Here is a 56335-nt window from a genome sequence, read left to right on the forward strand (position 1 = left end):
GCAGGATCACGTTGGCGGACTTGCCGCCCAGTTCCAGGGCGACGCGCTTGACCGCCGCCCCCGCGGTCGCGCCGATGCGGCGGCCGACGGCGGTGGAGCCGGTGAAGGAGACCATGTCGACGCCCTCGTGCTCGGCCAGGGCCTGCCCGGCGACCGGGCCGAGGCCCGTGACGAGGTTGAACACCCCGGCCGGCACACCCGCCTCGTCGACCGCCTCGGCGAAGAGCTGCGCGGTGAGCGGGGTGTCCTCGGCGGGTTTGAGCACCACCGTGCAGCCCGCGGCGAGCGCCGGGGCGACCTTGGCGACGATCTGGTGCAGCGGGTAGTTCCAGGGTGTGATGGCGCCGACCACGCCGACCGGTTCGTGCAGCACGGTCGAGTTGCCGAGCCGCTCCTCGAAGGCGTGGGCGGCGGCCAGTTCTGCGTAGGAGCCGGCGACCGCCACGGGCAGGGCGGCGTGCACCGTCTGCGAGAGCTTGGGCGGGGCGCCCAGTTCGGCCGTCACGGTCTCGGCGATCTCCTCCGCGCGGGCCGCCAGCCGGTCGCGCAGGGCGGTCAGCCGGGCGGCCCGTTCGGCGGGCTCCGTCGCCGCCCAGGCGGGGAGGGCGGCCCGGGCGGCGCGCACGGCGGCGTCCACGTCCTCGGCGGTGCCGGCCGGGACGTGCGCGAGGACCTGCTCGTCGGCCGGGTTCACGACCTCGATCGTGTCGGTTCCGGCGGCGGGGCGCCAGGCGCCGTCCACGTAGATGCCGTCGTGTGCCTTCATCGTCTTCCTCCCGGGCGGTACGGCCTCTGCGTCCGGACCCCAAACTAGCGGCGTTAGTTTTCTGGCGCCAGGGGTGTCGGGGACGAGGGACGGCGGACGGCTCGCGGGAGCGGTGTGCGGCGCCTCAGCCGCCGCGGGTGGCGGTGAGGTGGGCGAAGACGACGATGTTGCTCGTGTACCCCGCCTTGCCGCGGTAGAGGCCGCCGCAGGTGAGGACGCGCAGCTCGGGGCGCTTGCTGGTGCCGTACACCTCCTTGTCGGGGAAGTGGTCCTTGTCGAAGGTGCGCACCCGGTCGACGGTGTAGACGGCGGTGCGGCCGTCGGCGCGGCGGGCCTCCACGTGGTCGCCGGGGTCGAGCTGGCCGAGCGCGGCGAAGACGGCGGGCCCGGTCCGGGTGTCGCGGTGGCCGACCGCGACGGCGGTGCCCGCCTCCCCCGGGCTCGGCCCGTCCGCGTACCAGCCGATCAGCTTCGGCCTGTCCACGGGCGGGGTGCCGAGCTGCCGGTGGGCGTCGAGGCGGACCGGCACGATCGGCGCGTCCACCCCGAGGTCGGGGATGCGCACGGCGGTCGCCGGGGACCGGGGCAGCGGCGCGGGCGGGGGCGAGGCGTCGGGACTCGAGGAGGGCCCCGCCGCCGGGTGGCCGCGCGCGGAGGAGCCGGCCGAGGGCACCCGGGAGGCCGCGGAACGCGCTTCCGGGTGCCGTTCACGGTGCCCCTCGACGCACCGCAGGGACACCGCCGCCAGGACGACCGCGAGCACGGCCGTCCTGGCGAGGCGGTAGGCGCGGGTCCGGCGCCACGGCCTGCGTCCGCGCCTACGCGGCACCATCGGGGCGCCGGCGGATGAGGCGGACGTAGGCGAAACCGCTCAGCACGACGAGGCCCACGGCCGCGGTCGCGGTGGCGGGCGAGAACGCCTCGGTGGCGCGGGCGAGGCCGCCGCCGCCCGCGTGGACGCCGCCCTTGGGGCCCTCGCCGTTGTCGTTGCCGATGGTCGCCGAGCCGTGCCCCGGGTCCTCCGCCTTCTCGTTGCCGCCCTTCTTCTCCTCGTGCTTCCCGTCGTGGCAGTTGACGCGGAAGACCTTCTCCTTGGTGCCGGGCGGCAGGACGGGCGGGAGAACGTTGACACCCGGCACCCAGGTGATCTTGTACTGGCCGTCCGCCAGACCCAGCACGTCGGTGTGGCCGGCACCCGCGGCCAGAGTGATGGCTCCGGTGACCGTGGCACTGGTGGGCAGCGGGGGCTGCGGGGTGATGGAGTACGCGACGACGGTCGCCGAGTCGAAGTTGGTGGCGTCCAGGTAGAACCTGCACACCACCGGGTCCTCCTTGGAGACGGTGAAGGGCACTCCCTCCCGGTGGACCCTGATGTCACCGCCTTCCCCGACGGCCGCGGCGGGCGCGGCGAGCCAGACCGCACCGGAGGCGGTGAGGGCCGCGAGGGCGGCGGTGGCGCCGACGCGGGAGGCGAGGGTGCGTGGGAGTGTCGAGGGGGACATGCGCGTTCCTCCGAGTCAGACGATTTTCATACAAATCGCTCTTTCACTGACTCTCTTTCACGAGGAGCATGCGCGTGCCCGTGCGCCACGCGGCACGCCGCCCCGGGTTCGCCCGGTCGGAGCAGTGGGCGGGCACCCGGAGGGCGCGTGAGGAGGCGGGACCGCGGCGGGCGTTCAGTCCAGTGACCGCGCGAGATAGGCCCGCAGGAGCTGCCGGGTCTCCTCGATGATCCGCTCGTCCCCTTCGGGAGAGACGCGGAAGGCGAGGTGGACGAGGGTGTCGGCGGCCTCGACGGCGACCAGGACCGTGCGCCGCAGCTCCTCGTCCGGGCCGCGGCCGAGAGGGGCGGCCAGCAGTTCGGCCAGCCGGTCGGCGACCCGGTGGTTCGGCTCGGCGTGCCGGGTGCCGATGGGTATCTGGTTGCCGAAGTCGACGAGGGAGAAGCCGGGGGCCGTGCGCTTCATGTCGAGGTACTCGTCCAGCACCGCGTCCATCGCCGCACGCCAGCCGCCCTCCCCCGCCGTCTCCTCCAGCCGCCGGGCCACGCGCTCGGTGTACTGCTCGAAGTTGCGTTCGCCCAGGGCGTCGGCCATCGCGCGCTTGTTGCCGAAGAAGCGGTACACGGAGCCGATCGGGACGCCGGCCCGCAGGGCCACCGCCCTGGTGCTCAGTTCCTCGTAGCCCACCTCGTCGAGGAGGTCGGCACAGGCGTCGAGGATGCGGGTGAGGCGTTCGGCGCTGCGTCGCTGGACCGGCGCGCGGCGCAGCGAGGTGGGGTGGGGCCCGGGCATCAGCATGCCTTTCCGACGGGGGCCGGCAGACCTCCCCCGTCTGTCCGGACGGCGGAACGCCGTCCACGCACGGGAACGGGCGGGTGCGCACCGCGGGCGGTGACGTTCCGGCCGCCCTCCGCCGCGGTCGTGCCGTGCGCACCGCTCGCCGTGGGCGACGCCGACTGCGAGGACGGCGGTTCCGTGCCCGCGCCGGAGGCCGTGATGTCCGCCGTGCGTTCCACGGGCTCGCCGTCGACCGCCCACAGGGTGCCGTCGTCCGCGTAGAGCCGTGCGGTGAGGTGGTGCGTGCCGCGCGCGAGGTCGGCGGTGAGCCGGTACTCGGTGGTGTGCAGCCTGGCCAGGAGCCGGCCGTCCAGGTAGAGCCGGACCAGGCCCTGTCCGGCGACGGCCACCGGGCGGGCGCCGGCGGGCGAGAGGCGGAAGCGGCGCAGGATCAGCCGGACGTCCCAGGTGTCCTCGGCGCCGTCCGTGCCGTCCGTGCTGCCGGTGTCCGGCTCGATCTGGATGCCCACCTCGGGGGCGTTCTTCCGGTCCACTTCACGGTAGTGCCGCCCCTTCTCGTCGGTGTGCTCCAGCACCTTGCCCACCGGCGAGGAGTCCCCGCCGTTCCGGTTGTTCCCGTTGCTCTGCCCGTGCCCGTCCTCGGCGCCACAGCCGGCCGAACCGCCGAGCAGGGCACACACCGCGAGCGCCGCGAGCAGTCCGCGCGTCCACGACATGTCGGTGAGCGTAGAACATTCCTGCGACTCGCCGGATCGTCCTCAGGGCTGGTTCCCGGCCACCTCGTGCACCCCGCGGTACACCCCGGGCTCCTCCCTCTTGCGTACACCCGCTGCCATTCCTACGGTGAAGCATAGGAATCGACGGGGCCCAGGGCGGGCCCCGCACGGGACCGGGAACGAGGGAACAGGCATGGACGGGGACGCGAGGAAGCGTGCCGAGGGGCTGACCTACCTGCACGGCTTCGGCAACGAGCACAGCTCCGAGGCGGTGCCCGGTGCTCTGCCCGAGGGCCGCAACGCGCCGCAGCGGGCCCCGCTCGGGCTCTACGCCGAGCAACTCAGCGGCACGGCCTTCACCGAGCCGAGGGCGCACAACCGCCGCTCCTGGCTGTACCGGATCCGGCCCTCGGCGGCGCACCCCGCCTTCCGGCGCACCGGCAACGGGGCTCTGCGTTCCGCCCCGTTCACCGAGACCGTGCCCGATCCCAACCGGCTGCGCTGGGACCCGCTGCCCGAACCGGCCCCGGGCACCGACTTCCTCGCCGGGCTGTGGACCCTCGGCGGCAACGGCGACGCCACCCAGCGCACCGGCATGGCCGTGCACCTCTACCACGCCAACGCCTCCATGGAGCGGGTCTTCAGCGACGCGGACGGCGAACTGCTCCTCGTCCCCGAGCGCGGCGCGCTGCTGCTGCACACCGAGTTCGGCGCGCTGCTCGCCGAGCCGGGCCACATGGCGCTGATCCCTCGCGGGGTCCGCTTCCGGGTGGAACTGCCGGAGGGCGGGGCGGACGGCGGCCCCGCGGGGGCGGCGCGCGGCTATGTGTGCGAGAACTACGGTGCCCCCTTCCGGCTGCCCGACCTCGGGCCCATCGGCGCCAACGGCCTCGCGGGCGCACGGGACTTCCGGGCGCCCGTGGCGGCGTACGAGGACGTCGAGGGCCCGGTGGAGGTGGTGAACAAGTTCTGCGGCAACCTCTGGGCCGCCGAGTACGGCCACTCGCCGCTCGACGTCGTCGCCTGGCACGGCAACCACGTGCCGTACGTCTACGACCTGCGCCGCTTCAACGTGATCGGCAGCATCTCCTACGACCACCCCGACCCGTCGATCTTCACGGTGCTGACCTCGCCGTCCGACACCCCGGGCCTGGCCGGCGTCGACTTCGTGGCGTTCGTGCCGCGCTGGCTGGTGGGCGAGGACACCTTCCGGCCGCCGTACTTCCACCGGAACGTGATGAGCGAGTACATGGGGCTGGTCGAGGGCGCGTACGACGCCAAGTCGGGCGGGAAGGGCGGTTTCGTGCCGGGCGGCGGCTCCCTGCACAACATGATGTCCGCGCACGGACCGGACCGGGAGACCTTCGACCGGGCCAGCGCGGCGGAACTGAAGCCGCAGAAGATCGACGACGGGCTGGCGTTCATGTTCGAGACCCGGTGGCCGGTGACGCTCACCGAGCGGGCCGCGAACGCGGACCACCTGCAGACGCGCTACGACGAGGTGTGGCAGGGTCTCCAGCGGCACTTCCGGCCGTGAACGGCGGCCGCCCACGCCGATCGCCGCACACGAGGCCCTCGCGGGTCCTCCCGGGAGCCGGACGGAGCAGCAACCGTGACCGCCTTCGCACCCGACTCGATCGTCCTGAACCGCAAGCTGCCGCTGTGGTACCAGGTCTCGCAGTCGCTGCGCGCCTCGATCCTGGGCCGTCCGCCGAAGGCGCCGCTGCGCCTGCCCACCGAGGAGCAGCTCGCGCTGCACTACGGGGTCAGCGTGCTGACCATGCGGCAGGCGCTCAAGGAGCTGGAGGACGAGGGGCTGATCAGCCGGCACCGGCGGCGCGGCACCTTCATCGAACCGGACGCCCGGCAGGGCGCCCCGGTGCGGCTGCTGGGTTCGGTCGACGCGATCGTGGCCCAGCAGTCGGGCATGGCGGCGAAGCTGCTCGCACACGGCACCGCGCCGGTACCCGGTGAGTTCGCCGAGCACTTCGCCGGTCTGGACGAGGTCGCGGCGTACCACCGGCTGCGCAGCGACGAGCAGACCGGCGAGCCGACGAACCACGCCCGCAACTACGTGCGGCCGGAGGTGGCCGCGGGGATCGCCCCGGGCGACCTGGAGCGGTGGCCGATGACGAAGGTGCTGCGCGACGTCGTGGGCGTGGAGATCGCCCGGATCACCGACACCGTCCAGGCACGGCTGGCCGACCCGGAGACGGCCCGCCTGCTCGACGTGCCGCTGCTGAGTCCGATCCTGCACTACACCGGGATCACCTACGGGACGGACGGGCGGGTGCTGGACGTCGCGGTCATCCAGTACCGGGGGGACCGCTTCTCGTTCACGGTGACGCTGGAGGCGACGTAGGCGAGGCGCGCGGACGGGCGTTCGGCCCCCGGGAGGGACCGGGTCCGGCGGCGGGAGGCCGTCGTACGATGCCATCCGTGACGAACGACGACGCTCCGCTGCTGGCGGACCTCATGCCGTGGTCCGTCCCGCCTCCCCGGGCCGGCCGCGCATGGCCCCTCGCCCCGGACGCCCCGTCGCTCAGAACCCGCTGGGACACCCTCCTCGAGGCCGAAGGCCCGGGCCGCGAGGCCCTGTTCGAACCGAGCCGCGCCCGCACCCCGCACTCCGCGGTCGCCCAGCTCCCCGGGCACCCGGCCGGCACGGAACGTCTCGCCCACGCCACCGGCCCCTGCCCCGAACCGGTCCGTGTACTGCGCGCGCCCTTCGACGAGCAGTGGCTGATCCCCGACCACCGCCTGCTCGACGCCGCCCGCCCCGAACTGTGGCGCGTGGCGGACGAACACCAGGTGTTCGTACTGGAGTTGCCTCCGGCCCCCGCGCCCGGCGGCGCCGCTCCCCCCGGTGGGCCGGGACGGCTGACGCTGCCGCTGCTCGCGACCTCCCTCCTGCCCTTCCCCGCGCCCCGCACCGGCCGCGTCCGGCCCCTCTACCGCCGCCCCGGGGGCGCGGAGCCCAACCTGGCGCCCGGTCTCGCGGCGCACCTGGGCACCCGGCTGGGGCGTACGCCAGGACCGTCGGAGATCCTGGCCTGGATCATGGCGGCCGTGCGCCACGGGCCGCGCGGGCACACCGTCCCGCTGACCACCGATCCCGAGCGGTGGGAGCGGGGCGTGACGCTGGGCCGGCGGATGCTCTGGCTGATGCGGCGCGACGGGGAGCGCCCCCGGCTGCCCGGCGGGCGGCGGCCCTATGTCCGCGCGCCGCTTCCGGCGCGTCCGGCGCACCTCGTCCACACGCCCGAGGAGGAGGTCCTCGACCTCGACGGCGGCCGCATCTCGCCGGTGCCGGCCGCCGCGTGGGAGTTCGAGGTGGCCGGGGCGCGGGTGGTCGAGTCCTGGTTCGCGGCCCGGACGGCGGAGCCGGAGCCCGGCACCCTGGCCGCGATCCGTCCGGCCGACTGGCCGCAGAACCGGACGTCCGAGCTGCTGGAACTGCTCACCGTGCTGACACTGCTCGCGGAACTGGGTCCCGCGCGTGCGGAACTGGCCTCGTCGGCCGAGGGGGAGGTGAGCGCGTCCGCGCTGCGGGACGCGGAGGTCCTGCCGGTGTCGGCCGCCCGGCGTCGCCCCGCCTCCGTGCTCGACCATCAGGAGGAGGGCCCGGAGGGGCAGTTCACCCTGCTGTGAGGGGAGAAGAGGGCCGGGCGGGGCCGAGTCGTGGTGCGCGGCGTGCGGGCGGCACGCGGGACGGGTCCGGCGAGGGGGCCGAGTGCGGTGAGGAGCCGCCGGATTCCGGAAGGGCCGGGGGCGGAGCCCCCGGGTGGGGCGGGAGGAGCCGGGGCCGGGGCCGACGTACGGTCCGGGTGGGCCGCGTACGCCAGGGACGGCACCGTCGGATCAGGCCGACGGCGCCCGCGTGCTCAGCTCGCTCCCGCTCACCGTCCTCCGAACAGCGACCGGCGCAGCCGGCGCAGCGGTGCGAACAGCGATACCCGGCGGACCCGTGCCCCCCTGTCACTGCGTCCGTGCCGGACGTCACGCGCCGTTATCTCCCGCATCAGCGAGGTCGCCTCCGCGGTCTCGCGCTGCGGGAGCGCGGGGCCGCCGAGCACCGCGAGGTGGCGGTCGAGGCGCGTACTGCTCGCGCTGCTCCCGCAGGTGATCGCAGGGACCCTCGCCCTGCTGCGCATCGTTATCTGTTCCATGTCACTCCCCACCCGTACTTGTCCACCCGGCCCGGGCAGGGTAACCCTATCGCTCCCCCGGGGCACTCGTGTATCACGGTCACGCGATTCACCTTCCCCGCAAGGGTGTTGATGATTACTCTCCGAATCCGACCGAATCCAGGGCGAGTTGGACAAGCGGCGCACTCGTCGGACGAACCGATCCCCCGTCGGGTTCCACGGTCACGGCGAGTGACGTGGCCGACGTGGCCAGGCCGTCGGCCACCAAGGGCGTGTCGTCCTCGAACAGGCCGAGGGAGCGCGGTGGTGCGCCGGGGCGCATGAGCCACAGTTGGTGCACGCGCGTGTCCGGCAGTGCGCCGGTACCGCTCAGGGTGACCACCGCACGCCCCTGTGAGGCGGAGGCGATCACGGACAGTCCCCGCCCCCGGGCGTCGCGGTCGGCGGCGGCCCTGGCGTCGGGCGCGGCGAGGACGTGGGCGATCTCACGTGCCTGTGCGCGCTCGGCGTCCAGCGTGTCCTGGGTCCGCGCGGCCTGCACCGCGATGAGAGCGGCGACGACCAGCGCCGCGGCGGCGGTCGCGGTGGCCAGCGGCCCGAACAGCGGGCGCAGCCGGGGGGCGCGGGCCCGGGCGGGCGGCGGGGCCGTTCCCCAGACGTGCGGCGGCAGGTGCGGGGCGCGCGCGGCGGGCGCGTCCCGGTCGGGAGCGGGCGGCTCCTGCGGGGTGGCGCGGACGGCGGCGAGGACCCGGTCGCGCATCGCGGGCGGGGCGGGGGCGCTGGTGGACCAGGCGAGCCGGACGGCGTCCTCGGAGAGCGCGCGCACCTCGGCGGCGCAGCGTTCGCAGCGGCGCAGGTGCTTCTCGAAGCGGCGGCGCTCCTCGGGTTCGAGGGCGTCGAGGGCGTAGGGCGCGGCGAGCGAGTGCGGGTCGTCACGGCCGAACAGCCTGCCGAAGGGGTTCATGCCGCACCTCCCAGGCAGTGGCGCAGCCGGGTGAGCCCGTCGCGCATCCGGGTCTTGACCGTACCGAGCGGCAGGGACAGCCTCTCGGCCACCTCCCGGTACGTGTAGCCCTCGTAGTAGGCGAGGGTCACGGACTGCCGTTGCAGCGCGGTGAGCCGGTCGAGGCAGCGGCGCACCCATTCCCGTTCGAGACCCGCCTCCACCTCCTCCGCGACCTGGTCGAAGGCGGGGTGGTGGGCGCGGCGGGCCTCGCGCTCCTCGCGTTCGCCGGAGGCGCGGGCGCTGCGCACCCGGTCGACGGCGCGGCGGTGGGCGACGGTCAGGATCCAGGACAGCGCGCTGCCGCGGTCCGGATCGAACCGGGGCGCCGAGCGCCACAGTTCGAGGAGCACCTCCTGCGCCACCTCCTCCGACTGCGCCGGGTCCCGCACGACGCGGCGCACCAGGCCGAACACCGGCCCGGACACCATGCCGTACAACTCCTCGAAGGCCTTCTGGTCGCCTCCGGCCACGAGTGCCAGGAGTTCCTCCGCCTCCACTCGTACCCCCCTCTCCGGCCGCGGCACACGGCGCGCGGACTCGTCGGTCGTCCCACAGGTCGTCCCACAGGTCGTTCGCTGGGCGCTCGCAGGTCGTTCGCAGGTGATCGCAGGTCGTTCTCAGGTGGTGCGTAGAACGTTCGGAGCGATCACGCCCTTGGACGGGATTACGGATCGGCGGGCCGAAAACGCGGGTCGGACGGCAAGGAATACGGCCGTCCGCGCGGGCGGCTCCCGCGACGGCCGGTCCCTCGCTCCGGTCCGGCACCCGCGACCCGCCTGACGGCCCGTGAGATTTTCCGCCGATCCGACCAATCCGGCCCGACGGGCTCTCCGAATGCCCGGTCAGTGAGGCAAATCGGCGCCGCGGCCGTATGGACGCGAGGAACGCACGGCTTGCGCGGACGGACGAACGGAACGGATGAACGGATGGACGGACGGATGGACGCACACACGGACGGACGATCGGGGCGGCCCACGGCTGGGCGGACCGGACGCATGACCCCCCTTCCCGGCCGGGGCGTGGGGCGCCGGAGCCTCGCGACCCTCCTGTGCGGCGCGCTGGCCGCCGGGGGACTCGCCGCCGCCGGTGTGGTCGCACTCGAACCGGGGGCGGCCTCCGCCTCCAGCCACCGGGAGGCTCCGCTGATCTCGGGGCAGCCGCAGTACGACAACACCGACGTGTACGCGTTCGTGAGCCCGGACAAGCCGGACACGACGACGCTCGTGGCCAACTGGATCCCGTTCCAGGAGCCGGCCGGCGGACCCAACTTCTACACGTTCGCGGAGGACGCGCAGTACGACCTCCACGTCGACAACAACGGTGACGCGCAGAGCGAGCTGATCTTCCGGTACACGTTCCGCACGCACACCAAGAACGAGAACACCTTCCTCTACAACACGGGCCCCGTCGACAGCCTGGACGACCCGGACCTCAACATCACGCAGACGTACGACATCGACCTCATCAAGCTGCACAGGCAGAAGCTGGTGTCGAAGACGAAGCTCGCCGACGACGTGCCGGTGGCGCCCTCCAACGTCGGCAAGGCGTCCATGCCGGACTACGGCAAGCTGCGTTCGCAGGCCGTGTACAAGCTGTCCAACGGCTCCACGACTTTCGCGGGCCAGGCCGACGACCCGTTCTTCCTGGACCTTCGCGTCTTCGACCTGCTGTACGGCGGCGACCTCTCCGAGGTGGGCCGGGACACCCTCAAGGGCTACAACGTCAACTCCATCGCCCTGCAGGTGCCGAACGACATGCTCACCGAGTCGAAGGAGCAGCCGGTCGTCGGCATCTGGTCGACGACGCAGCGCAAGGACGCGCGCGGGCACTGGCGGCAGGTCTCGCGGCTGGGCAGCCCGCTGGTCAACGAGGTCGTCAACCCGCAGAAGGACAAGGACAGGTTCAACGCCTCCGCGCCCTGGGACGACGCGCAGTTCCTGAAGAACGTGACCAACCCCGAGCTGCCGAAGCTCATCGAAGCCATCTACAAGATCGACGCGCCGGACGAGCCGCGCGACGACCTCGTCGACGTGTTCCTGAAGGGCGTCAAGGGGCTCAACCAGCCGCCGTCCGTGCGGCCGGCGGAAGAACTGCGGCTCAACACCTCGATCAAGCCCGCCGCCACTCCCAAGCGGCTCGGCGTGCTCGACGGGGACAACGCGGGCTTCCCGAACGGGCGCCGGCTGACCGACGACGTGGTCGACGAGGCGCTGCAGGTCATGGAGGGCGAGCTGGTCGGCTCGAAGAACGACCTGGGCGACGCGGTCGACGCCAACGACAAGAAGTTCGGCGGGTCCTTCCCCTACCTCGCCGAGCCGACGGCCGGTTCGCGCGGCGCGACGGCGAAGACGGACGGCAACAGCGTGCGCAACCAGCTCGGCGACGCGCTCCACACGAGTGGTGTGGGCGGCGGTTCGGACACGACGCTCATCGTGACCTCCGCGGCCGCGGGGGCCGCCGGCTTCCTCCTGATCGCCATGGCCCTCGTGTGGTGGCGCCGCCGCACCCGCCGCACGTACTACTGACGGCCCCCAGGGCACCGGAACGGAGGAAGTCCCATGCCCCCGCACACCCCCGACACCCCGACACCCGAGGGTTCGTCGCCGCAGGCCCCGCAGGCCCCGCAGGCCCCGCAGGCCCCGCAGGCCGAGGTTCCGGTGCCCGGCGCTCCGGAGGCGGGAGTTCCGCTCCCCGGCACTCCGGAGGAGGCTCCGACCCCCGGCACTCCGGAGAGGGAGACTCCGGCCCCCGGGACGACGGCGGCCGAGGTCCCCGGCGCTCGAGCGGCCGGGACCCGGGTCCCCGAACCCCGAGAGGCCGGGGCCCCGGCCCTCGAGACGCCGGCGCCCGGGAACCCGGCATCGGGAACTCCGGTGGCCGGGGATCCGGGTCCCGGGCCCCGGGAGGGTAAGGCCCCGGTGATCGAAGCCTCGGTCCCGGCACCTCCGATGGCCGAGGCCCCGGTGGCCGGGCCCCGGGAAGGCGAGGCCCCGGCCCCCCGAACGCGGGAGGCCGAGGACCAGGGTCCCTACACCCCGGTGATCGAAGCCCCGGTCCCGGCACCTCCGGTGGCCGAGGACCCGGCCCCCGGGCCCCGGGAAGGCGAGGCCCCGGTGGCCGGGCCCCGGGAGGGCGAGGCCCCGGTGGCCGGCACCCCGGTGGCTCCGGTTCCCGGGGTGCCGGCCGGCGGGGGTGCCTCCGTGCGGACACCCTCCCGTCTGCACCTCGTGCTCTCCGCCGGCGCCCTGGCCGTCGCCCTCACCACGGGGGCGCTGGCCACGGGCGCGGCCCGGCAGGCCACGCCCGCCCCGGCGTCCCTGCCCGTCACCTCCCCGCGGCTCCTGAGCGGCGACGACCTCGCCGCGAGCATCCGCGGCCTCCAGGCCCACCTGCGCGCCCAGCCCCGTGACGCCGAGGCCTGGTCCACGCTCGCTCTCGCCTACGTCGAACAGGCCCGGACCGAGGGCGACCCCTCCCGCTATCCGCAGGCCGACAAGGCCCTCGACCGCGCCCTGGAGCTGCGCCCCCACCACGACCCCGCCCTCGCCGGCCGCGCCGCCCTGGCCGCCGCACGGCACGACTTCCGCGGCGCGCTGAAGTACGCCGACGAGGCCCTCTCCCGTAATCCGTACAACGAACGCGCGCTGTGCTCCCGCATCGACGCCCTCGTCGAGCTGGGCCGTTACGAGGAGGCCTCGAAGGCCGCCGACCTGGCCGACTCCCGGCGCCCGGGCGTACCGGTCTTCACCCGCTACGCCTACGTCCGTGAACTGCGCGGCGACACCGCCACCGCCCGCGAGGTGCTCACCCGCGCGCTCGGCACCGCCGCCACCCGCGGCGACGTCGCCTACGTGGCCACCGCCCTCGGGCAACTCGCCTGGAACCAGGGGCAGTACAGGACCGCCCTGCGTCACTACGCCCGGGCGCTCGCCGCCGACGACACCTACCTCCCGGCGCTCGAGGGCCGGGCCCGCACCCAGGCCGCGCTCGGCGACCGCGCGGCGGCGATCACCGGCATGGAACGGGTCGTCGCCCGCGCCCCGCTCCCCCAGCCGCTCGTGGAGCTGGGCGAGCTGTACGAGGAGCGGGGCGGGAAGGGCGACACGGCCAGGGCCCGGGACCAGTACGCCCTGGTGCACGCCTGGGTCTCGCTCGCCCGCGCCAACGGGGTGGACGCCGACCTCGACACCGCCCTCGCCGCCGCCGACCACGGCGAGCGCGGGGCCGCGCTGAAGGCGGCGCGCGCCGAGTGGAAGCGCCGCCACACGGTGCACACCGCGGACGCGCTCGCCTGGGCGCTGCACGTCAACGGCCGGGACGAGGAGGCCCTCCCGTACGCGCGGCGGGCCACCGCCACCGGCTACCGCAGCGCCTCCTTCCGCTACCACCGCGGCATGATCGAGCGGGCCGCCGGCCGGCCGGACCGGGCCCGCGCCTCCCTCACCGCGGCCCTCGGCCTCAACCCGGGCTTCGCGCCGCTGGGCGCCCGCGCGGCGCGCGCGGCCCTCGCCTCCCTGGGAGGCCCGGAATGAGGCCCCGCGGGCGCCGGTTCGCCCTCGGCGCGGGGCTGGCCACCGCCGTGGCGGCGCTGGTCCTGCTCCCGGCGGCGCAGGCGGGCGCGCATCCGCTCGGCAACTTCACCGTCAACCGGTACGACGGTCTGGTCGCCGCGCCGGGGGAACTGCGGGTCGACCACGTGGAGGACCTCGCGGAGATCCCCGCCACCCAGGCGGGGCCGGACATCGAGCGGGCGGGCGGCCTCACCGGCTGGGCCCGGCAGCGGTGCGTGGAGGCCGCGCGCGGCAGCGGGGTGACCGTGGCGGGGCGGGCCGCCCGGCTCGGCGTCGCCGCGAGCACCGCGCACCGGCGCCCCGGGCAGGCGGGTCTGGACACCCTGCGCCTGGAGTGCCGGCTGACCGCCCCGCTGCCCGAGACCGGCACCGTCCGGGTGGTGTTCCGCGGCGCGGGCGGCCCGGCCTCCGGGCCCGGCTGGCGGGAGATCACCGCGCGCGGCGACCGTACGACACTGACCGGATCCGATGTGCCCGGGACCTCGGTGTCCCATGAACTGACCGACTATCCCAAGGAGTTGCTGTCCTCCCCCGCGCACACCGCGCGCGCCTCCTTCGAGGTCCGGCCGGGCGGCCCGGCGCTGGACCGGGAACGGCAGGGCGACGCCCCGGCCGCCTCGGTGCTGCCGCGCGGCGCCGACCGCTGGACCCGTGCGCTGGACGGCCTGGTGGCCCGGCACGACCTCACGCTCGGTTTCGCCGCGCTCGCCGTGCTGCTCGCGGTCGGCCTGGGCGCGATGCACGCGCTCGCGCCCGGCCACGGCAAGACCCTGATGGCCGCGACGGCCGCGGCCCGCGGCGGCCGGGCCCGGCCGCGGGACGTGCTGCCGCTCGCCGCGTCGGTGACCGTCACCCACACCCTCGGCGTGGTGGCCCTCGGCCTGCTGGTCACGGCCGGTTCGGCGGCCGCGCCCTCGGTGATCACCTGGCTGGGCCTGGCGAGCGGCGCGTTCGTCACCGCGGCGGGCGTCACCCTCGTCCGCCGTGCCTGGCGCGACCGCCACGGACGGGGGCACGGCCATGGACACGACCACACGCACGAGCACGCTCACGAGCCGGCCTCGGAGCCCGCGCACGAGCACCCCCACGACCACGACCACGCCCACGAACACGGGCACCATCACGACCACGGACACACCCACACGCACGGTCACGGACGCCCGCACACGCATTCCACCGCCCCCACCCTCCGCGGCACCCTCCTCCTCGGCTTCGCCGGGGGCCTCGTGCCCTCGCCGTCCGCCGTCGTCGTGCTGGTCGGCGCCGCCGCGCTGGGGCAGGCCTGGTTCGGGCTGCTGCTCGTCGTGGCCTACGGCCTCGGGCTCGCCCTCACGCTGACCGCGGCCGGCTTCGCCGTCGTCCGGCTCGGCGGCGGGATGAACCGGCTGCTCGCACGCCGTCCCCGCTGGGCCGGGGGCGCGACGGCGGCGCTGGTGCGGCGGGCGGCACCGCTCGGCTCGGCGTGCGTCGTGCTCGTGCTCGGCGCCGGACTGGTGCTCAGGGGGGCGGCAACCGCCCTCGGCTGAGCTACTTTGAACAGGCGTGGCAGGCGGCAGCTCGACACGACGGGGGGACGCACGTGTCCGACGGAGAACCGGGTCGTGAGCGTGTGGTCGCGGGACGCTACCGGCTGCTGTCCCCGCTCGGCGAGGGCGGCATGGGGACGGTGTGGCGGGCCCGCGACGAGGTGCTGCGGCGGGAGGTCGCGGTCAAGGAGGTGCGCGCCCCCGACTGGCTGACGGCGCCGGAGCGGGAGCGGATGTACGCCCGGCTGGAGCGGGAGGCGTGGGCGGCGGCCCGGGTCGCGCACCCCAATGTGGTGACGGTGTACGACGTGGCCGCGGAGGACGGTCGGCCGTGGATCGTGATGGAGCTGGTCCGCGGTCTCACCCTCGCCGATCTGCTGGACGCCGAGGGCCCGCTGCCGCCCCGCCGGGCGGCGGCGATCGGCGCGGAGGTGCTGTCCGCGCTGCGGGCGGCGCACGCGGCAGGGGTGCTGCACCGGGACGTCAAGCCGGGCAACGTGCTCATGGCGAACGACGGCCGGGTGGTCCTCACGGACTTCGGGATCGCCCGCGTCGAGGGCAGTTCCGCGCTGACCATGACCGGCGAGGTGATCGGCTCCCCCGAGTTCCTCGCGCCCGAGCGCGCGCTGGGCCGGGACCCCGGGCCGGAGTCGGACCTGTGGTCCCTCGGTGTGCTGCTGTACGCGGCGGTGGAGGGTGCGAGCCCGTTCCGGCAGGACACTCCGCTGAGCACGCTACGGGCGGTCGTCGACGAGGCGCTGCCCCCGCCGCGCCGGGCGGGCCCGCTGGCGCCGGTGATCGAGGGACTGCTCCGCAAGGACCCGGCCGGGCGGCCCCCCGCCGAGCGGGTCGAGGGGGATCTGCGGGCGATCGGCTCGGGCGACCCCCCGGACGCGGGCGGACCGGCACACTCCCCCACGCCCGCCGCCGTCCCGGGCTTCGGCCCACCGCCCACGGCCGGGTACGAGGGCACCGCTCCGACGGCGGCGGCGCCCTCCCCGTCGCCGTCGCCCGCCTCGCCGGCCCCGCCTCCTCGGCGCGAGCGCCGTACGGTCCTCGTCCTCGTCACCGGGATCGTCGTGCTGGTCCTGGCGCTCGCGGGGCTGACGTACGGCCTGCTCCACCGGGACGGCGACGATCCGGACGCGAAGGGGAGTGGTGCGACGCGCCGGGCGGAGACCGGGGGCGGGAGCACCGCGCGGGAGAGCACCGCCGAAAGCGGGGACGGAGCCGTCCCGAGCCACCGCCGGAGCACCTCCTCGGCTGCCCCGGCGCAGTCGGTGAAGGTGACGATCAGCGGCGGTCATCCCTATTCCGGGGCCTGCGAGGAGGGCCGCCACACCCTCGACCTCCGGGTGGACATCACCGTGGGCCGGGCGCCCGCGACGGTGGAGTACCGCTGGAACAGCCGGGGCGGCCCGGTCTCGGACTGGCGGACGAGGTCGGTGGCCCTCGGCGCGCGGAGCGTGCGGGTGGCGGACTCCCTCGCCGTCCGCCCCACGGGTCCCGGGAACCGGGTCTGGGCCGAGGTCCGCTCCCCCGTGCACACCACGTCCAATTCCCTCCCCCTGTCCGTGACGTGCACGAGTGCCACCCCCTCCACTTCGGCGCCGGGGGCCACGCCGACCTCCTCGTACGGCTGAGGCCCGCCCGCGTGGATCGCGGACGGGCCCCGGTGCGGCGGAACGGGCCGGTCAGGCCAGGCTGTTGAGGAGGGGGAGGTAACCGCCGGACTGTCCGGCGGCGGTGGGGTGGTACGACTCGCCGATGTCGAGCAGTTCGAGGCTGTGCAGCCACGCCGATCCCGAGCACAGCTCGTGACCGGTGAAGGTGGTGCGGACGTCGCCGAAGGCGAAGCCGTGGTCGGCCGCGCGCTTGGCGAGGGCGGCGTCCAGCCGGTCGGCGGCGTCGTTGATGGCGGCGCGCTTGGTCGCGGAGAGGCCGAGGCAGGTGGTGCCGAGCCGGTAGAAGCGCGGATAGCCGAGGACCACCACGCGGGCGGCGGGGGCCTTGGCACGGATGGCGGAGTAGACGGTGTCGAGGCGGCCCGGGAGCGTGGAGTCGACGAACGCCCTGGCGGTGTCGATGCGGGCCAGACAGGTGGCGTCGGACTGGAGCACACAGGTCGTCATGACGTCGGCGAAGCCGGCGTCGTTACCGCCGACGCTGATCGAGACGAGGTCGGTGGCCGAGGTGAGGGTGGAGAGCTGACCCGACATGACGTCGCTGGTGGTGGCGCCGGAGCAGGCGAGGAAGCTGAACGAGGAGACCGAGTGGGCGGCCTGCCACAGGTACGGGTAGGACTTGGTGCTGCGCTTGCAGTCGCCGCCGGAGCTCAGATAGCTGCCCGAGCCGACGCCTGAGGAGTAGGAGTCGCCGAGGGCCACGTAGTCGGTGCCGGCCGCGACCGAGGACGCCTGTGCCGTGGCCGCCCCGGTGAGGGTGAGGCCGACGGCGAGGAGGAGCGAGGTCACGTATGCCGCGATTCGGGAACGTCTCATGGAACCTCCCTTTAGCAGGATCTCTGCGACAACCGTGGTACCAGCTACGCGTGTTGACTGGAAGTGCTCATGCCAAAATTGTTGACGAGTGTTCAAACCCCGTACGACCGACGGTCACCTGCACGAAGGCACCCTCGAGCGACCCGTGGGACGTCTCACCTGTACCGGTGAACGGCTCCCGGGCCCCGGGTTGACACGTGTGCGGAGGGCCGGGGCGCGGGCCGGCGGAGCCCGACGGGCCGGGCGCGGGAAATCCGGTGCGCGGGCGGGCTTCCTGACGGATCATGGCGACATGTCCGCGAACCCGCCCGACAAGCCGCAGCCGCAGCCGCAACCGGGGCAGCCGTACGACGACCCGTACGGCATCCTGCCGGTCCGGCTCAACGTCGACGACTCCGACTCCCCGTCCGACGTCGTCGACGCGCTGTTCCTCGGCCGTTTCGCGACGGGCGAGCAGCCCTGCTCCCATGCGGCCACCATCGACCGGGTGCGCACGGGCGCCACCCTGCTCCCCCCGGACGCCCGCGTCCTGCGCACGGCCCGGGACGACGACCGCAGCGCGATCCTCGCCGAGGGCGAGGGCTGGACGCTGCTGATCTCCCGCTGGAACCGGGGCGCCGACGTCACGGTCACCGCGATCACCGCCGAACTCGCGGAAAAGGTGCTGGCCCAGGCCACGGACGGCGCCGTCGACGAGCCCGAGCCCCAGCCGGAGAACGTGACGATGGGGTTCTGGTACGTGTCCCCGCGGCGCGGCCCGCACCGCACCACACGCCGGATCTCGGCGGGCACGTGGGAGGAGGTGCGGGGCAACTACACGGCACCGGTGGCGGAGGCCATGGACCGGCTGATGAAGACGACCCCCGAGGACATCGCGGGCCGGCTGCTCCTGCTGCACGGCCCGCCGGGCACGGGCAAGACCTCCGCGCTGCGCACCCTGGCCCGCTCCTGGCGGGACTGGTGCCAGGTGGACTGCGTCCTCGACCCCGAGCGGCTGTTCGGGGACGTCGGCTACCTCATGGACATCGCGATCGGCGAGGAGGACGCGGGCGGCAAGGGACGCTGGCGGCTGCTGCTCCTGGAGGACTGCGACGAGCTGATCCGCGGCGAGGCCCGGACCATGGCGGGCCAGGCGCTGTCCCGGCTGCTCAACCTCACGGACGGACTGCTCGGCCAGGGCCGCAACGTCCTGGTGGGCGTGACGACCAACGAGGACCTCGAACGCCTCCACCCGGCCGTCGTGCGCCCCGGACGGTGCCTGGCGCGGATCGAGGTGGGCCCGCTGACCCGCCCCGAGGCGCTCGGCTGGCTCGGCAGCGAGTTCCCCGGCCGCGAGGAGTCCGTCTCCCGCGAGGGCGCCACCCTGGCCGAGCTCTACGCCCTGCGCCGCGGCACCAGCCCGACCTCGGTGCCGGACCAGCGGGACGCGGAGTCGGGCCTGTACCTGTGAGGGGCCGGGGGGCGGGAACGGCCGGGCCGACGGAAGCGCCCGGGGAGGGGAGGGCCAGGGCTGACGGGAACGGCCGGGGGGCGGGAACCGCGGGGAAGAAAACCGGCCCCCGCACGACCCCGGGTGCTTACATACCCGTATGCCCCTCTTCGTCGGCACCTCCGGCTGGCAGTACAAGGACTGGCGCGACGTCCTCTACCCCCCGGGCCTGCCCACCGGCCGCTGGCTGGAGGAGTACGCCGGCCGCTTCGCCACCGTGGAGATCAACAACGCCTTCTACCGTCTCCCCAGCCGCGAGACCTTCGCACGCTGGCGCGAGCGCACCCCGTCCGACTTCGTCGTCGCCGTCAAGGCGAGCCGGTTCCTCACCCACGTCAAACGCCTCCGCGATCCCGAGGAACCCGTACGGCGCCTGATGACCCACGCCGAGGGCCTGGGCGACCGCCTGGGTCCCGTACTGCTCCAGCTCCCGCCCACCCTCCGCGCCGACACCGGCCTCCTCGACGACTGCCTGGCCCGCTTCCCGGCCGGCACCCGTGTGGCCGTCGAAGCGCGCCACGAGTCCTGGTGGACCCCGGCGGTCCGGGACGTCCTCACCGCGCGGGCCGCCGCCCTGTGCTGGGCGGACGTCCTCTCCCGCCCGGTCACCCCGCTGTGGCGCACGGCCGACTGGGGATACGTCCGCTTCCACTCCGGCCGGGCCCGCCGCAGCCCGCACTACGGCCGGCAGTCCCTGTCGAGCTGGGTGGGGCGCGTCGGCGAGGCGTGGCCGGACGAGTCGGACGTGTACGCCTACTTCAACAACGACCCGCGGGGCGCGGCCGTCCTGGACGCGATGCTCTTCGCCCGGACGGCGCGGGCGGCGGGCCGGACGGTGACCCGCACCCCCCACCACCTGCCGCCCATGAGCCCCCGTCCCCCGCGCTGAGCGGCGCGCTGCCGACCTGCTCCTCACCTCTCCCCGTACGCCGCCCGCAGGGCGTCCCGCACGGCGGCCAGCGCCTCGTCCTCCCCCAGACCCAGCCTTCGCACCCGCTCGGCGTACTCCTGCGCGGCGCTCGCGGCGGTCCGCTCCGCGGCGGAACCGGCGGCCGCCACATAGGTGCCGTTGCGGCCCCGCGTCTCGATCACGCCGTCGGCCTCCAGCGCCCGGTAGGCCTTGGCGACCGTGTTCGCGGCGAGGCCGAGGGTCTCGGCGAGGCCCCGCACCGTCGGCAGCCGGTAGCCCACCGGCAACGCCCCCGACCGTGCCTGCTCGGCGATCCGGGCGCGCACCTGCTCGTAGGGCGCGCCGCCCTCCGTACTGTCAATGATGTCGATCTTCAGGCTCACGCACCGATTGTCGCCCGGAGCGCACCCCCGGGAACAGCGAACCGGCGCCCGACGGCGCGAAATTCAAAGGCGCCCCCGCCGCCCTTCCTCGTACCGTGCCCTCACATGAGTAGCGATCCGTCCGTGACCGTGCACCACCTGCGTCCCGACGCTTCCGAGGACTGCGAGGCCTTCGCCCGCATCCGCGAGGAGGCGCTCCCCTTCATCCTGATGACCGGTGAGGCCCTCGCCCACGACCTGCTGCACTCCCCTCCCGAGGCGCACTACGAGCCGCTGCTGGCGCGGGTGGACGGCGAGGCGGTGGGCTCGGCCCAGGTCGGCCTCGTGCACGACAGCCCCCAGCCCGGCCAGGCCTATCTCAACATCTACGTACGGCCGAGCCACGAGGGCCGCGGCGCGGGCACGGCGCTGGTGCGGGCCGCCGAGAAACGGCTGCGGGAGGTGGGGGCGCGGGACGTGTACTCCTGGGTCCTGGACACGCCCGCCAACCGCGCGTTCGCCGAGCGGCGCGGCTACCGGCCGGGCCGCTCCGCGCACTTCCTCCGGCTGGACCTCACGGAGGGCTCGTTGCCGCCGCTGCAGTCCGCGCCGCCCGGCGTGGAGGTGATCCCCGGCACCGACTTCGTGTCCGACCCCCGTCCGCTGTTCGCTCTCGACGCGGAGACCATGGCGGACGAGCCCAGCGACATCGACTACGAGCTGACGGACTACGAGTCCTGGCTGCGGGGGACCTGGAACCACCCACTGACCAGCAAGGAACTGACGTCGGTGGTACTCGTCGAGGGCCGCCCGGCGGCGTTCACCATGGTCCGCACGAACAGCGGCACCCGCTACGGCACGATGATGACGGGCACGGCCCGCGCATACCGGGGCAGAGGCCTGGCCAAGCTCGCCAAGAACGACTCCCTGCACCGCGCCCGCGCCGCCGGCTTCACCGAGGCCCTGACGGGCAACGACGACGGCAACGGACCGATGCTGGCGATCAACAAGTGGTTCGGGTACGAGATCTGCGGGACGGAGGTGCACCATGTCCGCGCCTTCGGCTGACCGGGCGCCTGAGGCGGCCGGGCGGATCGAGGTGGTGCTGCGCAAGGCGGGCCGCACGAAGATGCGCTACGCCGCGGACCTCCTCGCCGACGACGGCCGCCGGATCACCGTGCGGGCCCCCTGGGCGAGCCCCGGCGTACGCGACTTCGGTTTCGTCCGCTTCGCACCGGGTGACGTCCTCACCGAGCACTTCTGGCGCGACCGCTGGTACGCGGTGAAGGAGGTCCGCGCCGGCGACGGCACGCTGAAGGGCTGGTACTGCGACATCGCCAGGCCCGCCGTGCTGACCGGCACGGAGCTCCTCTCGGAGGACCTGGACCTGGACCTGTGGCGCTCGGCGGACGGCGCGACGGTCCTCCGGCTGGACGAGGACGAGTTCGAGCAGAGCGGCCTCGCCCGGACCGACCCCGAGGCCGCCCGGGCCGCGCTCACCGCGCTGGACACCCTGGAGGCGCTGGCCGCCGGGCCGGCGTTCCGGGAACTGCTCAGCTGACGGCCACCACCGCGTACCGCTCGTCCCCCACCTCCCGCCCCCACAGCCGGGCATCGCCCGACAGCCGCTCCACCTCCACGTGAGCCAGGAGCGGTGTCAGCAGCCCGGTGACCCGGTCGGCCGGTATGCCGACCGGGCTCACCGTGCCCCACACGCCCTCGACCAGCACCATCCGGCCACCGGACCGCAACAGCCCGTGCCAGTGCCGCAGCGCGGCCGCCGGATCGGGCAGCGTCCACAGCACATGGCGGACGAGCACCGCGTCGAACCGCCGCCCGCCCACGGGCGGGGCCGCCGCGTCCCCGCGCAGGAACTCCGCGTCCCGCCCGGCGAGCTTGGCGCGGGCCCGGTCGAGCATGGCCGGGGACGCGTCGACGCCGGTGACCCGGTGCCCCGCCTCGACGGCGAGCAGCGAGAGACTGCCCGTGCCGCAGCCGAGGTCGAGCAGGTCACCAGGGCTCCCGGGCAGCCACCGCCGCAGCCGTCCGACCCAGGCGGCACGGATGCGCGGATCGCCCAGCCCGTGGTCCGGCTCCTCGTCGAAGGTGGCGGCCAGTGCCTCCCAGTCGTCACCGGAGGGCGCTTTTTCCTCACTGTGGGTGTGCATCGAGTCAGCATGGCAGTCGCCACTGACAGCACTGACGGCCCGATCGTGACAAGCGTTACTGACAGGGAGGGTGGGATGGGCCACGCTCCGGGTAGAGGTCCAGACCCGTGGTGACGCGGGACCTGGTGATCTCGGAGGAGGCAGCCATGCGCCGGACGACCGTGCAGAAGCCCCTGAGGAAGTCGGACTCCCGCCGTGTGCGGGAGGAGGCCGACGAGCGCCCCGCCGAGCGCCCCGAGGTCCGCAAGGACATCCACCGGACCTGGTGGCCGGACGGCTGAGCCGCCCCGGCCCTGCGCCTCCGCCCTCCCGGATCCAGGGGGCGGAGTCCCTGCCCGGGCTCACGCGGGGGGCTCTACCTGATGCCGGTCTGAGCACTCCCTTAACGCGAGCATAAGGATCCGCTCCTCGGCCTCGAACAGGGGATTCGCCCGGTCCCGCGCGGCTAGTTTGCTGACCGCACCCGCCGCTCAGGACCCCCGAGGAGCCCCCCATGCCCGCAGGCCGCCGTCGCCATGCCGCCGTACTCGCCCTCGTCGGCGGCACCCCCCTCGCCCTGACCGCCCTCGCCGCCGCTCCGGCCGCCGCGCACGGCACGATGGGCGATCCCGTCAGCCGGGTGGCCCAGTGCTACGCCGAGGGCCCGGAGTCCCCGAAGTCGGCCGCCTGCCGGGCGGCGGTCGCCGCGGGCGGCACCCAGGCGCTCTACGACTGGAACGGCATCCGCATCGGCGACGCCGGCGGCCGGCACCAGGCCCTCATCCCCGACGGCAAGCTGTGCAGCGCGGGCAACGAGGAGTTCAAGGGCCTCGACCTGGCCCGCGCCGACTGGCCCGCCACCTCCGTGAAGAGCGGCGCGTACACCTTCAGGTACCGGGTCACCGCGCCCCACAAGGGCACCTTCAAGGTCTACGTCACCAAGCCGGGCTACGACCCCGCCAAGCCGCTCGCCTGGAAGGACCTGGACCTCGACCACCCGGTCGCGAGCGCCACCGACCCGGCCCCGGTCAACGGTTTCTACACCTTCTCCGGTGCTCTCCCCCAGCGCTCCGGGAAGCAGCTCCTCTACGCGATCTGGCAGCGCTCGGACAGCCCGGAGGCGTTCTACTCCTGCTCCGACGTCGACTTCGGCGGGAGCGGCGGCGCGGGCGGCAGCGGCAGCGGCAGCGGCAGGAACGGCGGCTCGGAGGGGGCGGCGGCTCCCGCGCCGGCCGCCTCCGCCCCCACCGACCGGCAGATCGAGGCCGGTGCCGACAAGTCGACGATCGAGCACCACGGCCACGGCGACGACGACGCCCGCACCTCGGCCGAGCCCCGCCGCGCCGAGGCCGCCGAGGGTTCGGGCGGCGCCGGTACCGGCGGCACTGCGGGCGGCACGGCCGCCGAGGACACCCCGGCCAACCGGCCCGCGGCCGACGGCGCCTCCGGGAACCTCGCCGAGACGGGCGCCGACGGGCGCACGGCGTACGTCGCGATCGGCGGCGCCGCCGCCCTCGCGCTCGGTGCCGCGGCCCTCTTCGCCTCGGTCCGCCGCCGCGTGGGCCACGCGGGCCGCCACGGCCGCTGAGCGGCCGGCACGGGAACTCGGGGTCCGCCCGGCGGCTCAGGCCGGGCGGACCCCGTCCGCGTTCCCGGGCCCACCGGTCCGCCGGTCGGCGCGGCCACCGCCGTACCTCATCACCAGGTGGGCCGCACCGGCCCGCCGGGCGCCACCGCCAGCAGCGCGGTACGCAGGTGCCGCACCCCCTGCTCCCCCAGCAGCGCGGCCCAGGGCCGCACCGCCTCCGCCGCGGCCTCCTCCGCGGCCCGGGCACAGGCCCAGCCGCGTTCGGTCATCACCACGAGCCGTGCCCGCGCGTCCTCCGGGTGCGGCCGTCGTTCGACGTAGCCCTTGCGCGCCAGTTCCTCGACGAGCTGGCTGGCTGCCTGCTTGGTGACCCCGAGGTGCGCGGCGAGATCGGTGACCGTCGCCCCGTCCGGGGCGAGCCGGGCGAAGGCGAAGCCGTGGGCGGGCCGCAGCCCCTCGAAGCCCCGGGCGAGGACCCCCGCGTGGATGCGCTGGGTGAGATCGCCGGCGGCGGCGAGCAGGGCGGCGGACAGGGCCAGGGCCTCGGAGTTCTCCACGGTGGCATTAGAACACCCTTGACGAATTGGTCAAGCTGCTTGACCATAAGGGCGGGGCATTTGGTCAAGCGACTTGACCAAATATCCGCCCCGCTCCTGCCCGCCCCCTTCTCCTCCGGAGGCCCCCATGCCCGTCGTCCGTCCGTCCGAGGCCGTGACCCACGAGATCCACGGCGCCCGCTTCGTCTCCCACGCCGCCCCGCGCACCGGCAGCAGGGAGCTGTGCGCCTGGCGGGGCGAGATCCCCGCCGGGACGAAGGCGCCGACGCACACCGTCAGCCGGGAGGAGATCTTCCACCTGCTCGACGGCGAACTGCTCGTCACCCTGGACGGGCGCACCGAGCGGGTCCTCGCGGGCGACACCGTGATCGTCACCCCGGGCGCGGCCTTCGGGGTCGAGAACCCCACCGGCCGCACCGCCGTCACCTGGGTCACCACCACCATCGGCCTGGAGGCCGAACTCGCCGACGGCACCCGGCTCAACCCGCCCTGGGCCAACTGAGGGCCGTCCCGTACCGGCTCCGTCAGGCCGCCAGCGAGCCCGGGCCGATCGCGCCGGGGCCGAACTTCGCCCGGACCCGGTCCGCCACCTCCTCGATGCGGCGGACCTTCTCGTCCACCGGGTCGAAGGTGAGCTGGTGCGCGGCCCGTTCGGCGGGGGTCAGCCCCTCCGCGCGCAGCGCGAGGCCCCGCACCCGGGCGCGTTGCAGGCCGAGCGCCTCGTACAGGCGGTACGCGGTCCTGGTGAGCGCCGCCGAGTGCGCGGTCGGCTCCGCCAGGGCCCGGCTGCGGACGGTCGCGGAGCGGTCGGCGTAGCGGACGGTCAGGGTCAGGGTCCTGCACACCTGTTCCTCGGCGCGCAGCCGGGCGCCCAGTTCCTCGGCGGCCGAGAGCAGGGCGCGCCGGTGCCGTCCGGGGTCGATCTCGTCCAGGTCGAAGGGACGTTCGGTGGCGAGGGAGCGCGCGACCGCGTTCGGGACCACCCGTCCCCGGTCGAGGCCGTTCGCCCTCTCGTGCAGTTCCCGTCCCGCCTTCGCGCCGACCAACCGCTGCAGCGTGGCCGGCGGCGCGGCGGCGACCCTGCCCACCGTGTCGAGCCCGTACTCGCACAGCGTGCGGGCGGTGCTGCCGCCGACACCGGGCAGCACCCGCACCGGCCGTCCGGCCAGGAACTCCGTCACCGCGCCGGCCGCCTCCGGTACGGCGACGACCGCGCCCGGCGCGGCCTCCCGCAGCGCCATGCGGGCCAGCATCGGGCCGGGTCCGGCGCCGATCGCGCAGTCGACGCCGTGGTGCGCGAGCGCGCGCACCCGGATGAGCCGCGCCAGTTCGACGGCGTCCCGCCCGAAGTAGCGCTCGGCGCCGCGCAGATCGACCAGCGCCGTGTCCGGCGGCAGCGCCTCGACGACGGGGGTGAACTCCTCCAGCAGCCCGAGCAGCCCCGGCAGGGCCGCCTCGTCCGCCGATGACAGGTGGAAACGTACGCAGAGGATGGTCATCCCGCACTCCCCGGACTCTGGTGCCACAGTTTCCTTCCGCCCGGCGGGCCCTCGCCCGCGGGGCGCAGATCGGCCCAGGGGTGCATCTCGTACCCCGTGGCCATCCGGATGCGCCGCCCCCGGCCGTCGCCCCGGTCCTCGTCCCCGTCCCGTGCCTCCTCGGCTCTTTCGGTCCCCTCCGTCCCCCCGGCCCCCCTCGTTCCCTCGGCCCCCTCCGCCCCCTCGGTCTCCTTCCGCCGTTCCTTCGCCCGCCGCCGGCGCTCCATCGCGTCCTGGGCGGCGGACCCGGTCGGGCGCGGCAGCCCGTCGGAGCCCGCGACCGCCTCCGCCCGGACCCGGCCGCCCGGGCCCCCGGTGGTGCCGCCGTCCGCGCGGCCGCCGTCCCCGTCGGCGCCCGCGGTCCCCGTCTCCGCCAGCCGGGCCGCCACCCCTTCGAGGCCCTCCCGGCGGCGTATCTCCAGTAGTTCCGCGAGGTTCCAGGCGGCCGCGCCCACCACGCTCAGGCTGCGCGGCCCGCGCCGCTGGACGACTCCGCGCACCAGCAGCAGCCAGGAGTGGAAGACGGTGTGGGCGCAGGTGTCGTGGGAGTCGTCGAAGAAGGCCAGGTCGACCAGTCCGGTGCCGTCGTCGAGGGTGGTGAAGATGACCCGGCGGCCGGAGCGGATCGGCGGGGTCTGGGTGGCCGCCTTGGCGCCCGCGACCAGCACCGTCTCACCGTGCCGTGCCTCGCGCAGCCTTCGTGCGGACAGCACGCGCAGCTCGTCGAGGAAGGCGCGGTGGTCGTCCATCAGATGGCGCGAGGCGTCCATGGAGAGCACACCCAGTTCGGCGCTGAGCCGTTCCTCCTCGGACAGATCGGGCAGCCCGGCGGAGGCGGTCCGGCGGCCCCCGGCCAGCGGGAGCTGCCCGCCGCCCCCGCCCCGGGCGCCCCGGTGCAGTTCGGTCAGGTGCAGTTGCAGGTCGCGCCGGTTGGCGCCGAACGCGTCCAGCGCGCCGACCTGTGCGAGCCGTCCGGCGACGGGTCTGCTGGGCCGGGCGCGTTCCCAGAAGTCGAGCAGGGAGGCGTACGGCTGCCCGGCGGCGATGCGGGCGGCCTCGGCCTCGCTGATGCCGTGCACGTCCGAGAGGGCGAGCCGCAGTCCCCAGGCTCCCGCACGCCCCTCTCCCTCGGACACCAGTTCGATACGGTGGGCGACGCCCGAGCGGTTCACGTCCAGCGGCAGCACCGGCACCCCCCGCCGCCGGGCGTCCGCGAGCAGCAGCCGCTTGGGGTACATCCCGGGGTCATGGGTGAGCAGCCCCGCGTAGAAGGCGGCCGGGTGATGGGCCTTGAGCCAGGCCGACTGGTACGTGGGCACCGCGAAGGCCACCGCGTGCGCCTTGCAGAAGCCGTAGCTGCCGAAGGCCTCGACGATCTCCCAGGTGCGCGCGATCGTCTCCGCCCCGTACCCGCGCGCGGCCGCCTGCTGCGCGAACCAGACCCGGATGCGGCCCTGCGCCTCGGGGTCGGACAGCCCGCGCCGCACCCGGTCGGCCTCGTCGAGCCCGCAGCCGGTCAGGGTGTGCACGATATGGATGATCTGCTCGTGGAAGACGACGACGCCGTACGTCTCCTTCAGCGGTCCCTCCAGGTCGGGGTGCGGGTAGCGGACCGGGGCCCGGCCGTGCCGTGCCTCGATGAAGGGCCGCACCATGTCGGCGGCGACCGGGCCCGGCCGGAACAGCGAGATGTCGACCACCAGGTCGTGGAAGGTCGCGGGCTGGAGCCGGCCGACCAGGTCCCGCTGGCCGGGCGACTCGATCTGGAAGCAGCCGAGCGTCTCGGCGGACCGGATCAGCCCGTACGTCGCCGGATCGCCCGGAGGCACCGCGTCCAGGTCGATCCGCTCGCCGCTGGTGCGTTCGACCTCGGCGACCGCGTGCGCCATCGCCGACTGCATCCGCACCCCGAGCACGTCCAGTTTGAGCAGCCCGAGCTCCTCCACGTCGTCCTTGTCGAACTGGGACATCGGCAGCCCCTCGCCGCTCGTCGGCACCACCGGCGTGCGGTCGCGCAGGGAGGCGTCGGAGAGCAGCACCCCGCACGGGTGCATGGCGATCCCGCGCGGCAGCGCGTCGAGAGCCTCCACCAGTTCCCAGAGCCTGCCGTACCGCTCCCGCTCGCCCGCGAGCGCGCGCAGCTCGGGCAGTTCGTCGAGGGCCGCGCGGACGTCGCGGGCCCGGATGTGCGGGAAGGACTTGGCGATCCGGTCGATCTCGGCGGGGTCCATGGACAGCGCCGCGCCCACGTCCCGGACGGCGTGCCGCACCCGGTACGTCTCCGGCATCGCGACGGTGGCGACCCGCTCGGCGCCGAAGCGGTCGATGATCGCCCGGTAGACCTCGATACGGCGCGCGGACTCCACGTCGATGTCGATGTCGGGCAGCACCGGGCGCCGCTTGGACAGGAAACGCTCCATCAGCAGCCCGTGCTCGACCGGGTCGGCGTGCGCGATGCCGAGGAGGTGGTTGACCAGGGAGCCGGCGCCGGAGCCGCGCGCGGCGACCCGGATGCCCATGCCGCGCACGTCGTCCACGACCTGGGCGACGGTGAGGAAGTACGAGGCGAAGTCGTGGTGGGCGATGATGTCCAGCTCCTGGTGCATCCGCTCCCAGTACGCGCGCCGCCCGGCGTGGCCGAGGCGGACCATGCCCGCCGCCGCCCGGGAGGCGAGGGTGCGCTGGGCGGTGCGGCGCCCGGCGCCGACGAGGTGGGGCTCGGGGAAGTGGACGGTGCCGATGCCGAGGTCGTCCTCGGGGTCGACCACGCACTCGGCGGCCGTGGCCCGGGTCTGCTCCAGCAGGTGGTGGGCGGCCCCGCGGGGAAACCCGGCCGCCTCCACGATCCGCTCGGCGGCCTCGGTCATGGCGCCGGTGTCCTTCAGCCAGGCCTCGCCGGAGTCCAGCTCCTTGGCGGGGTCGATGGGGACCATGCGGCGGGCGGCGTCCAGGACGTCGGCGACCGGGCCGAGGCCGGGGTCGGCGTAGCGCGCGGCATTGCTGAGCACCGGCCGCACGCCCTGCTCGGCGGCGAAGCCGACGGTACGGGCGGCCAGCCGCAGGGAGCCGGGACCGGTGCCGGTGCGGCCGTGCCAGACGGCCTCCAGGCGCAGGGCGGCGCCGTACCTCTCGCGCCAGGGCGCGAGCAGCCGGGCGGCACGGTCGGGCCGGCCGGCGGCGAGGGCCCGGCCGACGTCGGAATCGGGGCCGAGCAGCACGGTGAGGCCCTCGCCGTGGTTGGCCTCCCAGGGCAGCAGCGGGGGGCCGTCGCCGGGGGTGCGGCCGGCGTGGGCCGCGGAAACGATTCTGCAGAGGTCCGCCCAGCCGGTGGCCCCGTCCCGGGCGAGGAAGGTGACACGGGGGGCCGACTCGTCGACGAAGGCGCCGCCCCGGACGGGGGTGCGGCGGCGCTCCCGCCCCGGGCGGGCGGGACTGTACGGGGCGACCGCCAGGTCCACGCCGTACAGCGGGCGCACCCCGGCCTTCACGCACGCGCGGGTGAACCGGACGGCACCGGCGAGGGTGTCCCGGTCGGTGAGCGCGAGGGCGTCCATCCCGCGCTCACCGGCGCGCTCGGCCAGCCGCTCGGGGTGCGAGGCGCCGTAGCGCAGGGAGAAACCGGAGGCGGTGTGCAGATGCGGGAACGCGAACACCACGACACCACACCTCCCGCTCCGCGACTCCCGGGCGCCTCACGCCCCACTCGAACATCAGTTCCCTATCCACCTTACCCCTCACCTTCGAACGACTGTACGAAACCCGCAGCCGGGGGCCCACCTGCGGGAAAGGGGGGGTCCGGGGGCTTCGGGGGGCGCCCCACGCTCCCCTCGGGGGATGGGTAGCCGGGGGGCGTGTTCGACCGCGGGCGCGTCGTGGCTGGTCACGCAGTTCCCCGCCCCTGAGGGTGTGGGCGGTCAGGGGGCGTGTTCGACCGCGGGCGCGTCGTAGCTTGTCGCGCAGTCCCCGCGCCTCTGAGGGGGCGCTCGCGCTCGCGCCCCTGACTCGTCACCGTGGAGGGGTGGTGGCTCGGCGTGGCTCGGGGGCGCCATGCCCAGGGGCGCGGGGAACCGCGCGACCGGCCACCGCGCGACCGACCACACACCACCCACACCCGCCCGCGCACCCCTCAACCCGAGCCCTCCCACGCCCCGCCCGAAGGGCGTACGGGCCGGATGACATGGGGGGCGGATGGCGTACGGGCCGGATGGCATAGAGGGCGGATGGCGTACGGGGCCGAGGGGCGGAGCCCTCGCCTACCCCTCCGGCGGCGCCGCCGTCGGCCCCGCCCCCGGCGTCGTCCCCTGCTGCGCCCGCTCCAGGAACCGCAGCAGCTCCACCGGGAACGGCAGCACCAGCGTGGAGTTCTTCTCCGCCGCCACCGCCACCACCGTCTGCAGCAACCGCAACTGCAGCGCCGCCGGCTGGTCCGCCATCTGCGCCGCCGCCTCCGCGAGCTTCTTCGAGGCCTGCAGCTCGCCGTCCGCGTTGATGACCCGCGCCCGCCGGTCCCGGTCCGCCTCCGCCTGCCGGGCCATCGACCGCTTCATCGTCTCGGGCAGCGACACGTCCTTGATCTCCACCCGGTCGATCGTGACCCCCCACTCCACCGCGGGGCTGTCGATCATCAGCTCCAGCCCCTGGTTGAGCTTCTCCCGGTTGGAGAGCAGGTCGTCGAGATCGCTCTTGCCGATGATCGACCGCAGCGAGGTCTGCGCCATCTGCGAGACGGCGAACCGGTAGTCCTCGACCCGGATGACGGCGTCGGCCGCCGAGGTCACCCGGAAGTACACGACCGCGTCCACCCGCACCGTGACGTTGTCCCGCGTGATCCCCTCCTGCGCGGGGATCGGCATCGTCACGATCTGCATGTTGACCTTGCGGAGCTTGTCCACGAACGGGACGACCATCGTGAACCCGGGCCCGCGCACGTCGGACCGCAATCGGCCCAGCCGCAGGATGACACCGCGTTCGTACTGTTTGACGACCCGGGCCCCCGCCGCCACGTAGACGCCCACGGCGCACACCAGCGCCACACCCGCCGTCACCAGTTCCTCGACCATGTCGGCCCCCTCGGGTCCGCAGCGAGAGTGCGCCGCGGGGGGCGTGCCGGGGCCACCCGCCCGCACCTGGTCCTCCCCCACGGTAGCTCCGGGACGGACACCGGGGCGAGCCCCGTACACGGACGAACTCCCGTGCGCCGACGGGCTCCGTACACCGGCGAGCCCCCGTACGTCACGGCGGGACACCGCGACGTACGGGGGCTCTCACACGGCCGGCGCCGCAGAGGGCCGGAACCGGATCCGCGCCGGATCGGTACCGGACCCGTGCCGGATCAGTACACGTGGACCCCGTACGCGTTCAGGGCCTCGGTCACCGGCTGGAAGAAGGTCGTTCCGCCGGAGGAGCAGTTGCCGCTGCCGCCGGAGGTCAGACCGTAGGCGATGCCGCTGTTGGAGTACAGCGAACCGCCGGAGTCACCGGGTTCGGCGCAGACCGTGGTCTGGATCAGACCGGAGACGATGTCGCCCCCGCCGTAGTTGACCGTCGCGTTGAGCGCGGTGACCCGGCCGCTGTGGATGCCGGTGGTGGAGCCGCGACGGTAGACGGTGGTGCCGACGGACGGCGTGCCCGCGCTGGTGATGTCGACGCTGCCCACCGAGCCGGCCTTGCTCACCGAGCTGTTGGTGTAGCGCACGATGCCGTAGTCGTTGCCGGGGAAGCTGGATCCGGCGGTGGTGCCGAGCGTCGTCGAGTGGGAGGAGTTCGACCACCAGGTGCCCGCGCCGTCGGTGCAGTGCCCGGCGGTCAGGAAGTAGTAGTTCCCGCTCGAGTCCTGGACGTTGAAGCCCAGGGAGCAGCGCCAGCTGCTGGCGTAGATGGCGTCGCCGCCGCCGATCAGCTTCTTGAACGTGCCGGGGGTGCGCTTGATGGTGAGCGCGCCGGATTCGCTGCCGGCCGCCTGCTTGATCTTGGTGATCTCGGACTCGGAGACCGTGCTGTCGACGGTGACGACCACGCGGTGGTTCGCCTTGTCGACCGCCCAGGCGGTGCCCGGGACGTCGGCCTGGAGCACCGAGCCGCCGGCCCGGGTGAGCTGGGCGTTGCTGAAGGTGGCGGCGGTGTCGGACGCGTTCGCGCTGGGGACCGCGAACGCGGCGGCGGCCACGAGGGTCGAACCGATGGCGATCAGCCGGGTCCGTCTCGACATGCCGCTGCGAGAGGTGGTGCGCTTGATCCTCACTTTTCGTTCCTCCATGGGGGGAAGTCGGGGGCCCGCGTGGGGTCGGGGCCCGGTGAGGCGCAGTCGGGGACCGTCGCGTCCGGGTTACGAACACGCCGTGTCCCTGACAAGCGCTGTGGGGGCAGTATTCGGTCACCCGGTGGACGGGCGCAAGGGTGCCTTTCGGCCGTGCGCACGAACGGTCGGTAGGTGTGTGCATACGGAGAGGGAGGAGTGCGGGATGCGTGACGAACCCGTGCGAGGGCGTGCGGAAACCGTGACGGGACCGCGTGGGAGACGTGCGGGAGGCGTGCGGGATGACGGTGCGTCGAGTCAGCGCAGGGTGCGCTCCCCCGCCGCGATCGCGACGTCCAGCGTATTGCCCGGCGGCGGGAGGGGACAGAGGAAATGGGGGCAGAAGGCGCACGGGGGGAGGTACGCGCGGTTGAAGTCCACCGTCGCGCTCCCCTGCGCGTCGGGCGCCGGCGCGTCCAGGAAGCGGAAGCGGTGACTGCCGCCGTCCGCGCCGGTGGTGTCGGTGAAGACGGCCCGCAGCGAGCCGTCCTCCCGCACCGCCACCTGCAGGGTCAGGTCCTGCCCCTCGAGCGTGAAGGCGAGCACTCCGCCGAGCCTGAGCCCCCGGTAACGGCCGTCCGCGTTCTCCACCCGCACGGTCCGGGGCGCGCCGTACGGGGTGAAGTGGCCCGGCACCGTCCAGCGCGGGTCGTACGGCGTGGCCTCGATGCCGCGGAACTCCCGCCGGGCCGGCGCGGCGGGATCGTGGACGCGGACGCCCCAGACGTCCTCACGGTGCAGGACGACCAGGCGCCGCTCGCCGTGCGCCACCCTGGCCGCCTCGACCGGCCCGGGGTCGGCGGTCAGGCGGATCCGGCCGGTGGCGGGCCCGCCGTCGACCGTCAGGCCGTCCTCCGCGCGCGCGGTGAGCACCACCGCGTCCTCCTCGGCGGCCCACCGGCCGGGGGTGTCCGGAATTCGACCGTCCGGGAGGTCCTCGATCCAGTGGATGCCGGTCGGCGTGAGGGGCCCGTAGGGGGCCGAGACCGCCTCCAGCCGGTTTTCCTGCCACTGCTTCCACGCGTCGGGTGCGTCCGTCGTCATGCGGCCAACCCTGCCATATGCGCATGTTTATGACAGCTCGTGACGATCCATGACAGGACATGACAGTGCGCGCGAAACCGGCGCCATCGGTTCGTCACCGGTTCCCACCGGGACCGGAACCGCCTACGTGTCCTCAGCAGTCGCAGCAGGAGCAGCAGTCACAGCAATCGCAACAGTCGCAGGCATCGCAGCAGTCGCAGTCGCAGTTGCTGAGGCACCCCTCCCGCTTCTTGCGCGACCAGGGCCCCTCGTACTCGTCGGCACAGCACACCCGGCAGGTGCAGCACAGCCCCGTGGCAACCGCGCACCCGGCGAGCCAGCCCCGCTTCTCCGGCGGCCGCGGCGGCTCCGGCGGGCCGAACGGCGGCCCGTACGGCGACTGCGGGGGACCGTAGGGCTGCTGCGGCGCCCCGTACGGCGGCTGCGGGGGCCCGAAGGCACCCCACACCGGGCCGGCGCCCGCCGCGCGTCCGGCATCCCCGTCGTGGCCGTCGTGCCCGCACGACTCCGTCCCGAACGCCCGGTCCACCGAGCGCGGCAGTTCGTGCACGAGGAGCAGGTGGGCCAGCGCCGGATCGGTGAACTCCACCTCGCGCAGCGCCAGCCGGATCCCGTGCAGCGCGTCCTCGGCGAGCCGGCGCGCTTCGGCCGTGGAGGTGCCGGTCGCGGTGAGCGGGTTCCAGGCGCCGGTGGCGGCGTCCTCGACCTGGTCCTCGACCGCGTCCAGCAGGTGCGCGAGCCGCCCGAAGAGCCGGCCCGCCTCGGCGAGCGGCTCCGCGTTGGCCGGGCGCCCGGCGAGCAGCGCGGTGTGCGCGAACGCGGCCGCGGTGGCCGTCTCGGTGGGCTCGGTGACCGTCAGCAGGGGCGTGCCGGGCCCGGCGAGCGCCTCGATGCCCGCCTGCCGCTCCACGGCGTCGAGGAGCAGTGCCGTGTCGAAGCCGACCTCGTGTCCGCCGCGGGCGCCCGCGCGTCCCCAGTTCGCGGCGATCCGGCGGGCGGCGAGGGCCACCGGCCGGCGGGCCAGCAGCCCGTCCCCGTCGGCGACGTGGTCGCGCACCTTGGCGGAGGCGAGCACCAGCGAGACGGCGGCGGCGAGCCGGGCCCCCTCGCCCCGGGCGACGGAGGCCGTCCGCATGCCGCGCAGCGGGCAGGGTCCCGCGAGGCGCCGGGCTCCGGCGGCGGGCGCGGACTGAGCCTCCGTCAACACCGATATGAGAAGGCCGTCGTAATTTGTCGCGACCCTCGCGAATTGTCCGTGGTCTTGGCGCAGCGCCAGGCACAGCCCGCACAAGTGGGCCATCCACTGATTTCTGAGCCCCTCGCTGAGCCGGTGCCGGCAGGGGCGAACGATTCCGAACACGACACTTCCCCCGGTGGTGTGCTGGATGTGGGGCGGAGACCGGAAAAACGACGTTGAGCTGCGGCATCGTACCGGCTGAAGGTCTCTTCGGACCCCTTCGCGAGAGGGTTCGGCACCCTCTTACGGGCCCCTTCCGGGTTCACTCTTCCGCATCAGCCGTCACCCACTCGCCGTGAAGAATCATATTTCACTCCCAGTCAGCACCCGTTTGTGTCGCGACCCTTGGGAAACGCGGGCTCTCGACGAACGCGCTCTGCACCAGTACCGTCACGAAACCCCCGCGCGGCGTCTATCCCCTTGGCGCTCCCTCCGCATCATGGACGACCATGGGGATGCGGAAGGCAGGCAGGACCGCTGTGAAAGGAGGCGTCCATGGGATCGGTGCGCAAGGCGAGTGCCTGGCTTGGCCTCGTCGACGACAACGATGACGAGCGTTACTACGACGACGACTACGCCGAGAGTCAGGAGACGGGCGGCGACGCCTGGGTCACCGACCCCCGGGTGAAGGTGGCCTCCGAGGCGGCCGAGGAGAGAAGCCGCCGGATCGCCACGGTCACCCCGGACAGCTTCCGGGACGCCCGGGCGATCGGCGAGCTCTTCCGGGACGGTGTCCCGGTCATCATGAACCTCACGGGCATGGAGCCCGCCGACGCCAAGCGCGTGGTGGACTTCGCGGCCGGGCTCATCTTCGGCCTGCGCGGCTCCATCGACCGCGTCTCCACCCGTGTCTTCCTGCTGACCCCGGCGGACACGGAGATCGTCAGCGGGGAGGCGATGAGGGGGCCGTCCGACGGCTTCTTCAACCAGAGCTGAGGCAGGGCCGCTCACCGGCGCCCCGCGCCCCTTCCGGTGTTCAGGTCACCGGAACGCGTCGAGACCGGTGAGCGCCTTGCCCAGCACGAGCTGGTGCATCTCGACGGTGCCCTCGTAGGTGAGCACCGACTCGAGGTTGGTGGCGTGCCGCATCACGGGGTACTCCAGGGAGATCCCGTTGGCGCCCAGGATCGTCCGGGCGGTGCGGCAGATCTCGATGGCCTCGCGCACGTTGTTGAGCTTGCCGAAGCTGACCTGCTCGGGACGCAGGCGGCCGGCGTCCATGCGCCGCCCCAGATGGTGGGCGAGCAGAATCCCCTTGTGCAGTTCGACCGCCATGTCGGCGAGTTTGGCCTGGGTGAGCTGGAAGCCCCCGATGGGCCGCCCGAACTGCTCGCGCGTCCTCGCGTACTCCACGGCCGACTCGAAGCAGGAGCGGGCCGCGCCCATCGCCCCCCACACGATTCCGTACCGGGCGTGCGAGAGACAGCTCAGCGGGCCGCGCAGTCCGGTGACCTCCGGGAGTACGGCCTCGGCGGGCAGCCGTACGTCGTCCAGGACGAGTTCGCTGGTGACGGAGGCCCGCAGCGACCACTTGTGCCTGATCTCCGGGGCCGAGAAGCCGGGGGTGCCCGCCGGGACGAGGAAACCGCGGATGCCGTCCTCCGTCCGCGCCCACACCACCGCGACACCGGCGACCGATCCGTTGGTGATCCACATCTTGCGGCCGTCGAGGACCCAGTCGCCGCCGTCCCTCCTGGCGTGGGTGCGCATACCGGCGGGGTCGGAGCCGTGGTCGGGCTCGGTGAGCCCGAAGCAGCCGATGACCTCGCCGGCGGCCATGCGGGGCAGCCAGTGCCGCTTCTGCTCCTCGGAGCCGAAGCGGTGGATGGCGTACATGGCGAGGGAGCCCTGGACCGAGACGAGCGAGCGGATGCCGGAGTCGGTGGCCTCCAGTTCCAGGCAGGCCAGGCCGTACTGGACGGCGCTCGCGCCGGCGCAGCCGTAGCCGGTGAGTGACATGCCGAGCGCGCCGAGGTCGCCGAGTTCCCGGGCGAGTTCCCGGATGCCGGGGAGTTCGCCGTTCTCGTACCACTCGGCGATGTGGGGGGCGACGCGGCGGGTGGTCCAGTCCCGGACGGCGGCCCGGACGGCGCGGTCCTCCTCGGAGAGGAGGTCGTCCAGGCCGAGGGGGTCGGCGGGGTCGAAGGCGGGGAGTTTGGCGGACGCGGACACGGACACCTCCGGCAACGGAAAACTAGCGGCGCTAGTCACGGGTAGGGCACGGTAACACCGACGCGGGGACGACCCGCCCGTCCCCCGCCCCCGACAGCCCCCTACGCCGACACCCGCGAGGACCTCTCCACGGCACGCGGCGCCGGGACCGCACCCCCCTGGACGGGCTTCTCCGCCGCCGCGTCCTGCTCGGGGTCCACGCACTGCATCACCCTCGGCAGCCGCAGCGCCATCACCGCGCCCGCGAGCAGCAGCCCCGCGCTCACCAGCAGCGTCACATGCAGTCCCTGCACGAACGAGTGACGTGCGGCCTGCCGCAGCAGCTCCCCGCGCTCGCCCCCGAGCCGCCCGGCCACCGCGTAGGCCTCCCCCAGCGAATGCCCGGCCGCCGCCGAGGCCCCCGCCGGCACCCCCGGCACCGAGGCCAGCCCCGGGGCGTACGCCGCGTTCATCACACTGCCGAGCAGCGCGATGCCGATGCCCGCGCCGAGCTGGTAGGAGGTCTCGCCGATCGCCGCCGCGCCCCCCGCCTGTTCCGCCGGCGCCTCGCTCAGCATCGACTCGTACGCCCCGAACAGCGTCGTCTCCAGTCCGAAGCCGAGCAGCAGGAAGGCGCCGAGCAGCAACGGCGGCTCGTCCTGGGCGCCCATCACGGTCAGGGTGAGGACCGCCCCGGCGGTGAGGAGGAAGCCGAAGGCCACCGTGCGCCGTGGCCCGAAGCGCTGGAGCAGCCGGGAGCCGAGCAGGCCCGCCGCCATCGCCGCGAAGGTCAGCGGCAGCAGCCGCAGCCCGGTCTCCAGCGGCGACAGCCCCAGCACGAGCTGCAGGTACTGCGCCGCGATCAGTTCGAGGCCGACCAGCGCGAGCATCGCCAGCACGATGCAGCCCACCGAGGTGCTGAACGTCTTCCGGGCGAACATGCCGAGGTCCACCAGCGGATGCTTTCTCCTCCGCTGCCGCCGTACGAACAGCACCAGCAGCAGCGCGCCGGCCAGCAGCGGCACGAGGGTGAGCACGGACAGCGGGGGCTCCCCGCCGCCGAGCCGCTTGACCCCGAACACGCTGCCGAAGAGGCCGGCGGCGGCCATGCACGCGCCGGTGACGTCCCAGGGGCCGTTCCCGTCGCCGCGCGACTCGGGCAGCAGCGCCCGGCCCACCGGCAGGCTGACCAGCATCAGCGGGATGTTGACGAGGAAGACCGAGCCCCACCAGAAGTGTTCGAGGAGGAACCCGCCGAGCAGCGGCCCGACGGCCGCCCCGACCGCCGCCACCGCGCTCCACACGCCTATCGCCAGCGCCCTCTCCCGCCGGTCGGGGAAGACCTGGCGGAGCAGGGAGAGCGTGGCGGGCATGATCATGGCGCCGCCGACGCCCAGCAGGGCGCGCGCGCCGATGAGCATGTGGGCGTCGCCGGCGAAGGCCGCGAGCGCCGAGGCGAGTCCGAACAGCGCGTAGCCGAGCAGCAGGACGCGTCTGCGGCCGATCCGGTCGCCCAGAGTGCCGAAGAGAATCAGCAGCGAGGCGCAGACCAGCGGGTAGACGTCGACGATCCAGAGCAGTTCTATCGCGCCGGGCCGGAGGTCCTCGGTGACGGCCGGCACCGCCACGTGCAGCACGGTGGCGTCGACGGCGACGAGCAGCAGGCTGACGCAGAGGACGACGAGGACGATCCAGCGGTTGGCACCTGCCCCGGGCTCCCGACGGCTTCGTACGGCGGCCGTGGTCGTCCCGGACATGTACGTACCTCCCAGATGGTTCCTCGCATTCGGCGGATCCACGGGGTGGGGACGTCCCCGCGGGGCTGCGGCCCGGAGAGGGGTGCTCCGTGGGCGCCACGCAACGATGCGAGTGAGCCGCCAGCGTACGCGAGTTCTCGCCGGTGGCCAGTGGTGGACCCCTCACGTCCGCGGCTCCCGGGTGTGGTGTGCGCCACGCGCCGCCGGGTGGAAGAGGCGGGAGGGGCCGGGGCGGGCCGGCCCTGCGCCGATAATCGAGCGCGTGACCGATCTTGCTCTGCGCACGGCGCCCACCCGCACGGAGGGGCGGCTTCCCGCCCTGCTCGGATACGCCGCCGTGCGCGCCCTGGGGCTGCTGGCGCTCGCCCTGGTGAGCGGCGCGCGCGGCGCGGACCCGCGCACGCTGCTGTCCGCGCGCTGGGACTCGCTCTGGTACACCCGGGTGGCGGAGCTGGGTTACGGCTACGAGGTGCGGCTGCCGAACGGCGACGTCCACTCCGACCTCGCGTTCTTCCCGCTGCTGCCCTGGCTGGAGCGGCTCGGCGCGGCCCTGACCCCGCTGTCGTCCGCCGACACCGGACTCCTGGTGAGCGCCATCGCCTCGCTCGCCGCGGCCGCCGGGATCCACGCCGTGACGGCACATGTGTACGGCGACCGGGCGGCCCTGTACGCGGTACTGCTGTGGGCGGTGCTGCCGGTGGGGATCGTGCAGTCGATGGCGTACAGCGAGTCGCTGTTCACCGCGCTGGCCGCCTGGTCCCTGTACGCGGTGCTGACCGGCCGCTGGGTGGGCGCGGGCGTTCTCGCCCTGCTCGCGGGGCTGACCCGGCCGGTGGGGCTCGCGGTGGTGGCCGCGGTGTGGGCGGCGGCGGTCCGGGAGCACCTGCGGGAGCGGCGCGAGGCAGGGGCCGGGCTCCGCGCCGGGGCGGCCCGGCTGCTCGGCGCGGTGCTCGCGCCGCTGGGGACCGCGGGGTACGTCCTGTGGGTCGGGCACCGCACGGGCGGCGGGTTGTTCGGCTATCTCGACGTCCAGGCGGGCTGGCGCAACGGCTTCGACGGCGGGTACGCCTTCGCCCGCTTCGTCGGCGCGAAGTTCGCCTCGTTCCCCTCGGCCCTGGCCGGGCTGGGGCTGCTCGCCGGGGTCGCCCTGGTGGTGTGGCTCTGCGTCACGTGCGTACGGCAGCGCCAGCCGCTGCCGCTCCTCGTGTACGCGGGCGCGGTGACCGCGCTGGCGCTGTGCGCCTCGAGCTACTTCGGGTCCAAGCCCCGGCTGCTGCTGCCCGCCTTCCCGCTGCTGCTGCCGCTCGCGCGGGCCCTGGCCGGGTGGCGTCCCCGCCGGTCGGCGGCGGTGCTCGGGGTCGTGGCGGTGGCGTCCGCGGTCTACGGCGCGGTGTGGCTGAACGGTTCGGGGCCGCCCTGAGCGCCGCCCGGACGACTCGATGAGCGCCGGGGTAATTCGGGACGATGACGCGATGAACTAATTGAATACGGACGCATAACCGGAACGCCCGACGATCAAAGGAAATGCGGGAGAGACCTGCCGTGCGATCAGGAATTACACAGAAAATAAGCTCTCGCTGAGAGGAATCCCACATCACATCGTCATCACAAACCCGGTGATAGTGCGAGGGCGACAGCTCACTCGCTGTAACGTCGATTGAGTGCGTACCGAAGCAATGCTGACCCGTCTGGACGGGCTGTTCGCGCGGCTCGACCGTGAGCCGGAACGGCCGGCCCACATCGACGTGCCCAGAATGAGCCGGCACCGCGTGGTCCTCTTCGCCGCGACGCTCGCCTTCTACGGCGCGATCGTCTGGGCCGTGGTCGTCACCTCCTGGCTGGTGCGGCTCGACTGGCAGGTCATGTTCTTCCGGCCGTACCAGCAGTGGCCCGAGATCCACGCCTTCCTGGACTACTACGTGGTGCTGGGCCAGCGCGGGCCGACGGCGGTGATGGTGGCGTCCTGGCTGGGCTGGCGCTCCTGGCGGCAGCACACCCTGCGCCCGCTGCTCACCCTGGGCGCGGCGCTGCTGCTGCTGAACGCCACGGTGGGCGCCGCCAAGTACGGCATGGGGCGCCTCGGTCCGCACTACGCGACCACGATCGGCTCCAACGAGATGTGGAACGGCGGCGACATATTTCCCTCCGGGCACACCGCCAACGCGGTGGTGACCTGGGGCATCCTCGCCTATCTGGCCTCGACGCCGCGCACCCGGCGCTGGCTCTCCGCGGTGTCGGCGGTGACCTCGCTCGGGGTCGGTCTGACCACGGTCTACCTCGGTACGCACTGGCTGAGCGACGTGGTGCTGGGCTGGACGGCGGGACTGCTGATCCTGCTGGGGCTCCCGTGGTGCGAGCCGCTGATCGCCCGCGTGGAGGTCGTGATCCTGGACCTGCGGGACCGCTGGCGCGACCGTCTCCTGGCACCCGCGCCCGCCTCCTCGCCCGCCGCGGCCCCTTCCCCGGCCCCGGCGGCGTCCCCCGCTCCGGTGGCCGCGTCGGCGCCGTCCTCGGCCCGTTCGGGCGCCGGCGGCGCCGAGGAGACCGGTTCCCCCGCCCGGGAGGCCGTCTCCGGCCCCCGGGCGACGCGTCCCCCGGCGTATCTGGCGCCCGGGCCGCACACCACCCGCTCCGAGCGCACACCGGTCACCCCGGCCGGCAGCCGGCGTCCGCCGCACCCGGAGCGCACGCCGCGCGCCGCCGCGGGCTCGGCCCGGCCGCTCGGCGGCGGCTGAGAGGGCTCAGCCCTTCCAGCAGCGCCTCACCCTGCCGTCCGCCACCTCGAAGTTCAGGCGTCCGACGCGGTACTCCATGGTGATGACCGTGCCCGGGGCCAGGGACCGCACGGTGCTCCAGCCGCGTTCCCGGGCCAGTCGCTCGGCCGCCGCTGCCTCCTGACCGACGTAGTCCTCCGGAGAGTCCTGGGGTTCCCGGGGCGGGGTGGGAAGAGATGCCATGCCGCCACGGTAGGCGCCACCGGAGGCCCGGGGAAGCGGGAGGGCGTGCCACACCGGCCCCGCCGGGTCCACCCGGCCCGTACGGGCGCGAGGGGGCCGGACGGTTCGTACGTTCCCCGCCGGTCACACTTCTGTCACAGGACAACGACATACGTTTCGGTGCAATCAGTTCACCCGAACGAGCGGTTTCGCGGCCTCCCGACCGCCCGTCGAACGTAATTCCACCTCCCCTTCCGCGACCCCGGACCGGCCCTCGAAAAACCGTGCGGAATATCCGTACAAGGGTGCGGGTGGGGTGCGCAATCCCGCGCGGCCGGCCCTTTTTCCGCCCGAACCCGGACTCCCCGCGGGACTCGGCACCATCACGGGAAAAACACGGTTCGCGCACAGCACCGCCCCGCGCCCCGCACCTCGGCAGGGTGTGGGGCGCGGGGCGCGGGGCCCGGCGGGGCTGCGACGCCTACGGCACCGGGGTGACCGTGAGGGTCAGGTCGTTCGAGGCGGTGTAGGCGGGGCGGACGTGCAGCGACGGGGTGGACGGCGGGTAGTCGGTCCCCGGGTAGTGGAAGACGTCGTGCTTGTCGGCGACGTCGTCCAGGAGGCGGGACAGGCGCACCCGGGGTCCCTCCTCGCCCGCGGGCCGCAGCCGGAACCTCCAGGCCCCCTCCGTCAGCGTCCCGTGCTCCACCGTGCAGGAGAAGCCGCCCGGCACCGAGGGCTCCGCGGTCACCTCCGCCCGCAGCACCGGGCCCTCGCGCCCCGCGCTCAGCTCCATGTACGCCCCCTCAGCGAGCGCGGCGCCGTAGAGCCGGCCCCGCACCGTCAGCCGGTCCTGGCCGAGGGTGAGGTCGCCCGCCTCCGCGTGCGGCGCCCGCAGCCAGCTGCGCACGCTGAGGTTGCCGTGCTTGGTCGTGTAGGGGATGCGTACCGCGATCCGTGCCGCCCCCGGGTCCGGGGAGCGGTCGACGAGCGCCCGCAGGTCGTTGATGCCGGGGGTCAGCCGGCGCGGCTCCGCGTCGCCGACCCGTATGTGTGTCTCCCAGCGTCCCTCCGCCAGTTCGACGCCACTGGGCAGCACGGCCCGCAGCCGCCCCTGGGCGACCGGCGTCAGCGGCAGCCGCACCACGTCCTCCTCGGCGGTGCGGCGGACGAGGACGAGATGCGCGCGGCCGCTCCCACCGCCGTCGAGAACGTCGAAGGTCAGCCCGCCGGCACTGTCGGCGATGCAGTCGGCGCGCGGGGCAGGGATGGCGTCCTCCTTGGGCTGGGACGTGCGCTGGGAAGTTTCGAGGAGCTGATCGGCCGTCGGCTGCGTCATGACGTCCGCCCCTTCCGCAGGGCGGCGTGTCCGGCGTCGCGGACGGCGTAGGCGCTGCCGAGCAGGGCCGCGCGCGTGCGGTGTAAAGAGCCGCGCATCCGGCCGCCCGCCGAGGCGCCGGTGCGGGCCCCGAGGTCGGCGAAGAGCGACTCGTAGCGTTCGGCGATCCGCGCGGGGTCGAAGCGCGCCGAGTTCTTGAGCGCGGCGTGCGACATCTGCTGCCGCTGTTCGTCGTTGTTGATGAGGTCCAGCAGCCCGCCCGCGATCGCCTTCACGTCGCCCACCTTCACCAGGCGGCCGTCGGTGCCGTCGGAGATGATCTCGCCGGGACCGTGGGGACAGTCGGTGGCGACCACCGGCACACCGAGGCGCATGGCCTCGACGATGGTCATGCCGAAGGACTCCATGGTGGAGGTGACGGCGGCGAGGGAGCCCTTGGCCCACTCGGGGTCGATGGGGTGGGCGGCACCCATCAGGTACACGTGGTTGTACAGGCCGAGTTCCTCGATCAGGGCGCGCAGCTTGTCCTTCTGCTTGCCGCGGCCGTATATCCGCAGCCGCCAGTCGGGGCGTTCGGCGGCGACCGTGGCGAACGCCCTGATGAGGAGGTCGTACCGCTTGACCGGGGCGAGCCGCCCGGCCGCCACGACCCACTTGCCGGAGCCGTCGGACGGCTCGACGGCGGGCGCGGGCACCGGGTTGGGCACGGCCTGCAGCCTGACCCCCGGGAGCCGCATCTTGCGCTCGTAGGAGCGGGCGTCGGCCTCCGTGGTGGTGGTGAGCGCGTCCAGCCTCGGGTACACCCCGCGCAGCGTGCGCCGCAGTTGGGGGGAGTGGGTGTCGAGGGTGAGGTGCTCCTGGCCGACGCGCAGCGGGCCGCGCCGGGTCTGCCGGGCGAGGTGCACGTTGAGCCCGGGCCGGGTGCCGACCACCACGTCGGCCTCGACGGAGGCCAGGTGCTCGGCGATGCGCCGGTCCGTGAGGGCGTTGTACTGGTGGAAGCGGGCCTCGGCGTGCGGGAAGACCTCGGCGGGGCGCAGCCGTTCGGGGTCGGCGGCGTCGGCGGTGTCCGGGCGCAGATCGACGAGGTGACGTACGCGCACGCCCGGAACGTGGTCGAAGACCGGGTCCTCGCGGTGGCGGAAGACGGAGACGATCTCCACGTCGTGCTGCTCGGCGAGGGTGTTCGCAAGGTTGTACGTCGTACGGATCGTCCCCCCGATGCCGTACGCGTTGTGCAGAAGGAAAGAAATATGCATGCGTCCCTGTATCCCCTGAGTTCACCTGGCTCGTCCGCCTACTGCATGGTTAGACCCACCACCACGCCCAGAGGTTGGGGTGCCTGACCATCTTGTTCCCGAACGGATGCGCGATCGGTAAGCCGCTCGTGGAACCGTTTGCCCTGTGCAAACGTCAGGGGCTGGAGGGGGCGGGAAAAATTCCGGGGAATCTCAGGGGAGTACGGGGCAACCCCGCCGACTGTTCAAGAGTCGGCGGGCATGGGCGCTCCGGGTCAGAGATCCAGCCGCCGGCCGGGAACGATCAGATCGGGGTCGGCGCCGATGACGTCGCTGTTGGCGATGTAGAGCCGCTGCCAGGTCGTACCGTGCCGTTCCGCGATGCCACTGAGGGTGTCGCCGGTGCGGACGGTGTAGTCGCCGCGCGAGGCGCCTCGGTCGGCGTGCCGCGCCGGACGATCGGCCGGCGCGGTTCCCCGGGACGGGGCGGACTCGGGCGCGGCCCGGTGCGGGGCGCTGTTCGAGGCGCCGTTCCCGCCGCTCGATCCGCTCGATCGGCCCGATCCGCTCGCCGTGCCGCCCGAAGCGGCGGGGGCGCTTCCGGTGGCTCCGGCGCGGGCCGAGCAGACGGGCCAGGCGCCCCAGCCCTGGGCCCGCTGCACCCTCGTGGCCACCGCGATCTGGGCCTCCCGCGAAGCCCCGTCGGCGGTGGCGGCGTACGCGGTGCCGCCGTACGCGCGCCAGGTCCCGGCGGAGAACTGCAGTCCGCCGTAGTAGCCGTTGCCGGTGTCGATGTGCCAGTTGCCACCGCTCTCGCACCGCGCGATGCGGTCCCACACCCCGCCGTCGGCCGCGGCGGCGCCGCCGGCGGCGGCGAGCAGTCCGGCCGGGGCGAGCAGCGCCCCGGCGAGGACCGCGGCCCCGCGGGCCGTACGTGACGCGCGCGGCGTGCGCGGCGTGCGCGGACGGTCCGGACCGCCCACCGCGGGCGGCGTCGTACGGACCTTCTCAGGACGGGAGTTGTCGGCACATGCGGACATGTATTTCCCTCTCGGCATACCCGGGGTCCCCCAGGCGGCGCGCGGCGCCCCACGTGTCGTACGCGGTCGTCGCGCCCCGCCCCGTCCGCCGGTGTGATGCCCCGGACCCATATCGCGGTCCGGCCGGTGGACGTGCCCGGACGGTGCTCGGTGCACACGGCGGAGGAATGTAGGTACGGCGCCGGTCCGGCGGCAACGGTCGGCCCGTCCGGGCAGGCCACTCGACCGTTACCGCCGGTAGCGACCATTTCCGGACACCCACTTCATTGCCCGATTTCCGGATTTGTCAACCGTGTCACGACCGGCACTGTGAGCCACTTCATAGCGTCAAATACCTTGACGCGTGCGCCAGTTGACGGTGAGTGAGGAAATCCGGCGGCGCTCTCACCGTGCGCGTCGGTCGGTTCGATTCCGTTCGCCTTCGGGCGTGACTCCGGCCACAGGTCCTCCGTTGTGTTCTTCATGAGCCGGGACCCCGGCTCATGGCCGGGGGCCACCCGGCATCGTCACGCACGCATCCCGAGGGAGCCACCCGTGCCGCGCATGCTCGATGTCAGCGACGACGTACGCGCCGAGATCGGCGACGAAGAGGCCGAACGGCTGCTCGCCGGAGAGAACGCACCCGGCGGCTACGACTGCACGTCGTGCCGCACCCCGGGCGACTCCGAGCAGGAGCGCACGAGCACCGTCCTGTTCATCGGCGAGGAGACCGCCGTCCTCGCCTTCGCCCACGCCGGCTGCCTGCCCTCGCAGGTCGTCAAGGTCACCGAGGAGCAGCTCCAGGGCGCCGTCCGCTCCATCACGGCGGACGCGGGGGCGGGACAGCCCGGACACCCCGGGCAAGCCGGTTACGCCGGGCAGGCCGGTTACGCCGGGCAGGCCGATCAGCCCGGGCAAACCCCGGGGGCGGCGGCACCCGAGCAGGCGGTGCTCGGGGTCACCAGCGGGCTCGTCCTGATCGCCGGTGAACTGCACCCGGCGCTGGTCGTCGAGCCGACCGCGCCGATCGCGCGGCCCGGCGCCACGGGCGTGGGCGACGACTTCCTGCCGCTCCTCATCGAGCAGGGCTTCATGCCGCTCACCGCGATCGAGACGGTGCCGGCCGTTCTGCACGGGTGGTCGGTGCTGCTCGCGATGGGGCGGCTGCACGCGGTGCTGCAGCCGGGCCCTTCGGGCGGCTCGCCGGTGGCGTGGTGGCAGGCTCACCAGCCGCTGCAGGTCACGGAGGGCTGGCGGACGGCGGCCAACAAGCACCAGCAGGTGCTGCTGTTCGCGGCGCCGGTGGGGTCCATCGGCCGGCAGCCGCGGGAGGACCTGCTGCGGGATGCACTGGACCGGGCGGCGGCGGAGGGCAAGCTGGTGGGGGCGGCGCTGCCGCTGGCCGGCACCTGACCGTTCCCGCCCGCAGGCGAAGGACCGCGCCCCGTCTCCGGCGGGGCGCGCTCGTGCGCCGAGCCGATCGCCCGCTCGTACGCCGAGCCGATCGCCCGCTCGTACGCCGAGTCGATCGCCCGCTCGTACGCCGAGTCGATCGCCTGGTTGATCGCCCGGCTGTTCGCCGGGTTGTTCCCCGCGTCGTTTGGCCCCCTTGGGGTGGGAGTGGGACGAATCGGCGCATCCTCGGGGCGCGTCACGTCGTTGGCAGTGACGTGCACGCATACGACTCCCCCCACCGCCCCGCCTTCCACCCCGTTCCGGCCGCCCGGAGCGGGCAGGACGCTCCCGGCGGCCCCTCGGCCACGCCGATCTACGACGCGCTGTACGCCGAGTACGTCAGGTCCTACCGGACGCTGCCCGGTGACCGCACGGGCGAGGAGGAGCTCCGCTTCAGCGGTTTCGGCGACACGTTCCACCACCGCACGGGCACCTACCACTCCCCCACCCACGGCACGTACGGCGCGTTCAGTGCCGGCGCGCACGGCGCCCGCCGTACCGCCGCGCAGCAGACGCACTCCGGCACCGCGGCCTGGCAGCCCGGTGCCCACCGGCACGGCAACGGCATGCACCACGTGCCGGCGGCCCTGCCCCCGGCCCCCCGCCGGGCGACCTGACACACGGGCGGGCGGCGACCGGATCCTCCCGGCCGCCGCCCGCCCCGCAGGTCACTCCCCGAGCTCCCCGGGCCCGTCGGACCCGTCGCTCACTTCTTCTTGGCGCCGCGCTTCTCGCGGACCCGCACCGAGATGTGGATCGGCGTCCCCTCGAAGCTGAACTCCTCCCGCAGCCGGCGCTCGATGAAGCGCCGGTAGCCCGCCTCGATGAACCCGGAGGCGAACAGCACGAACCGCGGCGGCTTGGTCCCGGCCTGCGTGCCGAAGAGGATGCGCGGCTGCTTGCCGCCCCGGACCGGGTGCGGATGTGCGGCGACCAGCTCGCCGAGGAAGGCGTTGAGCCGCCCCGTCGGCACCCGGGTCTCCCAGCCGGCCAGCGCCGTCTCGATCGCCGGGACCAGCTTCTCCATGTGCCGCCCGGTGCGCGCGGAGACGTTGACCCGCGGCGCCCAGGCCACCTGGCCGAGCTCCGTCTCGATCTCCCGCTCCAGGTAGTAGCGGCGCTCCTCGTCGAGCGTGTCCCACTTGTTGAAGGCCAGGACGACCGCGCGGCCCGCCTCGACGGCCATGGTGACGATCCGCTGGTCCTGCACCGAGATGTTCTCGGAGGCGTCGAGCAGGATGACCGCGACCTCGGCCTTCTCGACCGCGGCCGCCGTGCGCAGCGAGGCGTAGTAGTCGGCGCCCTGCTGGAGGTGGACCCGCTTGCGGATGCCCGCCGTGTCGACGAACTTCCACGTCACGCCGCCGAGTTCGATGAGCTCGTCGACCGGGTCGCGGGTGGTGCCGGCCAGTTCGTTGACGACGACGCGCTCCTCGCCCGCCACCTTGTTCAGCAGCGAGGACTTGCCGACGTTGGGCCGGCCGATGAGCGCGATGCGGCGCGGTCCGCCGAGACCGGTCCCGCCGAAGTTCTCGCGGGGGGCCTCGGGCAGGGCCTCCAGGACCTTGTCCAGCATGTCGCCGGTGCCGCGGCCGTGCAGGGCCGAGACCGGGTGGGGCTCGCCGAGACCGAGCGACCAGAGGTAGGAGGCGTCGGCCTCGCCGCTGGGGCCGTCGACCTTGTTGGCGCACAGCACCACCGGCTTGCCGGCCTTGCGCAGCAGCCGGACGACGGCCTCGTCGGTGTCGGTCGCGCCGACCTTGGCGTCGACCACGAAGACGACCGCGTCGGCGGCCTCGATCGCGTACTCGGCCTGCGCGGCCACGGAGGCGTCGATGCCGAGGACGTCCTGCTCCCAGCCGCCGGTGTCGACGACCTTGAAGCGGCGGCCGGCCCACTCGGCCTCGTAGGTGACGCGGTCGCGGGTGACGCCCGGCTTGTCCTCGACGACCGCCTCGCGGCGGCCGATGATGCGGTTCACCAGGGTCGACTTGCCGACATTGGGGCGGCCGACGACGGCGAGCACGGGGAGCGGGCCGTGTCCGGCCTCCTCCAGGGCGCCCTCGACGTCCTCGACGTCGAAGCCCTCTTCCGCGGCGAGCTCCATGAACGCCGCGTATTCGGCGTCGCCAAGCGCTCCGTGCTCGTGCTCCTCGCCCGAGCCGCCGGAGGGGATGTGGTCGTTCATGAAGTGCGTACCTCGTCGTTCATCGTGGTGATCGGTGGTCGCCCGGTGAGGGAGAGCCACTACTCAAGTGTCGCAGGGTCTGCCTTGGCTTTCCCTAACGCCCGGTCAGGCGCCTGGCGTTTTCCAGGTGGGCGGTGAGCTGCTTCTGGATGCGCAGGGTCGCCTCGTCCAGCGCCGCGCGCGTGCGCCTGCCGCTGCCGTCACCGGCGTCGAAGGGATCGCCGAAGACGACGTCGACGCGGGAGCGCAGCGGGGGCAGCCCCTTCATCAACCGTCCTCGGCGCTCGGAACTTCCCAGCACCGCCACCGGGAGGACCGGGGCGCCACCGCGCACGGCGAAGTAGGCGAGCCCGGCGCGCAGCGAGGCGAAGTCGCCCTCGCCCCGGGTGCCCTCGGGGAATATGCCGAGGACACCGCCCTGGTCGAGGACGGCGAGGGCACGGCTGATCGCCGTGCGGTCCACACCGTGGCGGTCCACCTTGACCTGGCCGATCCCGGTGAGGAAGGGGTCCAGCGGGCCGATGAACGCCTCCTTCTTGATCAGGAAGTGCGTCGGCCGGGGCGCCACGCCCATGACCATGGGGCCGTCGACGTTGTGCGTGTGGTTCACGGCGAGGATCAGCGGGCCGGTGGCGGGCACCCGCCAGGCGCCGAGGACGCGCGGCTTCCACAGCCCGTACATCAGCCCCACGCCGATGCGGCGGCCCACCTCCGCGCCGCGCTCCGAGGGCGGGCCCGCCTCGGGCTTCGAGGGACGGCTCACTTGGCCGCCCGCTTCTCCTCGACGAGGGTGACGACGCACTCGATGACCTGCTGCAGGGTCAGCTCGGTGGTGTCCACCTCGACCGCGTCGTCCGCCTTGGCCAGCGGGGAGGTCTTGCGGCCGGAGTCGGCGGCGTCCCGCTTGATCAGGGCCTCGCGGGTGGCGTTGACGTCGGCGCCCTTGAGCTCGCCGCTGCGGCGGGCGGCGCGCGCCTCCGGGGAGGCGGTGAGGAAGATCTTCAGGTCGGCGTCCGGCAGGACGGTCGTGCCGATGTCACGGCCCTCGACGACGATGCCCCGCTCGGCGGCCGCGGCGAGCGAGCGCTGCAGCTCGGTGATCCGGGTGCGCACCTCGGGCACCGCGCTGACGGCGCTGACCCTGGCGGTGACCTCCTGGGTGCGGATCGGGGCGGAGACGTCGGTGCCGTCGACCGTGATCGTCGGGCGCTCGGGGTCGGTGCCGGAGACGATCTCGGGCTTGCCGGCGGCGTCGGCGATCGCCGACGGGTCGTCTATGTCGATGCCGTTGGTCACCATCCACCAGGTGATCGCCCGGTACTGGGCTCCGGTGTCCAGGTAGCTCAGGCCGAGCTGCGCGGCCACGGCCTTCGACGTGCTCGACTTGCCCGTGCCCGAGGGGCCGTCGATGGCGACAATCACTGCCGGGACGCTTTCCACGGTGGAACACCTTCCAGGTGCAGGGTGGTGGGTGAGGTGGTGCGGGACGTTGGGCAGGGCCCTGAGGCGCCCCGCACAAGGTTACTGGCTCCCGGGCCCCCCTCCGACAGCCGTACGCGGGCGGGCGCGGGGCCGGCGGGACGCCGGGGCCCGGCCGGTCTCACTGCCGGATGGCCCAGCCCCGTTCGCGCAGCGCCGCGGTGAGGACCGGGGCGCGGCTCGGCTCCACCATGAGCTGGACGTGACCGGCCTGCTGCCCCGTGGCGTGCTCGATGCGGACGTCCTCGATGTTGACGCCGGCCGCCCCCGCGTCGGCGAAGATGCGGGCGAGCTGGCCCGGCTGGTCGTCGATGAGCACGGCGACGACCTCGTAGACGCGCGGGGCGCTGCCGTGCTTGCCGGGGACCCGGACCTGTCCGGCGTTGCCCCGCCGCAGCATGGTCTCGATGCCCTCGGCGCCCTCGCGCCGCTTGCTGTCGTCGGAGGACTGCAGGGCGCGCAGGGCGCGCACGGTCTCGTCGAGGTCGGCGGCGACGTCGGTGAGCAGGTCGGCGACGGGGCCGGAGTTCGCGGAGAGGATGTCGATCCACATCCGGGGGTCGGAGGCGGCGATCCGGGTCACGTCCCGGATGCCCTGCCCGGACAGGCGCACGGCGCTCTCCTCGGCGTGCTGGAGCCGGGCGGCGACCATGCTGGACACCAGGTGCGGCATGTGCGAGACGAGGGCGACCGCGCGGTCGTGGGCGTCGGCGTCCATGACGACCGGGACGGCCCGGCAGTGCGAGACCAGTTCGAGCGCGAGGTTGAGCACCTCGGTGTCGGTGTCCCGGGTGGGGGTGAGCACCCAGGGCCGGCCCTCGAAGAGGTCCCCGGTGGCCGCCAGCGGCCCGGACTTCTCCCGGCCGGACATGGGGTGGGTGCCGAGGTAGCGGGCCAGGAGTTCCTCGCCGAGGCCGAGGGCCTCCAGGGCGCGGCGCGGTCCGCCCTTGACGCTGGCCACGTCGAGGTAGCCGTAGCCGAGGCCGCGCCGCATGGCGTCGGCCAGCACGGGGGCGACGTGGGCGGGCGGGGCGGCCACGAGGACCAGGTCGACGGGGCCCTCGGGGGCCTCGTCGGTGCCGGCTCCGAGCGCGGCGGCGGTGCGGGCCTGCCCGGGGTCGTGGTCGGCGAGGTGCACGGTGACGCCGCGCTGCGCCAGCGCGAGGGCGGCGGAGGTGCCGATCAGGCCGGTGCCGAGGACGAGTGCGGTTCTCACTGGGCGATGTCCTTGCGCAGGGCGGCCGCTGCGCCGAGGTAGACGTGCGCGATCTCCGCACGGGGCCGGTCGGTCTCGATGTGCGCGAGTATCCGCACGACCCGGGGCATGGCGCCCGCGATGTCGATCTCCTGGGCGCAGATCAGGGGCACGTCGACGAGGCCGAGCTTGCGGGCGGCGACCGCCGGGAAGTCGCTGTGCAGGTCGGGCGTGGCCGTGAACCAGATGCTGATCAGGTCCTCGGCGCTCAGGCCGTTGCGCTCCATCAGCGCGGTGAGCAGTTCGCCGACCTGCTCGCTCATGTGCCCGGCCTCGTCCCGCTCGAGCTGGACGGCGCCCCGGACCGCTCGTACCGCCACGGTGCTGCTCCTCGCTGGTGTCACCTACGAACTGCGTGCACGGCCAGCGTAGTCAGCCGGGAGCCGTCGCGGCGGACGGGCTCCCGGCGCCCGTCCGCCGGAACGGCCCGGCCGCGCCCCTTCGCGCCCGGCCGCACCCCTTCACGGGGGTGCGGCTGCCGGGTTGTGGGGCTACAGCTCCACTTCCTGCATCAGCATGCCGACCTCCGTGTTGGACAGCCGCCGCAGCCAGCCCGACTTCTGGTCGCCCAGGGTGATGGGGCCGAAGGCCGTGCGGACCAGCTTGTCGACGGGGAACCCGGCTTCCGCCAGCATCCGCCGCACGATGTGCTTGCGGCCCTCGTGCAGGGTGACCTCGACGAGGTAGTTCTTGCCGGTCTGCTCGACGACCCGGAAGTGGTCGGCGCGCGCGTACCCGTCCTCGAGCTGGATGCCGTCCTTGAGCCGCTTGCCGAGGTCGCGCGGGATCGGGCCGACGATGTGCGCGAGGTAGGTCTTGCGCACGCCGTAGCGCGGGTGCGTCAGCCGGTGGGCCAGCTCGCCGTGGTTGGTGAGCAGGATGACGCCCTCGGTCTCGGTGTCGAGCCGGCCCACGTGGAAGAGCCGGGTCTCCCGGTTGGTGACGTAGTCGCCGAGGCACTGCCGGCCCTCGGGGTCCTCCATCGTGGAGACGACGCCGGCGGGCTTGTTCAGCGAGAAGAACTGGTACGACTGCGTGGCGACGGTGAGCCCGTCGACCTTGATCTCGTCGTGCTCGGGGTCGACCCGCTTGCCCTGCTCCAGCACGATCTCGCCGTTGACCTCGACGCGGGCGTCCTCGATCAGCTCCTCGCAGGCGCGGCGGGAGCCGTAACCGGCGCGGGCGAGGACCTTCTGCAGCCGCTCGCCCTCCTGCTCGGCGCCGGGGAAGGTCTTCGGCGGCTTCACGTCCTTCTTGCCGGCGTACCGCTCGCGGTTGCGCTCCTCGGCGCGGGCCTCGTACTCCCGGGAGCGGGCCGGCTCCGTACGGCCGCGCCCGGAGCCGCCGCCGCCCTGCTGGGGCTGCCGGGGTCCGCCCTTGGCGCCGCCGCGCGCGCCGGCGCCCCGCGCCGAGTCGCCGCGGCCGGCCTTCGGGCCGTCCTTCGTGGCGCCGGGACCGACGTCGTAACGGCGCTCCTCGGGGCGGGGCCGGCGGGGGCGGCCCTGCCCCTGCTTGTCGTCCCTGTTGTTGCCGGCCCCGCGGTGGTTACCGCGTCCGCCGCTCTTGCCGCTGCCGCTGCTTCGCATCAAAGTTCCGTCGTCGTCGTGTGCGTGTGGTTCGTCATGGCCATCGTGTGCCGGTGTGCGCCGGGTCCGGGGCGTGGTCCTCGTCCGTGTCCGGCGCGTCCGGGTCGAACGACGGTACGCCCTCCTGGGTGTCGGCCTCGATCGCCTCCGCCTCCGGGAGGAAGGGCGCGAGCTCCGGGAGCTCGTCCAGGCCGCGCAGGCCCATCCGCTCCAGGAAGTAGTTCGTCGTCACGTACAGGATCGCACCTGTTTCGGGTTCCGTGCCCGCCTCCTCCACCAGTCCGCGCTGGAGGAGGGTCCGCATGACGCCGTCGCAGTTGACCCCGCGCACGGCGGAGACGCGGCTGCGGCTGACCGGCTGGCGGTAGGCGACGACCGCGAGGGTCTCCAGTGCGGCCTGGGTGAGCCGGGCCTGCTGCCCGTCGAGGACGAAGCGCTCGACGGCCGGGGCGTACTCGGCGCGGGTGTAGAAGCGCCAGCCGCCCGCGACGAAGCGCAGCTCGAAACCGCGGCCCTGCGCGGTGTACTCCTCGGCCAGCGCGCGCAGGGCCTCGGCGATCTGCCGGCGGGGGCGCTGGAGGATCTTCGCCAGATGGGCCTCGGTGGCGGGCTCGTCGACGACCATGAGGACGGCCTCCAAGGCGGGCCCGAGGTCGAGTGCGGCGACGGGGTCGGGGGCCGCGTCGGTGTCGGTCCGCGCGCCCCGGGTGCTCTGCTCGCTCACGCCTTCTCCTCCTCGCTCGTGCGGTCCTGACGTTCCCCGGGGCCGTCCCCGTCCTCCTGCCGCCGCTCGGGCGGGCGGTCGAACTCGTCCGTGACGGCGGGCAGCGATCCGTCCTCTCCGCCGGTCCAGCGGACCAGGAGCTCGCCGAGGGCGCTCTCCTGGTCCAGGGCGACGGCCTTCTCCCGGTACAGCTCCAGCAGGGCGAGGAAGCGGGCGACGACGGTCAGGGTGTCCTCGGTGTCCTCCACGAGGATCCGGAAGCTCGCCTCGCCGAGTTCCCTGAGCCGGGCCACGACGATGCCGGCCTGCTCGCGCACGCTCACCAGCGGGGCGTGGATGTGGTCGACGTAGACCTGCGGGCGGGGCTTGGGCTGCATCGCCTTGACCGCGAGCCGGGCGAACCCCTCGGGCCCGATGCTGATGACCACGTCGGGGAGCAGCTCGGCGTGGTGCGGTTCGAGGCCGACGGTGCGGGGGTAGCGGCGGGCCTCCGCCTCCGCCCGCTCGTGGAGGATCCCGGCGATCTGCTTGTAGGCGCGGTACTGGAGCAGCCGCGCGAACAGCAGGTCGCGCGCCTCCAGCAGGGCGAGGTCGGCCTCGTCCTCGACCTCGGCGGTGGGCAGCAGCCGGGCGGCCTTGAGGTCGAGCAGGGTGGCCGCGACGACGAGGAACTCCGTCGTCCGGTCCAGGTCCCAGTCGCTGCCCATGCCGCGGATGTGCGCCATGAACTCGTCGGTCACCTTGGAGAGGGCGACCTCGGTGACGTCCAGCTTGTGCCGGGAGATCAGTTGCAGCAGCAGGTCGAAGGGCCCCTCGAAGTTCACCAGCCGCACGGTGAACACCCCGTCGCCGGCGGCCTCAGGCTCCCCCGCCGAGCGTTCCTCGCTCTCCGGGGCGCGCACCCCGGCGGGCCCCTCGGCCACGCCGGGCCCCGCGCTCCCGCCACCGGGCGCCCCGCCCTGCCGGGGGGCGGCGGATTCCGGCGTGGGTGCCTCGGCGGCGTCAGCGCCGGAGGGGCGCTGCCCGTCCGGCTCCCGCCGCGGGGCCTCCGGGGCCGTTCCCGAGTCCGCGTGCGGGTCCACCCGCGACGAAGACCCGCCCACCGCGGGCACCGTCGCGGGCACCGTCGCGCCCACAGCGGCGACCTGGGGGTCGAGCGAGGGTGCCTCGGCGGGGACACGGGGGCCCGGCCCGGGCGCCTCGGCCGGGTCCGGCCGCGGGCCACCGGGGACCAGCCCCCGATCCGCCTGCGGGCCCCCCGGCGGCCGGGGAGTCTCCAGCGCGTCCGCGGCCGCACCGGCGGCCTGGGGGCCCAGCGAGGGTGCCTCGGCGGGGACACGAGGGCCCGGCCCGGGCGCCTCGGCCGGGTCCGGCCGCGGGTCCCCCGGGACCTGCCCCCGATCCGTCTGCGGGCCCTCCGGCGGCCGGGGAGTCTCCAGCGCGTCCGCCGCCGCACCGGCGGCCGGTTCGGGCGAGGGTGCCTCGGGGGTGGCAGGCGGTGGGGCCTCGGGCGTGGACCGCGGGCCCCGGCCGAGGGGGCGGCGGCGTCCGCGGGGGGTGTCGTACGCGGTCATAGCGGTCGCAGGCTACCTTCCGCGGCCCGCGGGACGGGGCTACCGGCCCCGCAACCGCCGTACCAGGATGCTCGCGTCCCCGCGCTGCTCCAGGTCCGCCAGGACCACGGCGACGGCCTCGCGGACGATGCGGCCGCGGTCCACCGCGAGCCCGTGCTCGCCGCGCAGCACCAGGCGCGCGTGCTCCAGGTCCATCAGCTCCTCCGCGGAGACGTAGACCGTGATCTTCTCGTCGTGCCGTTCCCGTCCGCTGGGCCGCCGGTTCGCGCCGCGTCCGCGCCGGCGCGGCTGGGCCGCGGCGGGCGCACCGGCGCCCTCCGGTCCGGACGGGCGCCTCGGCGGGGCGCCCGCGCCGGGCACGGTCCCGCCGGGCGAGCGCGCGCCGCGCGACTCGCCGGTGTCGGCGCCGGAGTCCGCGGCGACGTGTTCGTCGCCCTCCCCGTCGCCGCCCTGCACGGGCACCGCCACCGGGGTGTCCTCGGCGGCCGCGGGCGGGTCGGGCTCCCCGGCGGGAGCCGGCACCCGGGCCTCACCGTTGGTCTGGCGCCGGGGGGTGGACGCCTGGAGCGCCATCCCCCCTGTCGTACGGAACAGTTCGTCGGCCCCCGGCAGACTCACTCGGCGTGACACCGGGCGAGCACCTCCCTGGCGAGCTGGCGATAGGCGGCGGCACCGACGGAGTTGGAGGCGTACGTGGTGATCGGCTCACCGGCGACCGTGGTCTCCGGGAAGCGGACCGTGCGCCCGATGACCGTGTGGTACACGTGGTCGTCGAACGCCTCGACCACGCGCGCCAGCACCTCACGGCTGTGCACCGTGCGCGAGTCGTACATCGTGGCGAGGATGCCGTCGAGCTCCAGCTCGGGGTTGAGCCGCTCCTGGACCTTCTCGATCGTCTCGGTCAGCAGCGCGACCCCGCGCAGCGCGAAGAAC

53 protein-coding genes (2 of these 53 cut by a window edge) are annotated in these 56335 nt (G+C 74.2%); 19 read left to right on the forward strand and 34 right to left on the reverse strand.

Annotated features, from left to right (window positions below):
- The 5 genes from OHB09_RS06680 to OHB09_RS06700 all read right to left on the reverse strand — a co-directional run.
- Positions 1-766, reverse strand: partial view of an aldehyde dehydrogenase family protein gene (locus tag OHB09_RS06680; protein ID WP_328921714.1) — the 5' portion only. The gene continues 623 nt to the left of window position 1, outside the view; the window shows 766 of its 1389 coding nt (coding positions 1-766); it begins with the start codon at positions 764-766; the stop codon falls past the left edge of the window.
- Positions 767-890: 124 nt separating this feature from the next.
- Positions 891-1529: a class F sortase gene (locus OHB09_RS06685; RefSeq protein WP_407077312.1), complete on the reverse strand. Its 639-nt coding sequence runs from the start codon at positions 1527-1529 to the stop codon at positions 891-893.
- Between the two features lie 55 nt (positions 1530-1584).
- Positions 1585-2268 (reverse strand): hypothetical protein, encoded by a 684-nt coding sequence (locus tag OHB09_RS06690; protein ID WP_006141816.1) that lies wholly within the window; start codon positions 2266-2268, stop codon positions 1585-1587.
- 174 nt (positions 2269-2442) lie between these two features.
- Positions 2443-3066 (reverse strand): TetR/AcrR family transcriptional regulator, encoded by a 624-nt coding sequence (locus tag OHB09_RS06695; RefSeq protein WP_006141817.1) that lies wholly within the window; start codon positions 3064-3066, stop codon positions 2443-2445.
- Positions 3060-3782: a nuclear transport factor 2 family protein gene (locus tag OHB09_RS06700; RefSeq protein WP_191852353.1), complete on the reverse strand. Its 723-nt coding sequence runs from the start codon at positions 3780-3782 to the stop codon at positions 3060-3062. The genes OHB09_RS06695 and OHB09_RS06700 overlap by 7 nt, the downstream gene beginning before the upstream one ends.
- 193 nt (positions 3783-3975) lie before the next feature.
- Here OHB09_RS06700 and hmgA point away from each other — a divergent pair, with 193 nt between their 5' ends.
- The 3 genes from hmgA to OHB09_RS06715 all read left to right on the forward strand — a co-directional run bounded on the left by hmgA (position 3976) and on the right by OHB09_RS06715 (position 7433).
- Positions 3976-5319: a homogentisate 1,2-dioxygenase gene (gene hmgA, locus OHB09_RS06705; protein ID WP_191892280.1), complete on the forward strand. Its 1344-nt coding sequence runs from the start codon at positions 3976-3978 to the stop codon at positions 5317-5319.
- 75 nt (positions 5320-5394) lie between these two features.
- Positions 5395-6144, forward strand: coding sequence for a GntR family transcriptional regulator (locus tag OHB09_RS06710; protein WP_191852352.1), 750 nt, complete (start codon positions 5395-5397; stop codon positions 6142-6144).
- Between the two features lie 68 nt (positions 6145-6212).
- Positions 6213-7433 carry a type ISP restriction/modification enzyme gene (locus tag OHB09_RS06715; RefSeq protein ID WP_328921715.1) on the forward strand — a complete coding sequence of 407 codons (1221 nt, stop codon included), beginning with the start codon at positions 6213-6215 and terminating at the stop codon, positions 7431-7433.
- A 248-nt stretch (positions 7434-7681) separates the two neighbouring features.
- Here the strand turns inward: OHB09_RS06715 and OHB09_RS06720 are convergent, their stop codons facing one another.
- The 3 genes from OHB09_RS06720 to OHB09_RS06730 all read right to left on the reverse strand — a co-directional run bounded on the left by OHB09_RS06720 (position 7682) and on the right by OHB09_RS06730 (position 9433).
- Complete coding sequence (locus OHB09_RS06720) at positions 7682-7951, reverse strand: hypothetical protein (RefSeq protein ID WP_040896049.1); 270 nt, start codon at positions 7949-7951, stop codon at positions 7682-7684.
- A 115-nt stretch (positions 7952-8066) separates the two neighbouring features.
- Positions 8067-8894 carry an anti-sigma factor gene (locus OHB09_RS06725; protein WP_093592388.1) on the reverse strand — a complete coding sequence of 276 codons (828 nt, stop codon included), beginning with the start codon at positions 8892-8894 and terminating at the stop codon, positions 8067-8069.
- On the reverse strand, positions 8891-9433 hold the full coding sequence (locus tag OHB09_RS06730; protein WP_006141824.1) for a sigma-70 family RNA polymerase sigma factor: 543 nt from the start codon (positions 9431-9433) through the stop codon (positions 8891-8893). The genes OHB09_RS06725 and OHB09_RS06730 overlap by 4 nt, the downstream gene beginning before the upstream one ends.
- 498 nt (positions 9434-9931) lie before the next feature.
- Here OHB09_RS06730 and OHB09_RS06735 point away from each other — a divergent pair, with 498 nt between their 5' ends.
- Genes OHB09_RS06735 through OHB09_RS06750 form a run of 4 tightly spaced genes read left to right on the forward strand, consistent with a single transcriptional unit; the run spans position 9932 to position 16676 of the window.
- Entirely contained in the window at positions 9932-11461 is a 1530-nt protein-coding gene (locus tag OHB09_RS06735) for a DUF4331 domain-containing protein (RefSeq protein ID WP_319117157.1), read from the forward strand.
- Between the two features lie 33 nt (positions 11462-11494).
- Positions 11495-13468 carry a tetratricopeptide repeat protein gene (locus tag OHB09_RS06740; protein ID WP_328921716.1) on the forward strand — a complete coding sequence of 658 codons (1974 nt, stop codon included), beginning with the start codon at positions 11495-11497 and terminating at the stop codon, positions 13466-13468.
- Positions 13465-15033, forward strand: a complete 1569-nt coding sequence (locus OHB09_RS06745; protein ID WP_328921717.1) for a HoxN/HupN/NixA family nickel/cobalt transporter — start codon at positions 13465-13467, stop codon at positions 15031-15033. The genes OHB09_RS06740 and OHB09_RS06745 overlap by 4 nt, the downstream gene beginning before the upstream one ends.
- A 53-nt stretch (positions 15034-15086) precedes the next feature.
- Positions 15087-16676, forward strand: coding sequence for a serine/threonine-protein kinase (locus tag OHB09_RS06750; protein WP_328921718.1), 1590 nt, complete (start codon positions 15087-15089; stop codon positions 16674-16676).
- A 51-nt stretch (positions 16677-16727) separates the two neighbouring features.
- Here the strand turns inward: OHB09_RS06750 and OHB09_RS06755 are convergent, their stop codons facing one another.
- The gene (locus OHB09_RS06755) at positions 16728-17534 is read right to left on the reverse strand and encodes an SGNH/GDSL hydrolase family protein (protein ID WP_006141830.1); all 807 of its coding nucleotides are present in this window, start codon (positions 17532-17534) and stop codon (positions 16728-16730) included.
- A 292-nt stretch (positions 17535-17826) separates the two neighbouring features.
- On the opposite strand from OHB09_RS06755, the gene OHB09_RS06760 reads away from it, so the two are divergent.
- Positions 17827-18984, forward strand: a complete 1158-nt coding sequence (locus tag OHB09_RS06760; RefSeq protein WP_319117161.1) for a DUF5925 domain-containing protein — start codon at positions 17827-17829, stop codon at positions 18982-18984.
- Positions 18985-19123: 139 nt separating this feature from the next.
- Positions 19124-19912 (forward strand): DUF72 domain-containing protein, encoded by a 789-nt coding sequence (locus tag OHB09_RS06765; protein ID WP_328921719.1) that lies wholly within the window; start codon positions 19124-19126, stop codon positions 19910-19912.
- Positions 19913-19935: 23 nt separating this feature from the next.
- Here OHB09_RS06765 and OHB09_RS06770 read toward each other — a convergent pair whose 3' ends face one another.
- Positions 19936-20316, reverse strand: a complete 381-nt coding sequence (locus OHB09_RS06770) for a GntR family transcriptional regulator (RefSeq protein ID WP_093592369.1) — start codon at positions 20314-20316, stop codon at positions 19936-19938.
- Positions 20317-20421: 105 nt separating this feature from the next.
- Between OHB09_RS06770 and OHB09_RS06775 the strand changes: the two genes are divergently transcribed.
- Together OHB09_RS06775 and OHB09_RS06780 are read left to right on the forward strand one after the other, a co-directional pair.
- Positions 20422-21363, forward strand: coding sequence for a GNAT family N-acetyltransferase (locus OHB09_RS06775; protein ID WP_328921720.1), 942 nt, complete (start codon positions 20422-20424; stop codon positions 21361-21363).
- The gene (locus OHB09_RS06780; protein ID WP_006141835.1) at positions 21344-21856 is read left to right on the forward strand and encodes a DUF402 domain-containing protein; all 513 of its coding nucleotides are present in this window, start codon (positions 21344-21346) and stop codon (positions 21854-21856) included. The genes OHB09_RS06775 and OHB09_RS06780 overlap by 20 nt, the downstream gene beginning before the upstream one ends.
- On the opposite strand, the gene OHB09_RS06785 is transcribed toward OHB09_RS06780, so the two are convergent.
- A complete protein-coding gene (locus tag OHB09_RS06785) occupies positions 21849-22463 on the reverse strand; it encodes a class I SAM-dependent methyltransferase (protein WP_234528725.1) in 615 nt (204 codons plus the stop codon). The genes OHB09_RS06780 and OHB09_RS06785 overlap by 8 nt on opposite strands.
- A gap of 146 nt (positions 22464-22609) precedes the next feature.
- Here OHB09_RS06785 and OHB09_RS06790 point away from each other — a divergent pair, with 146 nt between their 5' ends.
- Positions 22610-22744 (forward strand): hypothetical protein, encoded by a 135-nt coding sequence (locus tag OHB09_RS06790; protein WP_006141837.1) that lies wholly within the window; start codon positions 22610-22612, stop codon positions 22742-22744.
- A 212-nt stretch (positions 22745-22956) separates the two neighbouring features.
- Entirely contained in the window at positions 22957-24030 is a 1074-nt protein-coding gene (locus tag OHB09_RS06795) for a lytic polysaccharide monooxygenase auxiliary activity family 9 protein (RefSeq protein WP_328921721.1), read from the forward strand.
- A 110-nt stretch (positions 24031-24140) separates the two neighbouring features.
- On the opposite strand, the gene OHB09_RS06800 is transcribed toward OHB09_RS06795, so the two are convergent.
- Entirely contained in the window at positions 24141-24587 is a 447-nt protein-coding gene (locus OHB09_RS06800; protein ID WP_006141839.1) for a MarR family winged helix-turn-helix transcriptional regulator, read from the reverse strand.
- Positions 24588-24714: 127 nt separating this feature from the next.
- On the opposite strand from OHB09_RS06800, the gene OHB09_RS06805 reads away from it, so the two are divergent.
- Entirely contained in the window at positions 24715-25089 is a 375-nt protein-coding gene (locus OHB09_RS06805; RefSeq protein WP_328921722.1) for a cupin domain-containing protein, read from the forward strand.
- Positions 25090-25111: 22 nt separating this feature from the next.
- On the opposite strand, the gene OHB09_RS06810 is transcribed toward OHB09_RS06805, so the two are convergent.
- The 6 genes from OHB09_RS06810 to OHB09_RS06835 all read right to left on the reverse strand — a co-directional run bounded on the left by OHB09_RS06810 (position 25112) and on the right by OHB09_RS06835 (position 34824).
- Positions 25112-26086: a DNA polymerase Y family protein gene (locus OHB09_RS06810; protein ID WP_191891715.1), complete on the reverse strand. Its 975-nt coding sequence runs from the start codon at positions 26084-26086 to the stop codon at positions 25112-25114.
- Positions 26083-29778: a DNA polymerase III subunit alpha gene (locus tag OHB09_RS06815; RefSeq protein WP_328922995.1), complete on the reverse strand. Its 3696-nt coding sequence runs from the start codon at positions 29776-29778 to the stop codon at positions 26083-26085. The genes OHB09_RS06810 and OHB09_RS06815 overlap by 4 nt, the downstream gene beginning before the upstream one ends.
- A 600-nt stretch (positions 29779-30378) precedes the next feature.
- A complete protein-coding gene (locus OHB09_RS06820) occupies positions 30379-31185 on the reverse strand; it encodes a slipin family protein (protein WP_006141844.1) in 807 nt (268 codons plus the stop codon).
- A 272-nt stretch (positions 31186-31457) separates the two neighbouring features.
- Entirely contained in the window at positions 31458-32366 is a 909-nt protein-coding gene (locus OHB09_RS06825; RefSeq protein ID WP_006141845.1) for a S1 family peptidase, read from the reverse strand.
- Between the two features lie 312 nt (positions 32367-32678).
- Complete coding sequence (locus OHB09_RS06830) at positions 32679-33464, reverse strand: DUF1684 domain-containing protein (protein ID WP_328921723.1); 786 nt, start codon at positions 33462-33464, stop codon at positions 32679-32681.
- A gap of 133 nt (positions 33465-33597) precedes the next feature.
- Positions 33598-34824, reverse strand: a complete 1227-nt coding sequence (locus tag OHB09_RS06835; protein WP_328921724.1) for a DUF5685 family protein — start codon at positions 34822-34824, stop codon at positions 33598-33600.
- Positions 34825-35196: 372 nt separating this feature from the next.
- Between OHB09_RS06835 and OHB09_RS06840 the strand changes: the two genes are divergently transcribed.
- Complete coding sequence (locus OHB09_RS06840; RefSeq protein ID WP_006141848.1) at positions 35197-35637, forward strand: cell division protein SepF; 441 nt, start codon at positions 35197-35199, stop codon at positions 35635-35637.
- A gap of 45 nt (positions 35638-35682) precedes the next feature.
- Here OHB09_RS06840 and OHB09_RS06845 read toward each other — a convergent pair whose 3' ends face one another.
- Positions 35683-36873: an acyl-CoA dehydrogenase family protein gene (locus OHB09_RS06845; protein WP_328921725.1), complete on the reverse strand. Its 1191-nt coding sequence runs from the start codon at positions 36871-36873 to the stop codon at positions 35683-35685.
- Between the two features lie 101 nt (positions 36874-36974).
- Positions 36975-38609, reverse strand: coding sequence for an MFS transporter (locus OHB09_RS06850; protein WP_006141850.1), 1635 nt, complete (start codon positions 38607-38609; stop codon positions 36975-36977).
- A 262-nt stretch (positions 38610-38871) separates the two neighbouring features.
- Here OHB09_RS06850 and OHB09_RS06855 point away from each other — a divergent pair, with 262 nt between their 5' ends.
- Positions 38872-40029, forward strand: coding sequence for a mannosyltransferase family protein (locus tag OHB09_RS06855; RefSeq protein ID WP_328921726.1), 1158 nt, complete (start codon positions 38872-38874; stop codon positions 40027-40029).
- 241 nt (positions 40030-40270) lie between these two features.
- Positions 40271-41344 carry a phosphatase PAP2 family protein gene (locus OHB09_RS06860; RefSeq protein ID WP_191852338.1) on the forward strand — a complete coding sequence of 358 codons (1074 nt, stop codon included), beginning with the start codon at positions 40271-40273 and terminating at the stop codon, positions 41342-41344.
- Between the two features lie 6 nt (positions 41345-41350).
- Here OHB09_RS06860 and OHB09_RS06865 read toward each other — a convergent pair whose 3' ends face one another.
- The 4 genes from OHB09_RS06865 to OHB09_RS06880 all read right to left on the reverse strand — a co-directional run bounded on the left by OHB09_RS06865 (position 41351) and on the right by OHB09_RS06880 (position 45162).
- Complete coding sequence (locus OHB09_RS06865) at positions 41351-41566, reverse strand: I78 family peptidase inhibitor (RefSeq protein ID WP_006141853.1); 216 nt, start codon at positions 41564-41566, stop codon at positions 41351-41353.
- 460 nt (positions 41567-42026) lie between these two features.
- Positions 42027-42884, reverse strand: a complete 858-nt coding sequence (locus tag OHB09_RS06870) for a hypothetical protein (RefSeq protein WP_328921727.1) — start codon at positions 42882-42884, stop codon at positions 42027-42029.
- Positions 42881-44143, reverse strand: coding sequence for a glycosyltransferase family 4 protein (locus OHB09_RS06875; RefSeq protein ID WP_328921728.1), 1263 nt, complete (start codon positions 44141-44143; stop codon positions 42881-42883). Before OHB09_RS06875 ends, OHB09_RS06870 begins: the two co-directional genes overlap by 4 nt.
- Before the next feature lie 254 nt (positions 44144-44397).
- Complete coding sequence (locus OHB09_RS06880; RefSeq protein WP_328921729.1) at positions 44398-45162, reverse strand: LysM peptidoglycan-binding domain-containing protein; 765 nt, start codon at positions 45160-45162, stop codon at positions 44398-44400.
- Between the two features lie 534 nt (positions 45163-45696).
- Between OHB09_RS06880 and OHB09_RS06885 the strand changes: the two genes are divergently transcribed.
- Both OHB09_RS06885 and OHB09_RS06890 read left to right on the forward strand, forming a co-directional pair.
- On the forward strand, positions 45697-46554 hold the full coding sequence (locus tag OHB09_RS06885) for a hypothetical protein (RefSeq protein WP_191891708.1): 858 nt from the start codon (positions 45697-45699) through the stop codon (positions 46552-46554).
- Positions 46555-46811: 257 nt separating this feature from the next.
- Complete coding sequence (locus OHB09_RS06890) at positions 46812-47213, forward strand: hypothetical protein (RefSeq protein ID WP_006141859.1); 402 nt, start codon at positions 46812-46814, stop codon at positions 47211-47213.
- A gap of 89 nt (positions 47214-47302) precedes the next feature.
- Here the strand turns inward: OHB09_RS06890 and der are convergent, their stop codons facing one another.
- The 10 genes from der to OHB09_RS06940 form a co-directional block, all read right to left on the reverse strand.
- On the reverse strand, positions 47303-48784 hold the full coding sequence (der, locus tag OHB09_RS06895) for a ribosome biogenesis GTPase Der (protein WP_040896054.1): 1482 nt from the start codon (positions 48782-48784) through the stop codon (positions 47303-47305).
- 94 nt (positions 48785-48878) lie between these two features.
- On the reverse strand, positions 48879-49586 hold the full coding sequence (locus tag OHB09_RS06900; protein WP_176944983.1) for a lysophospholipid acyltransferase family protein: 708 nt from the start codon (positions 49584-49586) through the stop codon (positions 48879-48881).
- Entirely contained in the window at positions 49544-50224 is a 681-nt protein-coding gene (gene cmk, locus OHB09_RS06905) for a (d)CMP kinase (protein WP_006141863.1), read from the reverse strand. Before cmk ends, OHB09_RS06900 begins: the two co-directional genes overlap by 43 nt.
- A gap of 160 nt (positions 50225-50384) precedes the next feature.
- Positions 50385-51479 (reverse strand): prephenate dehydrogenase, encoded by a 1095-nt coding sequence (locus OHB09_RS06910; protein WP_319350944.1) that lies wholly within the window; start codon positions 51477-51479, stop codon positions 50385-50387.
- Complete coding sequence (gene aroH, locus OHB09_RS06915) at positions 51476-51838, reverse strand: chorismate mutase (protein WP_006141865.1); 363 nt, start codon at positions 51836-51838, stop codon at positions 51476-51478. The genes OHB09_RS06910 and aroH overlap by 4 nt, the downstream gene beginning before the upstream one ends.
- A 171-nt stretch (positions 51839-52009) precedes the next feature.
- Entirely contained in the window at positions 52010-53104 is a 1095-nt protein-coding gene (locus OHB09_RS06920; RefSeq protein WP_006141866.1) for a pseudouridine synthase, read from the reverse strand.
- A 34-nt stretch (positions 53105-53138) separates the two neighbouring features.
- A complete protein-coding gene (scpB, locus tag OHB09_RS06925; protein WP_234528891.1) occupies positions 53139-53729 on the reverse strand; it encodes an SMC-Scp complex subunit ScpB in 591 nt (196 codons plus the stop codon).
- Positions 53730-53824: 95 nt separating this feature from the next.
- Positions 53825-55108 carry a segregation/condensation protein A gene (locus OHB09_RS06930; RefSeq protein WP_407077357.1) on the reverse strand — a complete coding sequence of 428 codons (1284 nt, stop codon included), beginning with the start codon at positions 55106-55108 and terminating at the stop codon, positions 53825-53827.
- A 333-nt stretch (positions 55109-55441) separates the two neighbouring features.
- Positions 55442-55975, reverse strand: a complete 534-nt coding sequence (locus tag OHB09_RS06935) for a hypothetical protein (protein WP_328921731.1) — start codon at positions 55973-55975, stop codon at positions 55442-55444.
- Positions 55976-56016: 41 nt separating this feature from the next.
- Positions 56017-56335 carry the 3' end of a ParA family protein gene (locus OHB09_RS06940; RefSeq protein ID WP_078630775.1) on the reverse strand. 815 nt of this gene lie beyond the right edge of the window, so only the last 319 of its 1134 coding nucleotides appear in the window; the start codon falls outside the window, past its right edge; the stop codon is at positions 56017-56019.

Origin of the sequence: Streptomyces griseoaurantiacus, from assembly GCF_036189845.1 — a bacterium.
In the GTDB taxonomy this organism is placed as follows: domain Bacteria; phylum Actinomycetota; class Actinomycetes; order Streptomycetales; family Streptomycetaceae; genus Streptomyces; species Streptomyces griseoaurantiacus.

What these genes read in the sequence shown, in the direction of transcription:
- OHB09_RS06690 (WP_006141816.1), bottom strand. Translation starts at nt 2,268, where the DNA reads ATGTCCCCCTCGACACTCCCACGCACCCTCGCCTCCCGCGTCGGCGCC.
- OHB09_RS06695 (WP_006141817.1), bottom strand. Translation starts at nt 3,066, where the DNA reads ATGCTGATGCCCGGGCCCCACCCCACCTCGCTGCGCCGCGCGCCGGTC.
- OHB09_RS06700 (WP_191852353.1), bottom strand. Translation starts at nt 3,782, where the DNA reads ATGTCGTGGACGCGCGGACTGCTCGCGGCGCTCGCGGTGTGTGCCCTG.
- hmgA (WP_191892280.1), top strand. Translation starts at nt 3,976, where the DNA reads ATGGACGGGGACGCGAGGAAGCGTGCCGAGGGGCTGACCTACCTGCAC.
- OHB09_RS06715 (WP_328921715.1), top strand. Translation starts at nt 6,213, where the DNA reads ATGCCATCCGTGACGAACGACGACGCTCCGCTGCTGGCGGACCTCATG.
- OHB09_RS06720 (WP_040896049.1), bottom strand. Translation starts at nt 7,951, where the DNA reads ATGGAACAGATAACGATGCGCAGCAGGGCGAGGGTCCCTGCGATCACC.
- OHB09_RS06725 (WP_093592388.1), bottom strand. Translation starts at nt 8,894, where the DNA reads ATGAACCCCTTCGGCAGGCTGTTCGGCCGTGACGACCCGCACTCGCTC.
- OHB09_RS06735 (WP_319117157.1), top strand. Translation starts at nt 9,932, where the DNA reads ATGACCCCCCTTCCCGGCCGGGGCGTGGGGCGCCGGAGCCTCGCGACC.
- OHB09_RS06740 (WP_328921716.1), top strand. Translation starts at nt 11,495, where the DNA reads ATGCCCCCGCACACCCCCGACACCCCGACACCCGAGGGTTCGTCGCCG.
- OHB09_RS06745 (WP_328921717.1), top strand. Translation starts at nt 13,465, where the DNA reads ATGAGGCCCCGCGGGCGCCGGTTCGCCCTCGGCGCGGGGCTGGCCACC.
- OHB09_RS06755 (WP_006141830.1), bottom strand. Translation starts at nt 17,534, where the DNA reads ATGAGACGTTCCCGAATCGCGGCATACGTGACCTCGCTCCTCCTCGCC.
- OHB09_RS06760 (WP_319117161.1), top strand. Translation starts at nt 17,827, where the DNA reads ATGTCCGCGAACCCGCCCGACAAGCCGCAGCCGCAGCCGCAACCGGGG.
- OHB09_RS06765 (WP_328921719.1), top strand. Translation starts at nt 19,124, where the DNA reads ATGCCCCTCTTCGTCGGCACCTCCGGCTGGCAGTACAAGGACTGGCGC.
- OHB09_RS06775 (WP_328921720.1), top strand. Translation starts at nt 20,422, where the DNA reads ATGAGTAGCGATCCGTCCGTGACCGTGCACCACCTGCGTCCCGACGCT.
- OHB09_RS06780 (WP_006141835.1), top strand. Translation starts at nt 21,344, where the DNA reads ATGTCCGCGCCTTCGGCTGACCGGGCGCCTGAGGCGGCCGGGCGGATC.
- OHB09_RS06785 (WP_234528725.1), bottom strand. Translation starts at nt 22,463, where the DNA reads ATGCACACCCACAGTGAGGAAAAAGCGCCCTCCGGTGACGACTGGGAG.
- OHB09_RS06790 (WP_006141837.1), top strand. Translation starts at nt 22,610, where the DNA reads ATGCGCCGGACGACCGTGCAGAAGCCCCTGAGGAAGTCGGACTCCCGC.
- OHB09_RS06795 (WP_328921721.1), top strand. Translation starts at nt 22,957, where the DNA reads ATGCCCGCAGGCCGCCGTCGCCATGCCGCCGTACTCGCCCTCGTCGGC.
- OHB09_RS06805 (WP_328921722.1), top strand. Translation starts at nt 24,715, where the DNA reads ATGCCCGTCGTCCGTCCGTCCGAGGCCGTGACCCACGAGATCCACGGC.
- OHB09_RS06810 (WP_191891715.1), bottom strand. Translation starts at nt 26,086, where the DNA reads ATGACCATCCTCTGCGTACGTTTCCACCTGTCATCGGCGGACGAGGCG.
- OHB09_RS06820 (WP_006141844.1), bottom strand. Translation starts at nt 31,185, where the DNA reads ATGGTCGAGGAACTGGTGACGGCGGGTGTGGCGCTGGTGTGCGCCGTG.
- OHB09_RS06830 (WP_328921723.1), bottom strand. Translation starts at nt 33,464, where the DNA reads ATGACGACGGACGCACCCGACGCGTGGAAGCAGTGGCAGGAAAACCGG.
- OHB09_RS06840 (WP_006141848.1), top strand. Translation starts at nt 35,197, where the DNA reads ATGGGATCGGTGCGCAAGGCGAGTGCCTGGCTTGGCCTCGTCGACGAC.
- OHB09_RS06850 (WP_006141850.1), bottom strand. Translation starts at nt 38,609, where the DNA reads ATGTCCGGGACGACCACGGCCGCCGTACGAAGCCGTCGGGAGCCCGGG.
- OHB09_RS06865 (WP_006141853.1), bottom strand. Translation starts at nt 41,566, where the DNA reads ATGGCATCTCTTCCCACCCCGCCCCGGGAACCCCAGGACTCTCCGGAG.
- OHB09_RS06870 (WP_328921727.1), bottom strand. Translation starts at nt 42,884, where the DNA reads ATGACGCAGCCGACGGCCGATCAGCTCCTCGAAACTTCCCAGCGCACG.
- OHB09_RS06875 (WP_328921728.1), bottom strand. Translation starts at nt 44,143, where the DNA reads ATGCATATTTCTTTCCTTCTGCACAACGCGTACGGCATCGGGGGGACG.
- OHB09_RS06880 (WP_328921729.1), bottom strand. Translation starts at nt 45,162, where the DNA reads ATGTCCGCATGTGCCGACAACTCCCGTCCTGAGAAGGTCCGTACGACG.
- der (WP_040896054.1), bottom strand. Translation starts at nt 48,784, where the DNA reads ATGAACGACCACATCCCCTCCGGCGGCTCGGGCGAGGAGCACGAGCAC.
- OHB09_RS06920 (WP_006141866.1), bottom strand. Translation starts at nt 53,104, where the DNA reads ATGCGAAGCAGCGGCAGCGGCAAGAGCGGCGGACGCGGTAACCACCGC.
- scpB (WP_234528891.1), bottom strand. Translation starts at nt 53,729, where the DNA reads ATGGTCGTCGACGAGCCCGCCACCGAGGCCCATCTGGCGAAGATCCTC.
- OHB09_RS06935 (WP_328921731.1), bottom strand. Translation starts at nt 55,975, where the DNA reads ATGGCGCTCCAGGCGTCCACCCCCCGGCGCCAGACCAACGGTGAGGCC.